At 55.7% G+C, this 57,671-nt stretch carries 54 protein-coding genes (2 of these 54 cut by a window edge); 22 read left to right on the plus strand and 32 right to left on the minus strand.

Annotated features, from left to right (window positions below):
* From CSC3H3_RS02655 to CSC3H3_RS02670, 4 genes are all read right to left on the minus strand, one after another.
* A protein-coding gene (locus CSC3H3_RS02655) for a glycerate kinase type-2 family protein (RefSeq protein ID WP_425444970.1) crosses the window boundary here: on the minus strand, positions 1-1,141 show its 5' portion. The gene continues 182 nt to the left of window position 1, outside the view; only the first 1,141 of its 1,323 coding nucleotides appear in the window; the start codon lies at positions 1,139-1,141; its stop codon lies beyond the left edge, outside the window.
* A gap of 76 nt (positions 1,142-1,217) precedes the next feature.
* Complete coding sequence (locus tag CSC3H3_RS02660; protein WP_101283525.1) at positions 1,218-2,294, minus strand: tartrate dehydrogenase; 1,077 nt, start codon at positions 2,292-2,294, stop codon at positions 1,218-1,220.
* Positions 2,295-2,344: 50 nt separating this feature from the next.
* The gene (locus tag CSC3H3_RS02665) at positions 2,345-4,405 is read right to left on the minus strand and encodes a tripartite tricarboxylate transporter permease (protein WP_101283527.1); all 2,061 of its coding nucleotides are present in this window, start codon (positions 4,403-4,405) and stop codon (positions 2,345-2,347) included.
* A 33-nt stretch (positions 4,406-4,438) separates the two neighbouring features.
* Positions 4,439-5,386, minus strand: coding sequence for a tripartite tricarboxylate transporter substrate binding protein (locus CSC3H3_RS02670; protein ID WP_101263658.1), 948 nt, complete (start codon positions 5,384-5,386; stop codon positions 4,439-4,441).
* A gap of 262 nt (positions 5,387-5,648) precedes the next feature.
* Here CSC3H3_RS02670 and CSC3H3_RS02675 point away from each other — a divergent pair, with 262 nt between their 5' ends.
* On the plus strand, positions 5,649-6,566 hold the full coding sequence (locus CSC3H3_RS02675) for a LysR family transcriptional regulator (RefSeq protein WP_101283529.1): 918 nt from the start codon (positions 5,649-5,651) through the stop codon (positions 6,564-6,566).
* 99 nt (positions 6,567-6,665) lie between these two features.
* Here the strand turns inward: CSC3H3_RS02675 and CSC3H3_RS02680 are convergent, their stop codons facing one another.
* From CSC3H3_RS02680 to CSC3H3_RS02695, 4 genes are all read right to left on the minus strand, one after another.
* Positions 6,666-9,410, minus strand: a complete 2,745-nt coding sequence (locus tag CSC3H3_RS02680) for a sensor histidine kinase (protein WP_101283531.1) — start codon at positions 9,408-9,410, stop codon at positions 6,666-6,668.
* Positions 9,411-9,413: 3 nt separating this feature from the next.
* Positions 9,414-9,638, minus strand: coding sequence for a hypothetical protein (locus tag CSC3H3_RS02685; RefSeq protein WP_101263661.1), 225 nt, complete (start codon positions 9,636-9,638; stop codon positions 9,414-9,416).
* 22 nt (positions 9,639-9,660) lie between these two features.
* A complete protein-coding gene (locus tag CSC3H3_RS02690) occupies positions 9,661-10,089 on the minus strand; it encodes a response regulator transcription factor (protein ID WP_245881248.1) in 429 nt (142 codons plus the stop codon).
* 157 nt (positions 10,090-10,246) lie between these two features.
* Positions 10,247-11,818, minus strand: a complete 1,572-nt coding sequence (locus CSC3H3_RS02695; protein WP_101283533.1) for a helix-turn-helix domain-containing protein — start codon at positions 11,816-11,818, stop codon at positions 10,247-10,249.
* Positions 11,819-12,022: 204 nt separating this feature from the next.
* Here CSC3H3_RS02695 and CSC3H3_RS02700 point away from each other — a divergent pair, with 204 nt between their 5' ends.
* From CSC3H3_RS02700 to CSC3H3_RS02720, 5 genes are all read left to right on the plus strand, one after another.
* A complete protein-coding gene (locus tag CSC3H3_RS02700; protein WP_172963387.1) occupies positions 12,023-13,387 on the plus strand; it encodes an ABC transporter substrate-binding protein in 1,365 nt (454 codons plus the stop codon).
* A 123-nt stretch (positions 13,388-13,510) separates the two neighbouring features.
* A complete protein-coding gene (locus CSC3H3_RS02705; protein WP_101263663.1) occupies positions 13,511-14,527 on the plus strand; it encodes a branched-chain amino acid ABC transporter permease in 1,017 nt (338 codons plus the stop codon).
* 1 nt (position 14,528) lies between these two features.
* On the plus strand, positions 14,529-15,695 hold the full coding sequence (locus CSC3H3_RS02710) for a branched-chain amino acid ABC transporter permease (protein WP_101283535.1): 1,167 nt from the start codon (positions 14,529-14,531) through the stop codon (positions 15,693-15,695).
* 3 nt (positions 15,696-15,698) lie between these two features.
* A complete protein-coding gene (locus tag CSC3H3_RS02715) occupies positions 15,699-16,460 on the plus strand; it encodes an ABC transporter ATP-binding protein (protein WP_101263665.1) in 762 nt (253 codons plus the stop codon).
* Complete coding sequence (locus tag CSC3H3_RS02720; protein WP_101263666.1) at positions 16,457-17,212, plus strand: ABC transporter ATP-binding protein; 756 nt, start codon at positions 16,457-16,459, stop codon at positions 17,210-17,212. The genes CSC3H3_RS02715 and CSC3H3_RS02720 overlap by 4 nt, the downstream gene beginning before the upstream one ends.
* A gap of 234 nt (positions 17,213-17,446) precedes the next feature.
* On the opposite strand, the gene CSC3H3_RS02725 is transcribed toward CSC3H3_RS02720, so the two are convergent.
* Positions 17,447-17,701 carry a hypothetical protein gene (locus tag CSC3H3_RS02725; protein ID WP_157831809.1) on the minus strand — a complete coding sequence of 85 codons (255 nt, stop codon included), beginning with the start codon at positions 17,699-17,701 and terminating at the stop codon, positions 17,447-17,449.
* Positions 17,702-17,961: 260 nt separating this feature from the next.
* On the opposite strand from CSC3H3_RS02725, the gene CSC3H3_RS02730 reads away from it, so the two are divergent.
* Positions 17,962-18,399 carry an Lrp/AsnC family transcriptional regulator gene (locus CSC3H3_RS02730; protein ID WP_245881249.1) on the plus strand — a complete coding sequence of 146 codons (438 nt, stop codon included), beginning with the start codon at positions 17,962-17,964 and terminating at the stop codon, positions 18,397-18,399.
* Between the two features lie 91 nt (positions 18,400-18,490).
* Here CSC3H3_RS02730 and CSC3H3_RS02735 read toward each other — a convergent pair whose 3' ends face one another.
* From CSC3H3_RS02735 to CSC3H3_RS02750, 4 genes are all read right to left on the minus strand, one after another.
* Positions 18,491-19,030: a cytochrome b/b6 domain-containing protein gene (locus CSC3H3_RS02735; RefSeq protein ID WP_101283541.1), complete on the minus strand. Its 540-nt coding sequence runs from the start codon at positions 19,028-19,030 to the stop codon at positions 18,491-18,493.
* A gap of 2 nt (positions 19,031-19,032) precedes the next feature.
* The gene (locus tag CSC3H3_RS02740) at positions 19,033-19,311 is read right to left on the minus strand and encodes a PepSY domain-containing protein (RefSeq protein ID WP_101283543.1); all 279 of its coding nucleotides are present in this window, start codon (positions 19,309-19,311) and stop codon (positions 19,033-19,035) included.
* Positions 19,312-19,509: 198 nt separating this feature from the next.
* Positions 19,510-20,757, minus strand: a complete 1,248-nt coding sequence (locus tag CSC3H3_RS02745; protein ID WP_101283544.1) for a saccharopine dehydrogenase family protein — start codon at positions 20,755-20,757, stop codon at positions 19,510-19,512.
* Between the two features lie 52 nt (positions 20,758-20,809).
* Positions 20,810-21,907 (minus strand): carboxynorspermidine decarboxylase, encoded by a 1,098-nt coding sequence (locus CSC3H3_RS02750; protein WP_101283546.1) that lies wholly within the window; start codon positions 21,905-21,907, stop codon positions 20,810-20,812.
* A 594-nt stretch (positions 21,908-22,501) separates the two neighbouring features.
* On the opposite strand from CSC3H3_RS02750, the gene CSC3H3_RS02755 reads away from it, so the two are divergent.
* The 3 genes from CSC3H3_RS02755 (at position 22,502) to CSC3H3_RS02765 (ending at position 24,172) form a co-directional block, all read left to right on the plus strand.
* A complete protein-coding gene (locus CSC3H3_RS02755) occupies positions 22,502-22,975 on the plus strand; it encodes a nuclear transport factor 2 family protein (protein ID WP_101263674.1) in 474 nt (157 codons plus the stop codon).
* Positions 22,976-22,981: 6 nt separating this feature from the next.
* Positions 22,982-23,539: a TetR/AcrR family transcriptional regulator gene (locus tag CSC3H3_RS02760; protein ID WP_101283548.1), complete on the plus strand. Its 558-nt coding sequence runs from the start codon at positions 22,982-22,984 to the stop codon at positions 23,537-23,539.
* Between the two features lie 147 nt (positions 23,540-23,686).
* Positions 23,687-24,172, plus strand: coding sequence for a VOC family protein (locus CSC3H3_RS02765; RefSeq protein WP_101263676.1), 486 nt, complete (start codon positions 23,687-23,689; stop codon positions 24,170-24,172).
* 111 nt (positions 24,173-24,283) lie between these two features.
* On the opposite strand, the gene CSC3H3_RS02770 is transcribed toward CSC3H3_RS02765, so the two are convergent.
* Positions 24,284-25,324: a LacI family DNA-binding transcriptional regulator gene (locus CSC3H3_RS02770; protein ID WP_101283550.1), complete on the minus strand. Its 1,041-nt coding sequence runs from the start codon at positions 25,322-25,324 to the stop codon at positions 24,284-24,286.
* Positions 25,325-25,567: 243 nt separating this feature from the next.
* Between CSC3H3_RS02770 and CSC3H3_RS02775 the strand changes: the two genes are divergently transcribed.
* The 6 genes from CSC3H3_RS02775 (at position 25,568) to CSC3H3_RS02805 (ending at position 32,544) form a co-directional block, all read left to right on the plus strand.
* A complete protein-coding gene (locus tag CSC3H3_RS02775) occupies positions 25,568-27,127 on the plus strand; it encodes a sugar ABC transporter ATP-binding protein (protein WP_101283552.1) in 1,560 nt (519 codons plus the stop codon).
* On the plus strand, positions 27,114-28,136 hold the full coding sequence (locus CSC3H3_RS02780) for an ABC transporter permease (RefSeq protein ID WP_101283554.1): 1,023 nt from the start codon (positions 27,114-27,116) through the stop codon (positions 28,134-28,136). The genes CSC3H3_RS02775 and CSC3H3_RS02780 overlap by 14 nt, the downstream gene beginning before the upstream one ends.
* 66 nt (positions 28,137-28,202) lie before the next feature.
* The gene (locus CSC3H3_RS02785) at positions 28,203-29,159 is read left to right on the plus strand and encodes a substrate-binding domain-containing protein (protein WP_101283556.1); all 957 of its coding nucleotides are present in this window, start codon (positions 28,203-28,205) and stop codon (positions 29,157-29,159) included.
* 118 nt (positions 29,160-29,277) lie between these two features.
* A complete protein-coding gene (locus CSC3H3_RS02790) occupies positions 29,278-30,333 on the plus strand; it encodes a sugar phosphate isomerase/epimerase family protein (protein ID WP_101286070.1) in 1,056 nt (351 codons plus the stop codon).
* 249 nt (positions 30,334-30,582) lie between these two features.
* Positions 30,583-31,746: a Gfo/Idh/MocA family protein gene (locus CSC3H3_RS02800; protein WP_101283560.1), complete on the plus strand. Its 1,164-nt coding sequence runs from the start codon at positions 30,583-30,585 to the stop codon at positions 31,744-31,746.
* A 234-nt stretch (positions 31,747-31,980) separates the two neighbouring features.
* A complete protein-coding gene (locus tag CSC3H3_RS02805) occupies positions 31,981-32,544 on the plus strand; it encodes a cysteine hydrolase family protein (RefSeq protein WP_101283562.1) in 564 nt (187 codons plus the stop codon).
* A gap of 98 nt (positions 32,545-32,642) precedes the next feature.
* On the opposite strand, the gene CSC3H3_RS02810 is transcribed toward CSC3H3_RS02805, so the two are convergent.
* The 14 genes from CSC3H3_RS02810 to ehuR all read right to left on the minus strand — a co-directional run bounded on the left by CSC3H3_RS02810 (position 32,643) and on the right by ehuR (position 45,772).
* Entirely contained in the window at positions 32,643-33,836 is a 1,194-nt protein-coding gene (locus CSC3H3_RS02810; protein WP_245881250.1) for a sulfotransferase family protein, read from the minus strand.
* Positions 33,833-34,582: a hypothetical protein gene (locus CSC3H3_RS02815; protein WP_101283564.1), complete on the minus strand. Its 750-nt coding sequence runs from the start codon at positions 34,580-34,582 to the stop codon at positions 33,833-33,835. Before CSC3H3_RS02815 ends, CSC3H3_RS02810 begins: the two co-directional genes overlap by 4 nt.
* 24 nt (positions 34,583-34,606) lie before the next feature.
* Positions 34,607-34,882: a hypothetical protein gene (locus CSC3H3_RS02820; protein WP_101263684.1), complete on the minus strand. Its 276-nt coding sequence runs from the start codon at positions 34,880-34,882 to the stop codon at positions 34,607-34,609.
* Positions 34,879-36,267 carry an arylsulfotransferase family protein gene (locus CSC3H3_RS02825; RefSeq protein WP_101283566.1) on the minus strand — a complete coding sequence of 463 codons (1,389 nt, stop codon included), beginning with the start codon at positions 36,265-36,267 and terminating at the stop codon, positions 34,879-34,881. The genes CSC3H3_RS02820 and CSC3H3_RS02825 overlap by 4 nt, the downstream gene beginning before the upstream one ends.
* A gap of 62 nt (positions 36,268-36,329) precedes the next feature.
* The gene (locus tag CSC3H3_RS02830; RefSeq protein WP_101283568.1) at positions 36,330-36,554 is read right to left on the minus strand and encodes a hypothetical protein; all 225 of its coding nucleotides are present in this window, start codon (positions 36,552-36,554) and stop codon (positions 36,330-36,332) included.
* A 78-nt stretch (positions 36,555-36,632) separates the two neighbouring features.
* Positions 36,633-37,127 carry an Lrp/AsnC family transcriptional regulator gene (locus CSC3H3_RS02835; RefSeq protein ID WP_101283570.1) on the minus strand — a complete coding sequence of 165 codons (495 nt, stop codon included), beginning with the start codon at positions 37,125-37,127 and terminating at the stop codon, positions 36,633-36,635.
* Positions 37,124-38,128, minus strand: coding sequence for a N(2)-acetyl-L-2,4-diaminobutanoate deacetylase DoeB (gene doeB, locus CSC3H3_RS02840; RefSeq protein WP_101283572.1), 1,005 nt, complete (start codon positions 38,126-38,128; stop codon positions 37,124-37,126). The genes CSC3H3_RS02835 and doeB overlap by 4 nt, the downstream gene beginning before the upstream one ends.
* A gap of 87 nt (positions 38,129-38,215) precedes the next feature.
* Positions 38,216-39,397, minus strand: coding sequence for an ectoine hydrolase DoeA (gene doeA / locus CSC3H3_RS02845; RefSeq protein WP_101263689.1), 1,182 nt, complete (start codon positions 39,395-39,397; stop codon positions 38,216-38,218).
* Positions 39,398-39,428: 31 nt separating this feature from the next.
* Complete coding sequence (locus tag CSC3H3_RS02850) at positions 39,429-40,421, minus strand: cyclodeaminase (protein WP_101283574.1); 993 nt, start codon at positions 40,419-40,421, stop codon at positions 39,429-39,431.
* A gap of 3 nt (positions 40,422-40,424) precedes the next feature.
* A complete protein-coding gene (eutB, locus tag CSC3H3_RS02855) occupies positions 40,425-41,453 on the minus strand; it encodes a hydroxyectoine utilization dehydratase EutB (protein ID WP_101283576.1) in 1,029 nt (342 codons plus the stop codon).
* 14 nt (positions 41,454-41,467) lie between these two features.
* On the minus strand, positions 41,468-42,250 hold the full coding sequence (locus tag CSC3H3_RS02860; RefSeq protein WP_101283578.1) for a maleate cis-trans isomerase family protein: 783 nt from the start codon (positions 42,248-42,250) through the stop codon (positions 41,468-41,470).
* An 88-nt stretch (positions 42,251-42,338) separates the two neighbouring features.
* The gene (locus CSC3H3_RS02865; RefSeq protein ID WP_101263693.1) at positions 42,339-43,622 is read right to left on the minus strand and encodes a TRAP transporter large permease; all 1,284 of its coding nucleotides are present in this window, start codon (positions 43,620-43,622) and stop codon (positions 42,339-42,341) included.
* 15 nt (positions 43,623-43,637) lie between these two features.
* Positions 43,638-44,171 (minus strand): TRAP transporter small permease, encoded by a 534-nt coding sequence (locus CSC3H3_RS02870; RefSeq protein ID WP_245881251.1) that lies wholly within the window; start codon positions 44,169-44,171, stop codon positions 43,638-43,640.
* A 203-nt stretch (positions 44,172-44,374) separates the two neighbouring features.
* The gene (gene ehuR, locus CSC3H3_RS02875; RefSeq protein ID WP_101263694.1) at positions 44,375-45,772 is read right to left on the minus strand and encodes a MocR-like ectoine utilization transcription factor EhuR; all 1,398 of its coding nucleotides are present in this window, start codon (positions 45,770-45,772) and stop codon (positions 44,375-44,377) included.
* Between the two features lie 219 nt (positions 45,773-45,991).
* On the opposite strand from ehuR, the gene CSC3H3_RS02880 reads away from it, so the two are divergent.
* Positions 45,992-47,035 carry a TRAP transporter substrate-binding protein gene (locus CSC3H3_RS02880; protein ID WP_101283580.1) on the plus strand — a complete coding sequence of 348 codons (1,044 nt, stop codon included), beginning with the start codon at positions 45,992-45,994 and terminating at the stop codon, positions 47,033-47,035.
* 87 nt (positions 47,036-47,122) lie between these two features.
* Here the strand turns inward: CSC3H3_RS02880 and CSC3H3_RS02885 are convergent, their stop codons facing one another.
* The gene (locus tag CSC3H3_RS02885; protein ID WP_101283582.1) at positions 47,123-47,878 is read right to left on the minus strand and encodes an SDR family oxidoreductase; all 756 of its coding nucleotides are present in this window, start codon (positions 47,876-47,878) and stop codon (positions 47,123-47,125) included.
* A 633-nt stretch (positions 47,879-48,511) separates the two neighbouring features.
* The gene (locus CSC3H3_RS02895) at positions 48,512-48,895 is read right to left on the minus strand and encodes a hypothetical protein (RefSeq protein WP_101263698.1); all 384 of its coding nucleotides are present in this window, start codon (positions 48,893-48,895) and stop codon (positions 48,512-48,514) included.
* A 529-nt stretch (positions 48,896-49,424) separates the two neighbouring features.
* On the opposite strand from CSC3H3_RS02895, the gene CSC3H3_RS02900 reads away from it, so the two are divergent.
* The 5 genes from CSC3H3_RS02900 (at position 49,425) to CSC3H3_RS02920 (ending at position 54,868) form a co-directional block, all read left to right on the plus strand.
* Complete coding sequence (locus CSC3H3_RS02900; RefSeq protein ID WP_101283585.1) at positions 49,425-50,540, plus strand: LacI family DNA-binding transcriptional regulator; 1,116 nt, start codon at positions 49,425-49,427, stop codon at positions 50,538-50,540.
* Between the two features lie 356 nt (positions 50,541-50,896).
* Positions 50,897-51,949 carry an ABC transporter substrate-binding protein gene (locus tag CSC3H3_RS02905; protein WP_101283587.1) on the plus strand — a complete coding sequence of 351 codons (1,053 nt, stop codon included), beginning with the start codon at positions 50,897-50,899 and terminating at the stop codon, positions 51,947-51,949.
* A 77-nt stretch (positions 51,950-52,026) separates the two neighbouring features.
* Complete coding sequence (locus tag CSC3H3_RS02910; RefSeq protein WP_101263701.1) at positions 52,027-52,842, plus strand: ATP-binding cassette domain-containing protein; 816 nt, start codon at positions 52,027-52,029, stop codon at positions 52,840-52,842.
* A gap of 4 nt (positions 52,843-52,846) precedes the next feature.
* The gene (locus CSC3H3_RS02915) at positions 52,847-54,112 is read left to right on the plus strand and encodes a sugar ABC transporter permease (RefSeq protein ID WP_101283589.1); all 1,266 of its coding nucleotides are present in this window, start codon (positions 52,847-52,849) and stop codon (positions 54,110-54,112) included.
* Positions 54,113-54,139: 27 nt separating this feature from the next.
* Positions 54,140-54,868, plus strand: coding sequence for an SDR family oxidoreductase (locus tag CSC3H3_RS02920; RefSeq protein WP_101283591.1), 729 nt, complete (start codon positions 54,140-54,142; stop codon positions 54,866-54,868).
* A gap of 113 nt (positions 54,869-54,981) precedes the next feature.
* Here CSC3H3_RS02920 and CSC3H3_RS02925 read toward each other — a convergent pair whose 3' ends face one another.
* Together CSC3H3_RS02925 and CSC3H3_RS02930 are read right to left on the minus strand one after the other, a co-directional pair.
* Complete coding sequence (locus CSC3H3_RS02925; protein WP_101263704.1) at positions 54,982-56,379, minus strand: aspartate aminotransferase family protein; 1,398 nt, start codon at positions 56,377-56,379, stop codon at positions 54,982-54,984.
* 39 nt (positions 56,380-56,418) lie between these two features.
* A protein-coding gene (locus CSC3H3_RS02930; RefSeq protein WP_101283593.1) for an NAD-dependent succinate-semialdehyde dehydrogenase crosses the window boundary here: on the minus strand, positions 56,419-57,671 show its 3' portion. It continues 229 nt past the right edge of the window; only the last 1,253 of its 1,482 coding nucleotides appear in the window; its start codon lies off the right edge, out of view; it ends in the stop codon at positions 56,419-56,421.

Here is a 57,671-nt window from a genome sequence, read left to right on the forward strand (position 1 = left end):
CTTCGAGCCCGTCAATACCATCGGTATCACCGGCAATGGCATAAATGCCTTTTTCGCCTTTCAGGGCATGGGCCAGTGCCAGCAAAAATTCGACATTGCGACCACCGCGCCCCTGGCCACGAATGGTTACGGTTGTTTCCCCGCCCGAAAGCAAAATACAGGGCCGGGCAAAAGGTTGGCCGTGATGGCGTATTTGCAGGGCGATGCCTGCCATCACACGGGCAACATCGCGGGCCTCGCCTTCAATGCGGTCCCCCAGAATATGGGCGGAAATACCATTTTGCTGGCATATATCGGCAGCAGCCTGCAGGGCCATTTGTGGTGTGGCGATCATTTCGCTGGTGACAGTGGCAAGGCGGGCATCACCGGGTTTGATGGTTTCGCCGGTTTTGTTTTGCAGCACCGATAAAATCGACGTTGCCGGGGCAATGCCGTATCGCTGCAAAATGGCCAATGCATCATCGCAGGTGGTGGGATCAGCACAGGTGGGGCCGGATGCGATATCGAGGAAATCATCGCCTGGCACATCGGAAATCGCAAACATGTGCACCTGTGCGGGAAAGCACATTGCCGCCAGTTTGCCGCCCTTTACCTGCGAAATATGGCGGCGCACGCAATTCATTTCCGAAATGCTGGCCCCGGATTTTAGAAGTTTCTGGTTCAGCTCCTGTTTTTCGCCAAGGGTGATGGGCGCAACAGGCTTTACCAGCAGGGCCGACCCACCGCCTGATATCAGGCAAATGACCCTGTCTTCAGCCGACAGGCCCGTAACGGCATCCATCAACTGGCCGGTTGCTTCCATGCCGGCGGCATCAGGCACCGGGTGGGCAGCAGACAGGACCCGAATGCGCGAGGTGGGAACCTCGTGACCATAACGTGTGATAACAATGCCGGAATAATCGCCCTGATTACCCCAATGGTCTTCAAGGGCGGCAGCCATGGCGGCGGCTGCCTTGCCCGCCCCGATTACAACCGTTTTGCCCCTGGCCGACAAGGGCGGCAGGGACGGGGGCAGGCAGAATGCCGGGTCCGCCGCCCTGATTGCCGCGCGAAACAAAACGTCCAGAAAGTGACGAATGTCATGGGAGGATGACATATCGTAACCGTTTGTTTTTTCAGCAAATGTAAAAGGCGGTGTCATCGATATTCTGCCTGCGGTCCTGTTGCGGTTTTGGGTGGTCCAGGGTGGTTTATATGTAGTTGATGTTGATGTGCCGTTAGCTGTTATCGCCCTTGATGGCTTCAAGGACCGCATCCGTCACCTCGCGCGTGGTGGCCTTGCCGCCCAGATCGGGGCTGTGCAGGTCGGGGTTGGCGGTGACCCGCTCAATCGCGCGCATCAGGCGGTCAGCCGCGTGCTGTTCGCCGAGATGTTCCAGCATCATCACCGCGCTCCAGAATGTTGCGACGGGGTTGGCAATGCCCTGGCCGGTAATATCAAATGCCGACCCGTGAATGGGTTCAAACATCGAGGGGAATTTGCGTTCCGGGTTCAGGTTGGCGGTGGGGGCAATACCCAGCGACCCTGCCAGTGCCGCCGCCAGATCGGACAGGATATCGGCATGCAGGTTGGTGGCAACGATGGTATCGATGCTTTGCGGTTTCAGGGTCATGCGCATGGTCATGGCATCGACCAGCATTTTATCCCATTCCACATCGGGATATTCGCGGGCGACCTCGGCAGCGATTTCATCCCACATCACCATGCCGTTGCGCTGGGCATTGGATTTGGTGACCACGGTCAGTTTCTTGCGCGGGCGGGACTGGGCCAGTTCAAAGGCAAACCGCATGATGCGGGTAACACCGGCCCGGGTGAAAATCGATACTTCGGTGGCGACTTCTTCGGGCAGGCCAACATGGGAACGCCCGCCCTGGCCTGCATATTCGCCTTCGGAATTTTCGCGCACGATAACCCAGTCCAGGTCGCCTTCCTTGACATTGCGAAGGGGGCCTTGAATGCCCGGTAAAATGCGGGTCGGGCGGACATTGGCGTATTGGTCAAACGGCTGGCAAATCGCCAGGCGCAGGCCCCACAGCGTGACATGGTCGGGCACATCGGGCGCACCAACGGCGCCAAAATAAATGGCATCGTGGTTTTCAATCTGGCTGCGGCCATCAGCTGGCATCATGATGCCGTGCTGTTTGTAATAATCCGACCCCCAGTCGAAATGATCGAAGGTAATTTCAAAACCGCCGTCGCGCTGTGCCAGGCAGGATAAAACCTCGGTTCCGGCCGCGATAACCTCTTTACCGATCCCGTCCCCGGGGATGGCAGCGATACGATAATTCTTCATGTCTGGTCTCTTGTGTTTGCTGTGTTTTGGTTTTGAAAGGCTGGCGCTGCCTAGAACAGAATTCCCTGTGGCATGCGGATCAGCAGGATTTCGGCCATCAGGAAGTACATTGCACTGACAATGACACAGCCTGACAGCAGGTGAATGACGATGCCGCGCGCAGGCAGGCCGTCGTAATTGGCAATCGCGATCAGGGCGAAAAAGGCGATGATGCCCGCCGCCAGAAACCCGATAAAGGGAATGGCGGCAATCCAAAGGCCCATCGCCACAATCAGGCCGATGCGACGCGGTGTTGATTCAGAGCCTGATTTCGATCCTGATTCCGACCCCGGCGCGCCATTGGTGGTTTTAACCGCGGGTTTGCGCAGGATATTGATCAGAACGAAAATGGCGGCAAAGGCGATTAAGGCCGAGGCAATGGTGGTTGGAAAGACCGAACCCATCGGCGTCATGGAAGGTGTTTGCGACAGCGCCCAGGCGCAAATCACGATCAGGATCACGGCAACAAGGGTGCCTGCCATGTCACGTGGTTGCGAGAGAAGGCCGGTTTTGGGAATGGTCGCGGATGCCTGTGCATCGCCCATAATGTCGCGGCCGGGGTTTTCTGCCGCCTGTTTTGCCAGTTCGCGGTTCTTTTTGCGATGGGCGTAAAACGGATAGAGCAGGGTGAAAACGGCCAGCGCGATGATGCCCAGGCTGATGGGGCGACCAAAAAACATGGTGGCAATTTCGCTGCGGGCATTGCCGATAAGATAGGATTGCACAAATCCCTGTTCGGCGATCTGACCCAGAACCAGGCCCAGAACGATGGGCGAGGGGGCAAAACCACAGCGGTTCAAAATCCAGCCGACAATGCCCAGCCCGAACATCATTTGCACATCGTGGATGTTGCTGTGAATGGCAAAGCTGCCAATGATGGTCAGGAAGGCGATGGTCGGGACCAGCATGGTTTTCGGGATCGATGCGATGGATTTATAGGCATAGCGCCCGATCAGCAAACCGGCTGGCAACATCAGAAGCGTTGCAATCAAAAGCCCGAAAATGAAGGTGTAAACAATTTCGCCCTGCTGGGTAAAAAGGGTCGGGCCGATTTTGATGCCCTGCACCAGCAACGCCCCGAGAATAATGGCATCGGGCGGGGTGCCGGGAATGCCCAGAACCAGTGTTGGAATAAACCCGCCGCCAACCGTGGCATTATTGGCCGTTTCGGTGGCGATAACGCCATCAGGTGCGCCTTTGCCAAACTGTTCGGGGGTTTTGGATGACCGGCGCGCTTCGGAATAGGAAACCAGCCCGGCAACCGACCCGCCCGCACCGGGCAGAACACCAATTACCGTTCCCAGGATCGAGCTTCGGATTACGTTGAATTTGCTGTTCCAGGCAATGCCCAGGGCCTCGAACAGGCGAATGCCGCGATTGCCGTCTTCGATTTTCAGATGCGGGTCGCGGGTTGCGACCAGATCAATCAGAACCGGGATGCAGTAAAGGCCGATCAGGGCGGAAACAATGTCAAAGCCGCCCAGCAGAATCTGGCTGTTCATGGTGAAGCGCAGATCACCACCAACAACGGCAACCCCGACCATGGCCAGCATCAGGCCAAGGCAGCCACCCATAAGGCCCTTTAAGGTATTGCCAACCGAGAGGGCGGAAATCAGGGTCAGGCCGAACATGGCCAGCCAGAAATATTCGGGCGGCCCAAAGGCCAGCGCGATTTTTGCCAGCGGTGGCGATAACAGCAGCAGAAACACACCCCCGACAAGACCGCCAAAGACAGAAGATAGCGTTGCCAGTGTTACTGCAAGGCTGCCATCGCCACGTTTGGCCATCGGGAACCCGTCAAAGGTTGTGGCAATTGCCGACGGGGTGCCCGGTGTATTGACCAGAATGGCGGCAAAGGCACCGCCATAAATGGCACCGGTATAGATCGCGCCCAGCGCAATCAGCCCGGTGGCAGGATCCATGGTAAAGGTAAACGGGACCAGTACGGCCACCGCCATGGTGGCGGATAATCCCGGCAATGCCCCAATGACAGTGCCCAGAATCACGCCGCCCAGCGCCATGAGAATATTGAGCGGCGTTAGCGCGCTTAACAGATAGCCAAGCAATTCCATGTTGGTGGTTCTCCCTGATCCCGTTTCTTTTTATCAGCGGTTGGCGATGCCGAGTTTTTCGCCGATTGCGCGGTATTCTTTTTTCTTTTGCGCAACAAAATCAGCCATTTTGCTGTAGGGCACGTCGGTCAGCACAAAACCGGCATCTTCCATCTTTTTGATGAATTCCGGGTTCTGGTTGATTTTGGTGACGATGTCCGAAAGCTTCTGGCGCACGTCTTCGGGGGTGGATTTGGGCACGGCAATGCCGCGATAAGCACCACCAACCAGGTCAAACCCCAGTTCCTTGAAGGTCGGAACATCGGGGAAGGCCTTGACGCGTTCTTCGGAGGCCACGGCAAGCATGCGCATGCCATCACCGTTATTCACACCTGATGTGACATAGTTGAAACCAGCCGTTACCTGGCTGCCAAGAATGGCGGTAACAGCCGGGCCGGTGCCACTGAAGGGGATATAGGTGGTGGTGATGCCAGCAAGGTCGTCAAACTGGGTCTGGCCGATCTGGTTGGCGGAATTGGACCCCGAACCACTGAACGTCACCATGCCGGGATTGGCCTTGGCATAGTCGATCAGTTGCTGAAGATTTTGAAATTCGCTGTCTTTGGGAACGAAAAGGGCATTGGGCGTATAGTGAAAATAGTTCACGGCCACCAGGTCGTCGGTTTCATAGCCGACATCCTTTTCCATTGGCTGCAACACGGTGTGGGGCAGGTTGATGCCCATCAGGGTGTAGCCGTCACCATCCATGGAATTAAGCTGTGACCAGGCCTGTGCGCCACCGGCACCGGCCATATATTGAATGACCATTTGCTGGCCGGTGATCTGTTCAAAATAGGGTTGCTGGAAACGGGCCGAAACATCGGATTCACCGCCCGCATTGAAGGGCAGGATCAGATTGACGGTTTTTTCCGGGTATTGGGCAAAGGCTGGGCCGGCAATCAGGGTTGCGGCAAAGGCTGCTGCCAGAGCTAGCTTACGCATTGGTATTCCTCCCTAATGATTAAGATCCACACGACGCGCCGTTATTGGCGCAATCGGTGCCGAAACCGGGGAAAGCATTGTTATTATTGGCGATACCCGGAATACGGAGTCTTCCTCAGTCCATATGCCTGCAGGGCCGGACCCCGGCTGTAGGATGCCGTTTGCAGGTTCCGGGACTGAATTTGGACCATTGAAGTGTAGATTTATTATTCGTTTAGTATAATTTCTGAATTTGCATTTCATTAAGTCGCTGAGGTTAATAATGTCGTCGGATAGTGATTTGGGGTTTTTTGTGTTGCTGGCGCGCAAGGGCAACCTTTCGGCAGCCGCACTGGAATTGAACCTGTCGCCCCCGGCGGTCAGCAAACGCCTGGCAAAACTGGAAGACAGGCTGGGTGTGCGCCTGATGAACCGCACCACCCGTCGGATCAGCCTGACCAGCGAGGGCGAGGCCTATTTTCAAAGTGCAATCAAAATCATGCGCGAGATCGAGGATCTGGAGCAGCGCGTGGCAACCGCGCGTGAAAACCCCAAGGGGTTGTTGCGGGTTAACGCGACCTTTGGTTTCGGGCGGGAATATCTGGCCCCGGTGATTTCGGAATTTTCGCACCTGTATCCCGAGGTTGAGGTGCAGCTGGTGTTAAGCGATGCGCCGATCAATCTGGTCGAGGAGGGGTTTGATATTGGCATCTGGTTTGGTGGTTTGCCCAATTCGCGCCTGCGCGCCCGCAAGTTGCAGGATAACCGGCGTTTTTTATGTGCTGCCCCGTCCTATCTGGCGCGGCATGGGACGCCGCGCACCCTGGCGGATTTAAACGAGCATAACTGCATCATCCTGCGCCAGGATAATGCCAGTTACGACCTGTGGCGCCTGCAACGCGGCCAGTATTCCGAAACGGTGCGCGTACATGGCACACTGAGCAGCAATGATGGTGAAATTGCCCTGAAATGGGTGCTGGACGGGCACGGCATCATGCTGCGGTCCGAATGGGATATTGTCCGCCATGTGGATGCCAATCGCCTGCGGCTGGTACTGCCGCAATATGCACAGGTAGATGCCGATATTTATGCCGTTTATCCCGAACGGCACAATGTTTCGGCCAAGGTGCGCATTTTCATTGATTACCTGTACCGGGAATTGCAGGCGGCACGCAGCGATGAAAAAGGCGATTTGTCCTAAAACCGTTTGCCGTTTGCCGTTGGTCAGGTGCAGGTTGCCGTGCCGTGCCGTGCCGTGCCGTGCCGTGCTGGGCTGGACTGGGTGAAAGTGAAAGCGCTTTCACTGCGCGGCACTGGCCCCGGATCGGGCAACAGGAATAAACACATGGAAGGTGGCACCCTGGCCCGGTTTGCTTTCAACCCAGATGCGGCCATGGCAATGTTCGATCACGTGTTTTGAAATGGCAAGGCCAAGGCCCGACCCCGACGGACGCGGTTTGTCGCCGGGATATTTGCCGCCGCGGGCGAATTTGTTGAAAATCAGGTCGGCTTCGTCATCGGCAATGCCTGCCCCGTTATCGGAAATGGTAACAAGGTAGCCATCCTTGTGCGTTGCGCCGCGCACAAAAACTTCGGGTTTGTCGGGATCGGCAAATTTGGCGGCATTTGATAACAGGTTGATAAAGACCTGTGTTAACCGGTCGCGATCGACAAACAGATTGACCGTATCACCACCGATATCGACCATCAGCCGGGCATCGCGGTTGTTAAACAGGCCTTCAAGGGCGTCGATGGTTTCGCGCAAAACCGCCTTCGGGTCGACATTGCCTGGTTGCCAGTCCGAATGACCGGCTTCCAGGCGGGCAAGGTCCAGGTGATCATCGATCAGGCGGGTCAGGCGTTCGCTTTCGCGGACAATGACATTCAAAAAGCGTTCGGTGCGTTCGGCTTCAAGTTCCGGGGTGTCGACCAGAATTTCCGAAAATGACCGGATCGAGGTTAAAGGGGTGCGAAATTCGTGGCTGACCATTGTCAGGAATTCGTCCTTTAAGCGGTCGAGTTCCTTGAGGCGGTCATTGGCGGCGCGCAGTTCGGCGGCGGCGCGTTCCAGTTCGCGCGATTTTTGTTCCAGCCGCTGGGAATGTTCAATCACATGTGATGTTTCTTCGAGAATTTCGAGGACTTCATCCAGACTGACCATTTCGCCCTTGGCAACGGATGATACCATCACACGCGCCGATGCCGCCCCGATGGAACCGGCCAGCAAACGTTCGCTAAAGGCGATCATGTCAGCATTGGCTTCGCCCTTGCCGCGCCAGGCCGTATGCCGCGATGTGCCATAATCGCGAAAGGCATGATAGGCGCGTTCCCGGCCCAAAAACCGTTCCACCAGTTCGTAAAGGTCATCAATGGTGGCGGATGACCGCCAGATAACAGTTTCGCCACCCTTGCGCGAAAAGGCATCGACAAACAGGGTGGCCTGGATGCGTTCCAGCCCGCCCTGGCTGGTAAACAGGCTAACCACAATAAAGCACCCGGCATTGAGCGCCATTGACCAGATCAGTGCGTGGGTCAGGGGGGCGAAATGGTCCAGGCCAAACAGGGCTTCGGGCCGTAGCCACGGGTGACCAAAGGCACCGTCGGTGATCAGTTTCGGGTCGATCCAGCCGGAATCGGCAAAGGATGGCAAAAGCAGCGTATAGGCCCAAATGGCAAAACCGGCCGTAAGCCCGGTAAGTGCGCCAGTTTTGGTGCCGCCCTTCCAGAACAGCCCGCCCACCATGATGGGAATGAATTGCGCGGTGGCGGCAAAGGATATCAGCCCGATTTCCGCCAGGGCATCGCCCGCCCCGGCGGAGCGGTAATAGATATAGCCCATAAACACCACCAGCACGATTGATGCACGGCGGATGAACAATAACAGGCCGGTCAAATCGTCGCGTTCGGTAAGGCGCAGCCAGCGCAGGCGCAAAAGGGCGGGAATGACCAGATCGTTACACACCATGGTCGAAAGCGCGATGGCGGCCACAATCACCATGCTGGTACTGGCCGAAAGCCCGCCGACATAGGCCACCAGTGCCAGTAGTGATTGCCCCTGTGACAGGGGAACGGACAGCACGAAAAAGTCGGGATCGGCCCAGTCAGGCAGAAGGCCCATGCCCGCCAGCGCGATGGGCAGGACAAACAGGTTCATGAGCAGCAGATAGGCGGGAAAGGCCCAGGATGCGGTGGCAAGGTGGCGTTCATCGACATTTTCCACCACGATCACCTGAAACTGGCGCGGCAGGGTTAAAATTGCCGCCATCGACAGCGCCATCAGGGTGAACCAGCGTGTGCCGCTTTCGGGTTGCAGTTTTAAAAGGCTGGCTGTGCGTGGCACTTCGCTGGCCTGGTGAAACAGGTCGCCCAGCCCGGAAAACATGAAAAAGCAGACAAAAATGCCCACGGCCAGCAGGGCAAACAGTTTGACCAGGCTTTCAAAGGCGATGGCCGCAACCATGCCTTCGTGATGTTCGTCGGCATCGATAAAGCGGGTGCCAAACAGAATGCCAAACAGGGCCAGACCCGTTGCCGCCCAAAAGCCGCTATCGGCAAAGATATGCGAAGTGGAGACAAACGGCCCGGAAACCGAACTGCCCCAAACGGTTAAGACGGTATAGCTGGTGGCGACCGCCTTTAATTGCAGGGCGATATAGGGGGTGGTGCCAATGACCGCAATTAATGTGACCAGTACGGAAAGCTGGGTGCTTTTGCCATAACGCGATGAAATGAAATCGGCGATTGATGTGATGCGGTGTGCCTTTGAAATGCGCAGCATTTTGCGCAGCAAAAACCACCAGCCGAGGAAAATAACCGTCGGCCCCAGATAGATGGTCAGATATTCAAGCCCGTTGCGCGCAGCCGACCCGACCGCGCCATAGAAGGTCCAACTGGTGCAGTAAACCGCGATGGAAAGCGTGTAAACCGTGGGGTTGCGCACCCAGGAGCGCCCGGCACGCGCGCGTTTATCGCCCCACCAGGCAATGGAATATAAAAGCCCGACATAAATAAGCGATACGGCGATAACGACCTGGGATGACAGCACCGGTTATAAGTCCCCCTGCTGTTGCGCGCTTTGCCGTAATTTGCGGGTGATCCAGGCGCACAGGGCAATGAAGATTGCCCAGCCAGCAAAGAAATAGACAAACAGAACCGGCAGGCCAAATACCGCCCCATCCAGCGAGAACACACCCACGAGGGGCGGCACCCACGCCAGAAAGGCCGTCAAGGCAAGAACAAGGGCACGTTCGGTCAGCTTTGCTGGGGGTGTCATGGCAACCTGCCTGTTGAAAGGATCAGGAGGACGAGGACGGAGTGGAAGACGGGGAGGCCGTGGTGGCGGTGGATAAATTGCGGGCCAGCAGGGCCTTTACGCGGGCGACAACATCGCGGGTGGAAAAGGGTTTGGTGACAAAATCATCCACGCCAAGTTCCAGGCCCTTGCGACGGTCAATTTCGCGGGTGCGCGCTGTCAGCATCATGATGGGCACATGTTTTGTCTGGTCATTGGCGCGTATGGTGCGGGCAACATCAAAACCATCGCGTCCCGGCATCATGACATCAAGCAGGATCATATCGGGTATGTCCTGGCCTATCATGTCAATCGCGCTTTGCCCGTTGGTGGCAATGCGCACGCTAAAGCCTTCCTTTTCCATCAGAAAGGCCAGGGATTCGACAATGGTTTCTTCGTCCTCCGCAATCAGGACCGTTGGTTTGTCGGTCACGACGTTCTCCCCGATTTTGGTTTTTTATAAAGTCGACCTTAAGGTATTTCGGCCTTTTGTTTTATTCGACTTTAGGGTGTGCCGGGATATCGCGCAATCCTGTTGATGTTTGCATTTTCCGCTGTGGTTTGATCCGTTCGGGTTTGGCAAGGGGGGTTCAGGTGGCGGTGTTTAAAGGTTCCGCCGGGGCGTGGGCACGTTGCAGGCAATCGGTTCGCGGGCACTGGCGGCAATTGATGCCAACGGGGATGGCGCTTTTGGCATCATCAAGCGACAGGCCATCGGCATAGACGACATCGTGGGCAAAGGCGGTGTCACAGCCGATCATTACCGAATGCACCGATTGCGGCACGCGATAGCCGCCATTGCCGGTGCGCACCGCGCGGGCCACAAACAGATATTGGGTGGTGTCGGGCAATTGTACAAGTTGCGGCACGACCCTTTCCGGGGTCAGGTAGGCTTCGTGAATGGCCCATCGCGGGCAGGCCCCGCCATAACGGGGCAATTGCAGGCCCGATGCCGAAAAACGTTTGGAAATATTGCCGGCAATATCGGTGCGCAAAAAGTGAAACGGGATGCCTTCCTGCCCGGGGCGGCGAAGGGTTGTCAGGCGGTGGCATATCTGTTCCCAGCTTGCGGCAAAACGCTGCTGGAGCATTTCGATATCATGGCGCAGTTCGCGGGCTTCGTTGCAGAAATTGTCATATGGAAACAGGATGGCCGCGGCGAGGTAGGAGACAAGCGCCTGTCGCGCGCGGTTGCGTGCGGCATCGGTTGTCAGGCGTGATGACTGAATGATGCCGTCAACCGCATCGGCCCCTTCGAGGTGGCAAACCGCGCGTGCGGCCAAAAAACGGGCCGATGTAATGGGCAGGGCACGTGAAAATTGCAGGCGGCGGTTTTTTCCATCCCAGATATGGCCGGTTGCGGGCAGGTCTTCGGGGCGCAGGCGTTCGACCGTGACTGAATGGCGGGACTGCAAATGATTGATCAGGTCGGTTAAAAACAGGCCGCCTGAACGGTCGATCCCGGCGCGAAGGGTTTCGGCACAGTCTTCGAGGATCGGGAAATGGTTGGCATTGTCATATAAAAGGTCATCGACTTCCTCGGACGGGTTGGCAGCAGGGCGACCGGCAGCGCCCCTTTCCAGAAAGCTGAAAATTTCGGTGGCGGATTCAGCCAGCCGTTCGGATTCCCGCACCAGTGTTGCGTTGAAACGGTCCCGCTGGGCGGCAGACAGATCGTCGTAATGTTCAAAAATTTCGGCAACGGTGCGGATTGATGTGATGCGCGTCAGGATCGAATGGCTGGCCTCGGTCAAATAGGGATCGTGGCTGAGGCGTTCGGACAGCATATCGACATCATCAAGGGTGCTGCGATAGGCGCGATACAATTGCAGCATGGCATTGACCACGCCGGGGCCTGCGGAAATAACGCTGGAAAATTCCCGGCGGTCCAGCGGGGTATCGCGAAAGACCGGGTCCGATGCCAGTTCGCCAAGATCCGATAGCAGGCGGCTTTCTTCGGAACCTGACAGGGTGGATGGGTGAATTTGCAGGGCTTCGGCCAGGCGCAGAAGCAAACCACCGCCAATGGCACGGCGGTTATGTTCAATCAGATTAAGATAGGACGCCGAGATGCCCGCTGCCCCGGCGAGTGCGGTTTGCGTCATTCCCATATCCTTGCGACGGCCACGAATGCGGTGGCCAATGGGTGCCTGGCGGGCCATGGGGCGTCCTTATTTTTGACAAAATTTACAAATTTTCAGAAGGGCTATCCATATTTTTACAAAAAAAATGTTCTTTATCAACCTGTTGTTGATTTCTTTTCTGACCGTCCCCATTGTCTTTTCAGGTCGCATAACAAAACACCCAACACAATCCCGGCCTTTGCATTTCACTGAAACGCATCCCAGCAATTGGGGAGGAACCCTATGTCCGAGAATAAAATCATTCGTAATGTTTCACGCCGTACCGTTCTGAAGGGGTCGGCTTTGACGACGGGGGCGGCAATTATCGGTGCGACCGCGCCGATGCATTTTATCCGTAATGCCTATGCTGCTGATTCATTCCGTGGTGATCCGGGGAATGGCAAAAGCATCGTTCTTGGCTTTAACGTGCCGCAGACCGGCCCGTATGCCGATGAAGGTGCCGATGAATTGCGTGCCTACAAACTTGCTGTCAAACACCTTAATGGTGAAGGCGACGGTGGTATGCTCAATACCATGAAGCCCAATAACCTGAAGGGGAACGGCATTCTGGGCAAGAAGGTCGAATTTGTGACCGGCGATACCCAGACCAAATCGGATGCGGCCCGTGCATCGGCCAAGCGCATGATCGAAAAAGACAATGTCGCGATGGTTACCGGTGGGTCATCGTCGGGTGTGGCGGTTGCCGTGCAGGGTCTTTGCCAGGAAATGGGCGTTATTTTCATGGCCGGTCTGACCCATTCCAACGACACGACGGGCAAGGATAAAAAACGTTATGGCTTCCGCCATTTCTTCAATGCCTATATGTCGGGCCAGGCCCTGGCGCCGGTGCTCAAGGATGAATATGGTACGGACCGCAGGGCATATCACCTGACGGCAGATTACACCTGGGGCTGGACCCAGGAAGAATCGATCAAGGCGGCAACCGAAAATATCGGCTGGCAGACCGTCAATACCGTGCGGACCCCGGTGGGTGCGGGTGACTTCTCGCAATATATTACCCCGGTTCTCAATTCCGGTGCCGATGTCCTTATTCTGAACCACTATGGCAAGGACATGGTCAATTCCCTGACCCAGGCGGTTCAGTTTGGCCTGAAGGACAAACAGGTCAACGGCAAGCAGTTTGAAATTGTCGTGCCGCTTTATTCCCGCCTGATGGCACAGGGTGCCGGCGATGCCGCCAAGGGCATTCTGGGGACGACGAACTGGCACTGGTCGCTGACGGATGCGGGCTCGCAGGCGTTTGTGAAATCCTTTGGCCAGGAATACGGCTTCCCGCCGTCACAGGCGGCACACACCTGCTATGTGCAGACCCTGCTTTATGCCAATGCCTGCGAAATGGCCGGGACCTTTGCTCCGTGGGAAGTGATCAAGCAGCTTGAAGGTTACGAGTTTGACGGGATGGGCAATGGCCCGACCCTGTATCGTGGCGAAGACCACCAGTGCTTCAAGGATGTGCTGGTTGTGCGCGGTAAAGAAAAACCGCAAAGCAACTTTGACCTTCTTGAAGTCGTCAAACAGGTGCCGCGTTCCCAGGTGGAATATCCGGCCGATATGTTTGGCGGGGAACTTGGCCCGTACAAGGTCTGATCCGTCTGGCTTGCATATTCTGGTGCCGGGGCATGTTCCTGGCACCAGAACCCTTTCTTCGGGCCGGTTCCTGCGGTCCCGGTCCCCAAATAGACTTTAAATAGACTTTGTGGCGGATAGCTCATGGATGCGATTTTTCTGCAAATCCTGAACGGATTGGACAAGGGCGGGGCCTATGCCCTGATTGCCCTTGGTCTGACGCTGGTGTTCGGTACGCTTGGCGTGGTCAACTTTGCCCACGGCGCGATTTTCATGATCGGCGCGTTTTGCGCCGTCACGATGGAAAAAATTCTCACCCTGTCGGTCAAGGTCAAGGACCCGTCGGTTACTTTCTTTGATGCCTACAAGGAAACGCCGTATCTGGAGCTGTGGTTTGGCGATACCGGGTCGGCGATTATTGACTGGGTGGTGCCGATTTCCATTGTCATTTCCATTCCGGTGATGCTGGGTCTTGGCATTCTGATGGAACGCAGCCTGATCCGCTATTTTTACAAGCGGTCCCACGCCGAACAGATCCTGGTGACCTTTGGCCTGGCCATTGTGTTGCAGGAACTGGTGAAAACCTTTTTCGGGGCCAATCCCATTCCTGTCAGCGCGCCCGACATTGTTGCCGGTTCTGCCGCGATCGGAAGCTGGATCGGCCTGAGTGACGCGGTGGTGTATCCGTGGTGGCGTTTGATTTATCTGCTGTTTTCCGTCGTGATCATTTCGTCCGTCTTCTCGTTTTTGAATTTCACCACCTGGGGCATGGTTGTGCGTGCCGGTATGGCGGACCGTGCCACGGTGGAACTTCTGGGCATCAATATTGAACGCCGCTTTACCATTGTTTTTGGTCTGGCAGCGGTGGTCGCGGGTCTTGCAGGTGTGATGTATACGCCGGTCCTGCCCCCGGATTATCACCAGGGCATGGATTTTCTGGTTCTGTCCTTCGTCGTCGTTGTGGTGGGCGGTATGGGCTCGCTGCGCGGGGCGGTCGCGGCTGGCTTCCTGCTGGGGATTTTGCAGTCTTTCTCCTCGATGACCGAGGTAAAGGCGATCATTCCCGGCATTGACCAGATCATTATCTATCTGGTGGCCGTCATCATCCTGCTGACCCGTCCGCGTGGCCTGATGGGCCGCCGGGGCGTGATGGAGAACTGACATGTCAAACACGCAAATTGCCACGCCGCGCCAGGACCTGATTTATATGGTCGTGCTTTCGGCCGTTGTTCTGACTATGCCGCTCTGGTTGCAGCCCTTTGGCGCGGCTTACCCCGACCTGATGCAGAAATTCATGATTTTTGGCATCTTTGCTGTCGGCTACAACATTCTGTTTGGTCTTACCGGCTATCTTTCCTTTGGCCATGCCGCCTTTCTTGGGGTGGGGTCTTATACGGCTGTCTGGTCGTTCAAGCTTTTGTCGATGAATGTGGTGCCGGCGATTATCTTTGCCATTGTTCTGTCGGGGCTGTTTGCCTGGTTGATCGGGTATGTATCGCTGCGTCGTTCGGGCATTTATTTTTCGATCCTGACCCTGGCCTTTGCCCAGATGTCCTATAACCTGGCCTATTCGGTGCTAACCCCGATTACCAACGGGGAAACCGGCCTGCAGCTTGCCCAGGCGGACCCGCGTGTACTGGACCGTATGGCGGGGATCGAGGCAACATCGGGCCTGCCATCGACCAACCTGTTTGGTTTGGACGGCACGGGCTATACCGGGTTTTATATTTGTGCGGTGATCCTGATCATTTCGTTTTTCATCGCACTGCGCATTTTCCATTCGCCCTTCGGTTTGAAGCTGCGCGCCATTAAATCCAACCAGACGCGCATGTCCTATACCGGCTATCACACGCGCCCCTATCTGCTGACGGCCTTTATCATTTCGGGGATGTATGCCGGGCTTGCCGGTTCGCTTCTGGCAATGACCGACCCGCTGGCCGGGGCTGAACGCATGCAATGGACGGCATCGGGCGAAGTTGTTCTGATGACGATTTTTGGCGGGGCAGGCACGCTGATTGGTCCGCTTCTGGGTGCGGGGCTGATCAAGTATCTTGAAAACATTTTTTCGGCCTTCAACGATACGGTTTTGCACAATGTGCTGTCGTTCCTGCCAGACTGGCTTAACAACATTCTGACCGCGATTATCAGCCCGTTTGTCGGCGAAGGCTGGCAGTTGCTGCTTGGGATTGTGTTTATGCTGATCGTGATCTTCCTGCCGGGCGGGTTGATGGAAGGTTTGGGCAAAATCCGCCGCGCGATCCGCGACCGGGGGCAGAAACCGGCCGATGGGGCATCTTCCGACAAACAGCATTCCACCGAGGAGGCGTGATCGATGGGTAATGTCATTTTGGATGTCACCGACGTCAACAAGCACTTTGGCGGATTGCAGGCGTTAACCGACATCAACCTTCGGGTGGAAGAAGGCACTGTTCATGCCATTATCGGCCCGAACGGGGCGGGTAAATCGACCTTTCTGAACGTGATTGTCGGCAGGTTAACCCCCAGCCGCGGGCGGGTGTTGCTGGGTGATCAGGTTTTGACGGGCAAGCAGCCCCACGAGATCAACCAGCTTGGCGTTGCGCGTGTGTTTCAGACGCCGGAGATTTTCCCGGATTTAAGCCTGCTGCAAAATGTCATGATCCCGGCCTTTGCCAAACGTGACGGGCAATATGAATGCGGCATTTTCAAAAGCCTGTTTGGCGAACGCAAAATTCGCGAGGAAGCCGAACATATCCTTGAAGATGTCGGGTTGATTGCGGACCGCGATAAAATTGCCGGTTCGATGTCGCGCGGGGATAAACGCCGCCTGGAACTTGCCATGTGCCTGATCCAGAACCCGAAACTGTTTTTGCTTGATGAGCCGACAGCAGGCATGTCGCGCCATGACACCAACCGCACGATCGAGCTTTTGCAGCGCATCAAGCAGCGCGGCATGACCAAGATCATTATCGAACATGACATGCATGTGGTGTTCAGCCTGGCTGACCGGATCAGCGTGCTGGCACAGGGGGCGATTATTGCCGAAGGCACGCCCGAAGAAGTGCGCAACAATCCCAAGGTCAAGGAAGCCTATCTCGGAGGAGAATCCCTATGAATGCACAGGTGCCAAAAACCAAGCCGGTTCCTGCTCGCGGGTCGTCTCCGGCGTTTTTCTCGGTCTGGGATGTTCATGCCTATTATGGCGAAAGCTATATTGTGCAGGGTGTCAGCTTTGATATCCGCGAAGGCGAAATTGTTGCCCTGCTGGGGCGTAACGGGGCGGGAAAAACATCCACGCTGCGTACACTTGCCCGCATGGCCAACCCCGAACTGAAACATGGGGAAATCTGGCTTGATCACCAGCCTTTGCACGATATGAAAGCCTGGCAGGCGGCGCGTATCGGTTTGCAACTGGTGCCCGAAGACCGCAGCATCATTCCCGGCCTGACGGTGGAACAGAACCTTGAACTGGCGCAAATCGCCCCGCCGCATGGCTGGAGCATCCAGCGCATTTACGAACTGTTTCCACGCCTGGGTGAACGGCGCTTGCAGGAAGCCATTACCCTGTCGGGCGGTGAACAGCAGATGCTGGCCATTGGCCGTGCCCTTGCCCGCGATATCAAGATTTTGCTGCTTGATGAGCCTTATGAAGGGTTGGCACCGGTGATTGTGCAGGAAATTGAAAAAACACTGCAAAGTGTGAAGGAACTGGGTATCACCACCATTATTGTCGAGCAGAACGCCATTGCTGCCCTGAAACTGGCGGACCGCGCGATTATCATGGATAGCGGGCAGGTGGTGTTTGATGGCACCTCGCAGGAGGTGCTTGATGACCCGGAACTGCGTGACCAGTATCTGGCGATTTGATCAGGGGCTGTTTGCTAAGCCAGACACAAAACTAATCCGGTAGGGGAGCCCGCAAGCGGGGAAAGGGGACCAGTATTGGGGGATACTGGCCCCTTTTTTGTGTCTGCGGCGCGGGGAATAGATGGTGGGTGCGAGAGGGGGCCAGGGCAAGGGCGTGGCTAGCATGCGTACCGGCAATGGCGCGCAGTTGATCTTGAGCGTGTCTTAGCGTGCCTTGGCGTGCCTTAGTGTCCCTTAACGCGGCAGCGGCCAGCCGGTTTTACATGCCGTATCAATATTTTCGCGCCGCAGGCCAATATCATCAAGCAGGGCGGTGGGGGCATGTTTTAGAAAGGCCGTGTCGCGGGCAATTTTTCGGTGTTCGCGCCAGCGATGCCCGAAAAAGGGGAACCACGCCAGAATGCCTGAAAACAGGTCTGGCAGGTGGCCAGTCCCGTTGCGGGCATGACGGGTTACATGGTCAATATGGGTTGGCATATATCCTGGCATGGCGGTGGCTCCCAGTTTGCTAATGAAGGAACGGAGCATTTCCGAACCTGTTGCAGACTAGAATTTCGGCGGATTGAACGGGTCGCAAAGTCGGGCAATTCTTGCGGTTTTTTCGCAAAGATTGCCGAAAAACGATTTCTTTTTGCAATGCGGTTCGGCCATTGTCGCACCGCAAGGTTCAGGCCGTTGAAAAGGTGCAATAACGGGCCATGCCAGATGGGCTTTAGGGGATTGATGCAGCAGGTTTGGGAGTAAGGGTTGTGGCGGCACTTGATCAGTTTGATCGCAAAATATTGGCGCTGTTGCAGGAAAATGCGCGCCTGACGGGAAGCGAGCTTGCCGAGAAAGTCGGGCTTTCGGCGGCGGCCTGTTTGCGCCGGGTGCAGCGGTTGCGCGAAACCGGCGTGATCGAACGCGACATCGCCATTGTTGACCCGCGCGTGTTTGGCAAACGCATGACGGTGATTGTGTTGTTGACGTTAAACAGCGACCGCCATGACCGTTATCAGTTGTTGCGGGCCGAACTGGAAAAAACGCCTGAAATTACCCAGTGCGACCATGTAACCGGCGCCCATGATATTGTGTTGCGGGTGCAGGTTGCCGACATGGAGGAATATGCCGCCTTTGTCGACCGTGTGTTGGTGCGCCCCTATATCAAACGCTATGAAAGCCTTGCGGTGCTGGGGCATATCAAGTGAGGCATCCCGGTTTTGCCGGTGACAAAGAAAAACCGGCGGGAAATACCGCCGGTAAAGTTTGGGGATTTGGGGGAGAAGATGAAAAAGGCGATCAGCGAATGTCGCTGCTGGTGCCAAAACGTTTTTTGCCGGTAATCATGGCCCGAACCAGATTTTCGCGATGATGGTAACTGGCCATCACCACCCCGGCCAGATGGGCAATCACAAGGGCCAGCAGAGTATTTGCCAGAATTTCGTGGCTGTCCTGCACCCAGGCAACGCCCCAGAAGGCATCGGTTGTTTGCATGTAACCCGTGGTTGCCAGAAGCGCCATGCAGCCCAGTAGCGCCAAAATCATGGCACCCCCGGCGGGGTTGTGGCCCAGATAGCGTTCAGCCTTGCCTGAGGGAATATCGCGCAGATATTGCAGGGTTTTGTCAGGGCCGTGCACAAACTGGGTAAAGCGGGCATAGTGGGGGCCGACAAAGCCCCAAAGCAGACGAAAGCCAATCAGGCCAGCGGCACAGTAACCGGCAATTTCATGCAGGTTCTTGATCTGGTTTGCGCTAAGCCATGCCACCGCAAAAGAGGTAACCAGGCTCCAGTGAAAGATGCGAACCAGCGGGTCCCAAACTTTTACGGTGGCTGCCATGATCAGTCCCCGTCTTTTTTGTTGATGGCTTCAAGGGTTGCCGGGTCAAAGAAGGTTTCAACGCGCTCGCCTTTGTCATCAACGGCGTAAACTTCATAGCAGCCATCTTCGGTTTTGATGCGCTTCACATTCCAGCCCTTGGCTTCAAGCATGGTTTGAAGGGCTTCGGGTTTTTGCCACTGGTCAGCAGGGGCATTGCAGCCAACTTCGTCGGCAGACGCGATGGAAGGCAGAAAACCGTAAGAGGAAAGAGCAACAACAGCGGCGAGAATTTTCAACATTGAGAGCATCCTTGAAAACAGGGGTGTGTGAACAAGGGCAATTTGGCGCTGTTGCCTGACAGTTGGCTGAATTGCAGGATTTGTGCCTTCAGCCTGGTGTCAGGAAGGCTGTGATCGTGGGTGGGAATTGGGGGCAGGCATAAAAAAACGGCGGAACATGCCCGCCGTTTTTGAGAATTCAAATGGTGTGTGCCGTTATCAGCTTGCGAAATCGAGGTCGCGGTCGCCGTTGGCATCCTTGATGCGGGTCGGAAGACCCATATGGTTCAAAAGATGCAGGAACGGTTTGGCCGGCAGTTCTTCGATATTGGCCATTTTCTTCACATCCCATTCGCCCGATGCGATCAGCATGGCTGCCGCCACCGGCGGAACACCGGCGGTATAGGAAATGCCCTGGCTTCCGACTTCTTCGTAGGCTTCCTTGTGATCCGCCACGTTGTAAATCAGAACTTCGGTTTCCTTGCCGTCCTTGGTGCCTTTTACTAGGTCGCCAATGCAGGTTTTACCGGTGTAATTGGGGGCCAGCGAGCTTGGGTCCGGCAGGCAGGCCTTAACGACCTTCAGCGGCACAACTTCCTGGCCTTCGGCGGTCAGGACCGGCTTTTCGGACAGCAGGCCGATATTTTTAAGCACGGTAAAGACATTGATGTAATGGTCGCCAAAGCCCATCCAGAAACGGACATTGGGAACATTAAGATTCTGCGAGAGGGAATGAACCTCGTCATGGCCGGTCATGAAGGTCTGGCTTTCGCCAACCACCGGCATATCCCAGATTTTCTTGACCTCGAACATCTTGTTCGACTGCCACTGGCTGTTCTGCCAGGAATAAACCGTACCGGTAAATTCGCGGAAATTGATTTCCGGGTCAAAGTTGGTCGCGAAATATTTGCCGTGGCTACCGGCATTGATATCGATGATATCGATGGAATCGATTTTGTCGAAATAGTCTTCAACAGCCAGTTTGGCATAGGCATTGACCACACCGGGGTCAAAACCAGCGCCCAGAATGGCCGTTACGCCTGCTTTTTCGCATTCTTCGCGGCGTTTCCATTCATAGTTGGCATACCAAGGCGGCGTTTCGCAGATCTTGTCCTGTTCTTCGTGAATGGCAGTGTCAAGATAGGCCGCGCCAGTGGCGATACAGGCCGACATAACCGGCATGTTGATAAAGGCAGAACCGACATTGATGACGATCTGGCTGCCGGTTTCGCGGATCAGCGCTGCGGTTGCATCAACATTGGTTGCATCAAGCGCATGGCCTTTAAGGACGCCATCCGCATTTTTAAGGTTCTGTTTGGCGTGGACTGAGTCAATGATCGCCTGGCATTTCGCAACGGTACGCGAAGCAATATGGATATCACCAAGTACGTCGTTGTTCTGTGCGCATTTGTGGGCCACGACCTGGGCCACGCCACCGGCACCGATGATGAGAACGTTTTTCTTCATTTCAGGCCAAAAACTCCCTTTGTAAAACAGGTTAAATGTGTGGGTTCAGCCCTTAGGACAGGCTGGAAACGTAGTCATTGAAGTCAAATTCCCGAACAAGGCGTTCGGTTCCGTCAAGTTCACGAATGGCGATCGAGGGCATGCCAACCCCGTTAAACCAGTTCTTCTTGACCATCGTGTAACCGGCAGCATCCTGAATGGAGATGCGGTCGCCGATTTCGATTTTGTTTTCAAAGCGAAATTCGCCAAATACATCGCCTGCAAGGCAGGATTTGCCGCAGATCATGTATTCATGGTCGCCCGTATTGGGGCTTACCTTTGCATTTTCACGGTAAATCAGCAAATCGAGCATGTGGGCTTCGATCGAGCTGTCGACGATGGCAAGGTTTTTGCCGTTAAACAGCGTATCGAGCACGCTGAGTTCAAGGGTCGTGCTTTTCGTGATCGAGGCTTCACCCGGCTCGAGATAAACCTGCACGCCGAATTTTTCGGAAAATTCCTTCAGGCGGGCGCAGAATTTATCGAGCGGATAGTTCTCGCCGGTAAAATGAATGCCGCCGCCCAGGCTGACCCAGTCCACGCGCGAAAGCAGGCTGCCAAATTTGGTTTCAATATCGCCCAGCATGCTGTCAAACAGGTCAAAATCGGAATTTTCACAGTTATTGTGAATCATGAAGCCCGAAATTTTGTCCATCACCGCCTCGACCTTGGCGACATCCCATTCGCCAAGGCGCGAAAACGGGCGGGCCGGGTCGGCCAGATCAAAGCTGGACGAGCTGATCATGGGGTTCAGGCGCAGGCCACGAACGATCCCCGATGCCTGATCGGCAAAACGGTTAAGCTGGCTGATGGAATTGAAAATGATTTTATCGGCATTTTCGATGACCTCGGCAATTTCCCCGTCGCTATAGGCAACGCTATAGGCGTGGGTTTCCTTGCCAAATTTTTCACGGCCCAGTTTGACTTCGTAAAGCGAGGAAGACGTGGTGCCATCCATGTAATCGGCCATGAAATCAAAGACCGACCAGGTGGCAAAACATTTAAGGGCGAGCAACGCCTTCGCGCCGGAATGTTCGCGCACATAGGCGATCTTTTCCATGTTGCGCAGAAGTTTGGCCTTATCGATGAGGTAATAGGGCGTGTGCAGCATCGTCTTCTAGTTCCTTGACCCAGGGCCCTGTTTGCAGGGACCGAAATACAATGCGGAAAACGTTCGTTTTGCGCGAAACGTTTCCAGTCAGCTTTGGCGTCCAAGCCCGGTGCGCGCCAACGAATTTACTGTCATCACGGGCGGGCATTTTCTGCCGCGATCACGTGTGCCGCGACCCAATAGCAGCGGGGGGCGTGGTGGTCAACACTATCACCGCATTGCTGCCTTATATGGTGATGGGGACAAAAGGTGCCGTTAACAAGGCACTGTGGGTTTTTTGCCGCTAATTCATTGAATTTATGCCGGAATTTATATCGTGCAACTGCCAGGTTTCGGTTTGATGAAACTTGATGGCGTTGCGGGGCTGTTACTGGCGGCAAACACCATGATGGATCGTGGATGACGCGGCTCTGTGCGACCGACGGGGCCTTTGCCCGGAAAACGGTGGGATGCCTGCATTACGGGACGGGCCAGGGGTGCTGAAACTGGCAGTGCATCCTTTGTGCTTGACGGGGTGAAAAGTTTATTGTACCGATCGGTTTACAGTTTACCGATTGGTACAATAAAAATGCCAATCCAGCAAAGGAGCCGAAAATGTCTGATCTGCGCCAACCCCTGCCGCCCTTTACCCGTGAAACCGCCATTGAAAAGGTACGACTGGCCGAAGACGGCTGGAACAGCCGCAACCCGGAACGGGTGTCGCTGGCCTATACGGAAAATAGCGAATGGCGAAACCGGGCCGAGTTTGTAACCGGGCGGGAAGAAATCGTTTCGTTCCTGACCCGCAAATGGAACAAGGAGCTGGAATATCGCCTGATCAAGGAATTGTGGGCCTATGAGGGAAACCGCATTGCCGTGCGTTATGCCTATGAATATCGTGATGATTCGGGTAACTGGTATCGCGCCTATGGCAATGAAAACTGGGAATTTGCCGATAACGGGCAGATGCAGCGCCGGTTTGCCTGCATAAATGACATGCCGATCCGCGAAGAAGACCGTAAATTCTTCTGGGATCGTTCAGGCCCGCGCCCGGCCGACCATCCGGGGCTGACTGAATTGGGATTATGAGGACCAATGCCTAAAATTGTCGCCGAACGTGCTGATGTTATTCCGGTTCTTGCCGAGATTTTTCGGGAAAACGGATTTGAAGGGGCCAGTCTTTCGCTGATTGCCCGGGAAACCGGGCTGGGCAAGGGAAGCCTTTATCATTTCTTTCCCAAGGGCAAGGAACAGATGGCAAGTGAAGTGCTGGGCGAGATTGATGGCTGGTTTGAAAGCCGGGTGTATCGCCCCCTGCGCGAGGGCGATGACCCGGCAAAAGCCATTCGCACCATGTGCGACGAGGTTGATGCCTATTTCCGGTCCGGGCAGCGGGTTTGCCTGATCGGGGCATTTGCCCTTGATAATGTGCGGGACCGTTTCAGCCTTGCCATTCGCGATTATTTTGCCCGCTGGCAGCAATCATTGGCTGATGCGCTGATGCGCATGAACCATGATGCCAGGCAGGCAAATGACCTGGCCGAAGATGCCGTGCTGAGCATTCAGGGGGCATTGGTGCTGGCGCGGGCCATGGATGACAGCGGGGTTTTTTCCCGGGCAATGGCACGGGTGGCAGCCCGGTTGAATGTCTGAGGGGAGCGGGCAAAGCTGTTAAGGGCAAAGGTTTTTCTGCCGCCTTGTGAAGGTATGGCCACTTGATTGGCACATTTGCGTGCCTAAATTTTAAAGTGGTGATGGGGTTCACCCAGAACATACCAAGCGACAAAAGAGGAGGCGCACATGCCCGCACCTGTCAGCGTCGATCACTTGGCCTTTCCCGCGCGCGATCTTGCGGCGACAGACGATTTTTATTCCCGGGTTTTAAAGGCAACACTTGTTCATGCCGAAAGCGGCTATAGCCCGTCCTGGAAAAGCGATTATCTGTTAATTACTTTTGCGTTGCCCGATGGCACGCGCCTTTCATTTTATGACTGGCCTGCTGATAACGGCCCCTATCCCGATGACCGGGAAATGCCCCACGATGTTTTTCATATCGGGCTGCGCTGCAATAGCGGACAGGATGTGATTGCCTGGCAAAACCACCTGTTTCAGCACCGGGTGGTTTACCACAATGAAGATGATGGCAGGTCACGCCGCCTTTTCATCCGTGATCCCAATGGCATCCGGTTCGAGATTTTTGCCGCCGAAAAGGCGAAATCCAGCCATGACCACCAGGATGAAGCCCGCGCCATTTACGAGGAATGGCAGAAAATAGCTGCCCGGTAAGTGCGAGCCGGTGGGCTTTGGTGTTGTGACGTTTTGACGGTCTATCACTGGCCGGAAGCCCGCAAGCTCGCAAGCCCGCAAACCCGTAAGGTGTGTTTCGTGCTTTGCCCGTTATTTGCCGGATTTGTCAGGGCAGGGGCCGGTGCTTTGGCGGGTGATCAGTTCGGTTGGTACGATCACCGGGGCATTGGCACCTTCGGGTGTGGGCAGGGTTTTATCAAGCCGTTCCAGAACCAGGGCAATCGCCTGTTCGCCCAGGCGGCGGCGGGGTTGGCGAATGGTGGTGAGGGGCGGGTCGTAATTGGCGGCAAAGTGAATGTCGTCAAACCCCACCACGGAAATATCGCGCGGTACATTCAGCCCCAGTTCCTTGGCCGCGACAATGGCCCCGATAGCCATGCCGTCACTGGCACAGAAAAACGCCGTGGGCGGTGTTGCCGATTGCAGCAATTGCCGGGCTGCACGGATACCGGCCTCGATCCCGAAATCGGGTGAATATTCGACATGGGCGAACTGGCGAATGCCCGCTTCGGTCATGGCTTCGTGAAAGCCGGCGACGCGGTCGATGGTCAGGATGTTTTTGGCTGGCCCGGCAATATGGGCAATGCGGGTGTGGCCCAGCCCGGTTAAATGCCGGGTGGCATCGCAGGCAGCCTGCTGGTTATCGATAATAACCGTGGGCAGGTTGCTGCCGGGGATGCGTTCGCACACGGCAACAACAGGCGGTGCGCCAGTTTGCGGGGCCTGGGACAGGGGCGATGGCAAATGCCCGTTTAGCAAAATCATCGCATCGGCCTGGTTGCTGCGCAAATAGGCGGCATAGGTGGCTTCGCGTTCGGGGTCATTTTGTGTATCGCCAATCAGCACATTATAGCCCGCCCGCGACGCACCCTGTTCAATACCCGACAGGATTTCAGCGAAAAACGGATTGCCGATATCAGGCACCAGCAAAAGGATCATGCCCGACCGGCTGAGCCGCAGGTTCCGCGCCATGACATTGGCGGTGTAACCTGTTGCCGCGATGGCATGTTGCACCTTTTCGCGCGTGCGCTGCGAGACAAGCTGTGGCTTGTGCAGGGCACGGCTGACCGTGGCGATGGATACGCCGGCCTCGCTGGCAACATCTTCGATCGTGGCAATCTTTTCGTTCATGCCTTTTCCTACTCCGCCCGGTGGGGCGGGTCCATCGTTTTCAAGTGCTGCATTTGCCAGAAACCGGCTTTGTCCAGCCGGGCTTTATGCCCTGCTTGGCCGCAGCATGCAGCAATATGTGTAACTTTCTTTCAAAAACACGATAAAAAGTGAAATGTAAAGGTTTACATTTTAAATGAAAACGTTTACACGGGTTAAATAACGATGTGATCGCAAAAATGCGACATTTGGGAGGTTCTGTTCATGACGGATCCGGCTGTCAGCCTGACCGGGGTGGGGCAGACGCGAAAATTGCGTTTGTCCGGGCAGGATATTTGCAAGTCCTTTGGTCCTGCACAGGTGCTGCACGATGTTTCGATCGGTCTTTATTCCGGCGAAGTGCATGCTCTTCTGGGTGAAAATGGTGCTGGCAAATCCACGCTGGTTAAAATTCTGTCGGGGTATCATCAACCCACAAGCGGGCAGCTTGTGCTTGATGGGCACAAAACCGGCTTTGCCAATAGTGATGCGGGTGAAAAGGCCGGTGTGATCCTGATCCATCAGGAATTGAACCTGGCCGAACAGCTGACGGTCGAGGAGAACATTTTCCTGGGCCGTGAAATGACCCGTGGCTGGTTTTTGGACAAGGTCGCCATGCGATCCCAGGCGCGCAGCCTGCTGGACCGGCTTCAATGCGATATTTCGCCCGAGACGCGCATTCGCGACCTGTCGGTGTCGGACCGGCAGATGGTGGAAATTGCCAAGGCCCTGTCGAAAAATGCCGATATCCTGATTTTGGATGAACCAACCGCCGTTTTGACCGGGCGCGAGGTTGATATCCTGTTTGGTCTGATCCGGCGTTTGCGCGCGCAGGGCGTTGCCATTCTTTATATTTCCCACAAGCTGGACGAGATCAAGGCGATTGCCGATATGGTGACGGTGTTGCGCGATGGCCGCCATGTCGCCACCCATGCCGTTGCCGATATCAGCAAGGATGACATGGCCCGCCTGATGGTGGGGCGTGACATTGCCCAGATGTTCCCCGACCGTGTGGCAGATGAACAGGCGCCGGTGGTGTTATCGGTGCGCAATCTTTCGGTGCCAGGCATGGTTCATGATGCCAGCTTTGATTTGCGCAAGGGCGAGGTTTTGGGCTTTGCCGGAATTGTCGGTGCCGGGCGCACCGCGCTGATGGAAGCCATTATCGGCCTGCGCCCGCAAAGTGGTGGCACGATTGCCCGCAATGGCAGCGATGTTGCGATTGCATCGCTGTCGGATGCCAAGAAATACGGCATTGCCTACCTGACCAAGGACCGCAAGGGCCGGGGGCTTTTGCTGAATATGGATATGCGCCCGAACCTGACCTTGCTGGCGCTGGAAAAGTTCGGAAGCCCGCTGATCAGCCGCAAGGCCGAAGAAGACGCGCTGGAAAAAGCGATTGCCGCCTTTGATATCCGTGCAGCGGACAGCAAAACCCGCGTTGGTGATTTTTCGGGGGGCAACCAGCAAAAACTGCTGCTGGCCAAGGTCATGGAAACCGACCCGGATATCGTGATCATCGATGAACCCACACGCGGCATCGATATCGGCACCAAAAGCCAGATTTACCATTTTATCGGCGATCTGACCGCGCAGGGAAAATCGGTGATTTTGCTGTCATCGGAAATGCCCGAAATGCTGGGCCTGTCAGACCGGATCGCGGTGATGGCGGCCGGGCGCATTACCGGCATTCTGTCGGGTGATGATCGCAATGAACATGAAATCATGCGCTATGCCACCGGCATATCAGATAAAAACGGAGCGTCCCCCTATGAGCCGTCCTGACAACAAGGCACTGCCGGCAACGACCGGTTCGCGCGTTCCCTTTCATATCGATTTCAAGGCCATTGGCCCGTTTGTGGCGCTGATTGTGCTGTTCGTTTTGGGAACCGCCATTAACGAGGCCTTCCTGAGCAGCGGCAACCTTTCCAATATTTTCACCCGGTCATCCTTTATCGGCATCATTGCCGTTGGGGCGACATTCGTGATTACGGCGGGGGGCATTGACCTGTCGGTTGGTTCGATGGCGGCCTTTATTGCCGGGGCCATGATCATGGTGATGAACGGGCTGGTGCAATCCATCGGGCCGGGTGTTGAAACGGTGCTTATTGGTATTGGTGTCAGCATTGTGCTGGGTATTGGTGCCGGTGCGATTAACGGCCTGGTCAGCACACGCGGCAAGATCGAGGCGTTCATCGTTACCCTGGGGACAATGGGGCTTTATCGGTCGCTTGTGACCTATATGGCGGATGGCGGCACGCTGTCGCTTGATTTCGGGGTGCGCGGTACCTATCGCCCGGTTTATTACGGCGATGTTCTGGGCATTCCCATGCCGGTTCTGGTGTTTTTGGGTGTCGCCATTATCGGCTATGTCCTTTTGAACATGACGCCGTTTGGCCGCAAATGCTTTGCCATTGGATCAAACGAACAGGTTGCCCTGTATTCGGCGATCAATGTCGACCGGGTAAAGACGCTGACCTACATCATCCAGGGTCTGTGCGTTTCCATTGCCACCATCATTTATGTGCCGCGCCTGGGTTCTGCCTCGTCCTCGACCGGGGTGTTGTGGGAACTTGAGGCGATTGCTGCCGTGATCATTGGCGGGACGATGCTGAAGGGCGGTTATGGCCGCATCTGGGGCACCGTGGTCGGGGCACTGATGCTGACCACCATTGGCAATATTCTTAATCTGACAGATGCCATCAGCAATTATCTGAACGGGGCTGTTCAGGGGCTGATCATTATCGTTGCCGTGTTTTTGCAGCGCGGGGACTGGCGACGCAAGAAAAACTGAAACGGCGAAAAACGCCGCTGCGTGGATAACAAAACAGCCACATTTTTGCATTCAGGAGGAAACAGTATGACGAATAAAAAGCGCCTGTTGGGGGTAACGCTTGCCCTTGGTCTGGGACTGGTTGCCACATCGGCACTGGCAGCAGATAAAATCAAGATCGGTGTGTCTATCCCGGCGGCGACGCATGGCTGGGCCGGTGGCCTGAACTGGCACGCCCAGGAAGCCGAAAAGGATTTGGAAAAGGCGTATCCGAACCTGGATTTCATTATTGCCACGGCCAAAAACCCGACCGAACAGGCCAATGACCTGGAAGATCTGGTATCGGTGCAAAATATTGATGGCCTGGTGATTTTGCCGTTTGAATCCGACCCGCTGACCATTCCGGTCCAGCAGGTAAAGGAAGCTGGCAAATTCATTACGGTTGTTGACCGTGGCCTTTCGCAGCCGGGCATCGAGGATATTTACGTTGCCGGTAACAACAGCGCCCTTGGCGAACAGGCGGGTGAATATCTGAAAAAACGCCTGGATGGCAAAGGCAAGATTGTGGTTTTGCGTGGCCTGCCCACCACGGTTGATGATGAACGTGTCGAAGCGTTCAATGCATCGATCAAGGATAGCGATATCGAAGTTCTGGACATGAAATATGCCAACTGGAACCGCGATGATGGCTATGAAGTCATGCAGGACTTTTTGTCGCGTTTCCCGGAGATTGATGCTGTCTGGGCGCAGGATGACGATATTGCGCTTGGCGTGATCGAAGCCATCAAACAGGCCGACCGTACGGACGAAATGTTTGTTGTTGGCGGTGGCGGGATGAAGGACATCATCAAACGGGTTAAGGATGGCGACAAGCTGACCCCGATTGATGTGCTGTATCCGCCGGCAATGATTGCAACGGCAATGGGATTGACCGCGCTGAAATTTGAAACCAAGGCCGCGGTTGAAGGGCGTTACATTTTGGGGGCAACCACCGTTACCCCGGAAAATGCCGATAAATTCTATTTCCCGGATTCACCTTACTGATTTTGTCATCCCGGCACCCTAGAGGGTGCCGGGAAACCCCCGTTTGCGCGATTTTGCCGGTGATTTTGCCGGTGTAACGCAAAGGCGGGAAAGCCCACCAAAAAATAAAGGGACCAGCATGAAAACGCTTAAGGGACCCGCGCTGTTTCTTGCGCAGTTTGCCGGGGATGAAGCCCCGTTTAACAATCTGGACAATATCGCCCGCTGGGCTGCCAGCCAGGGATATAAGGGGGTTCAGATTCCAAGCTGGGACAGCCGCCTGATTGATCTGGAGCGCGCGGCCACCAGCCGGGATTATTGCGATGAAATTCACGGCACACTGGCGCAGCATGGTTTGTCCCTGACGGAACTTGCCACCCATTTGCATGGCCAGCTTGTGGCGGTTCACCCGGCCTATGATGCCATGTTTGATGGTTTTGCCGACCCGTCGGTGCGCAATAACCCCACGGCCCGGCAGGAATGGGCGTGCCGCCAGATCGAACTGGCCATTCAGGCATCGGCCAATCTGGGACTTGGCAATATGGGGTCTTTTACTGGATCGCTGGCATGGCCCTATATTTACCCCTGGCCGCAACGCCCGGCGGGTTTGATTGAAGCGGCCTTTGACGAACTTGCCAAACGCTGGCGCCCGCTTTTGGATCGTGCCGATCAGGCCGGGGTTAATATTTGTTATGAAATTCATCCCGGCGAGGATGTGTTTGACGGCGTTACCTTTGAAATGTTCCTGGATCGCCTGGATGGGCATTCGCGTTGCAACATCCTGTACGATCCCAGCCATTTTCAGCTTCAGATGCTGGATTACCTTGATTTCATCGATATCTATGCCGACCGCATCAAGATGTTTCACGTCAAGGATGCCGAATTTAACCCCAGTGGCAAACAGGGTGTTTATTCGGGCTTTCAGGGCTGGGTCGGCCGTGCCGGGCGGTTCCGTTCGCTGGGCGATGGGCAAATTGATTTCGGGGCGATTTTCTCGAAATTGACAGCCCTTGATTTTGACGGCTGGGCCGTGCTGGAATGGGAATGCGCCTTAAAACACCCCGAAGATGGCGCGCGCGAAGGGGCGGAATTTATTCGCAACCACATCATTCGCGTTACCGAACATGCCTTTGACGATTTCGCGGGCAGCGGTGTTGATGATGCCACCAACCGCCGCCTTCTGGGCCTGTCGTAACCGGGAAACGGGCAGGCGCGGTATTTTGATGCGGGACTGCCTTTGCAATGTCGCCCTGCACCTTTCGGGCATTGACGGTATGGTATGCGGTGCCGTGGTGTGCGGTGCCGTGGTGTGCGGTTTTGGTTGCACCGGCAGGGCCATGCGATTGCGTGTTTGTGAGCCGAACGATGCCGGGACAATTGGCGATTGCAGCGGTTTGCTATAAAACCTTAATGATAATAAATATCTGAAAACAAGGAGATTTCGATGGTTGGACCCGCAAACGACTTTACCGCCCCGCCCCGCCGTTTGCGGTTGGGCATGGTTGGCGGTGGGCAGGGTGCCTTTATTGGTGCCGTGCATCGTTTGGCTGCGCGTATGGATAACCGTTATGATCTGGTGGCGGGTGCCTTGTCATCGCGGCCCGATGTGGCGCGGGCATCAGCGGCGGAATGTTTTATTGCCCCGGATCGTGCCTATGACGATTTTCGCGAAATGGCGATGCGCGAAGCCGCACGCGAAGACGGCATTGAAGTGTGCGCGATTGTCACCCCCAATAACCTGCATTTCCCCGCCGCAATGGCTATGCTGGATGCCGGTATTCATGTGATTTGCGACAAGCCCCTGTGCATGAGCGTTGCCGAGGGCGAACAGCTTGCCGCCAAGATCGAGGAAACCGGGCTGTTATTTGCCCTGACCCATAATTACACCGCCTATCCGATGGTGCGCGAAGCACGCGATATGGTGCGCAGTGGCAAGCTGGGCAATATCCGGCTGGTGCAGGTGGAATATCCGCAAGGCTGGCTGGCAACCCCGGTGGATAACAAACAGGCAAGCTGGCGGGCCGACCCGGCCAAGGCAGGCCCCGGCGGCGCATTGGGCGATATTGGCACCCACGCCCATAACCTGGCGGATTTTGTGACCGGGCTTGAGATTTCGGAACTGTGTGCGGACCTTTCAAGCATGGTTGAAGGCCGACAGCTTGACGATAATGTGCAGATCCTGTTGCGTTACAAGAACGGCGCACGGGGCATGCTGTGGGCAAGCCAGGTTGCGGTTGGGCATGAAAATGGCCTGAAATTGCGGGTTTACGGGGATAAGGGTTCGATCGAATGGGCACAGGAACACCCCAATCACATGCATTTCCGCCCCTTGAACGGCCAGCCCCGCCTGATGACGCGCGGTGGCCCCGGTAATAGTGCGGCAGGCGGGCGTGTGCGTGTGCCATCTGGCCATGTAGAAGGGTATCTGGAAGGGTTCGCCACCCTTTATACCGACTTTGCCGATCAGCTTTCGGCCCGGATTGACGGGCACCTGCCCAATGCCGAAGCCGGATTGGTGCCGGGCATTGCCGAAGGGCTGAATGGTATGCGCTTTATCGAGGCGGTGGTGTCATCCTCGCAGCGCGGGGCAAGCTGGACCAGCATGTGATGGGCTGATCACAACCAGAATTGCGAAGCATTTTGAACGGGCGGTGCCAATGGTGCCGCCCGTTTTATATTGGGGGTATTTGTTAGGAAGGGCGAAATGTAATGATTATGAGCTGATTGTTGAAATCGTAATGAATGTAATAAAAATTACATTACACCCCTATCTGCCTTTCCTGTTCCGATTTATAATCCCGCGCCGCTGATGGATGCGGTATTTCGGTGGAAGGAATGTTTCATGGCGACGGCACTTCTGATTATTGATGCGCAAAATGCGGTCCTGGCGGATGAGTTGCCCGCTGAGCGGCGCGCGATTGTGGATGCAGCCTTTGATGAAACGGTCGAACGGTTACGCCAGCTTCAGGTAAAGGCGCGGGCGGCGCATATTCCTGTGATCATGGTGCAGCATGATGGTGGCGACGGTGACCTTTTGGCGCGCGGTGGTGATGGCTGGCAAATCCGTGCCGAGATCGCACCACAGGATGGTGACATCGTTGTGGAAAAACGCAGTGCGGATTCCTTTTACGACACCAGGCTGGCTGAAGTGCTGGAAAGGCACGGTATCCGCCATTTGGTTGCCGGTGGCTGCATGTCGCAATATTGCGTTGATACGACACTGCGCCGGGCTGTTTCGCTGGGATATGATGTGACACTGGTGGGTGATGGTCATACCACGTCCGACACTGCCAGCCTGCGCTTTGACGATATTGTGCGTCATCACAATGAAACGCTGAATAATTTCCGGGCGGGAAAAAGTTTTATCCGGGTGAAGAAGGCCGCCGATATTTCGTTTGCCAGCTAAACTTGTTGGCAGACTTTAATTAAGCCGGACCGCCAAATAAAAAGCCCGCAGCGGGATAGACGGCTGCGGGCCTTTTCTTGACGACCTGACAGCCGGTATCAGACCGGATTGGCGCGAGTGGTGATTTCGGCGGGTTGCTGGTCATCGGCCAGGTTTTCATAGCCAAAGCGCGCAGCGGCAATGCCGGTCAGTTCGCGGATGGTGGTGATTTCGGCATCGCTGAATTTGGGTTTGTAATAGCTTGGCGCATGGATGGTCGGTGCGACTTCATCGATGATGGCACCGGCATTTTCCATAGCGACATGGGCAAAAAGCTGTTCAAGCTGCGTGCGCGGATTGGCAACAAAATCCTCGTAGCGGACAACAAGGGTGGCGTCACGCAATTTCGGATTGATCGACAGGCGATCCGCCAGGAAATGGTGCAGATTGGCCCAATATTGTGCCCAGCCTTCAACCTCGCGGCCTTCCTGCCAGAGGGCGGAAATCTGTTTTGTGGCGTGGGTGTCGCCCACATTGATCGGGCGACGGTCCATGCCAAATTCATAATGGCCGACACGCTGCATATGTGCCAGCGCCCGTGGGTTGCCAGCTTCGCCCTTGCAAAACAGGGTATGCTGTTTGGCAAGGGATGCGATATGCCATAACGGATCGCGCACCGGCAGGACAAAGCGGGCATCGGGGAACATGGAAAGCAGATATTCCATGCGGGTGATCAGGTAGTTTGCCTTTGAGACATAACGCGATCCACCCCGGATCGAGATCATTTTACGGATATGGTCGCGATAGAAGTTTTCAAAGGCTTCGTTGCTGACTTCACCGCCCAGAACGTTGCTGTGATCGACCTCGTGCAGATGTTTGAAAAACGCCATCCAGATCACTTCCTCGAAGGCCTCGGGGCTTTCAGGCGTGATGTTGATGCCATCGGCATGGGTGCGTTCAACGGCGACCTGCTGGCGCGGTTTGGGTGCCAGATCGACAAACTTGTTCCACAGGTAGGGGGTGAAAACCGGCGGATAATCGCGATAGCGGTGCGTTGCGGCTGCCGGGTGTTTTGCCAGCGTTTCAAGCAGGATGGTGCTGCCCGAACGGGCAAGGCCTGCCACAAAGACCGGCTTTTCAATGGCGACATCGGAAATGGCATCGGCGGCCATTTTGGTGTCGAAATTGCCAAAGCTGATCCAGCGTTCGGGGTTGTCGGCAATTTGCCCGCTGATCCAGTGATCCCAGCCCGAAACATGAAAAGCGGCACCCTTGGACGGCTGTTGGTCGCTGGTTTGTGTCATCTTGTTCATTCGATGCGGAATCCTTTTTTAATCGCCAGGGAAACCAGGATCAGCATGACAAAGAAGGTCAGTTCCCATCCGCGGGCCCAGGACGGCCCGACAGAAATGATTTCCTGTGGCGGAAGGTCAAAACGGATCTGCTGGATGGCGGTGTCATCGGGCAGATAACCTGCCGGATTACCGATAAGGGTGTTCCACCACTGTTTATGGCCGATCACGGGGACCGGGGCCTGAAGCGGAATGACCACGTCGCTTTGACCGTTATCGGTGCTGGTCGAAACCCGGACAATCGGGCAGGCACCGCCATTTTCCGATACCGGGCGAGCGCCGATCTGTTCGACATTGGCATTTTCGGGCATGGCCGAAATGGTTGTCTGGGTGCCGGGCATGGGGCAGCTATAGCCATATTGCCCATCCAGCCAGACCAGCATTGCCAGTGCGGGCAGGGAGGCGACAACCGCCGGGATTAGGATAACACCTACAAGTTTCAGGGAATGTCCCAACTGGGCTTTTGCCAGGCGCATGCCCTCGCCAAAGTCTTCGCCGTCATCATCGGCCATGGCCTTGCGTGAATCGGCAACATCGGCTTTTACCTTTTTGATGCGCTTTTGCGGGGAGAGCACCGCATAAAGTGCCATCGAGATAATGGCGCAGATTACCGACCAGGCGATGATGCGGCCCAGCGGGCCGAGTTGGTCGGCCATAAGGGCGTCAAGCCAGTCAAAGGCGGGGGCGGGCCAGTCAAAAATTCCCATGGGACTTACCGAATTCCTGTTGGCTTATGAGCTGTGCTGATCAGATTTGGCGGTGCTGGCATGTGCCGTCTGGCTGCCAGCAGCATTTTTGCGGCGCTTGTTGCGCATCATTTTGCGGATCGGCCACATCAGCACAAAGCCAATGGCAACACCGACAGCCGCGATAACAGCCCAAAGTGCGCTGAGCAGGCTAAGACCGGCACCCGGTCCGACATAGGCCTGTGCAGGCATGGCGGTCAGAAGCGGGGTCAGTGCGATTACGGCACCGGCAATGCTTAATGTTTTAAGGGTCGGCTTCATTGGTCTTCTCCTTTCGTGGGGGAAGAAAACAGCGCGGCGCGTTCATCAGAAATGCGCTCGGCCTGTGAAACGATGGGGATTAGTTTTTCGTCGGTTTTTTCGGGGTTATCGCGGCGGATGGGGTTATAGAATTCCCATACAACGTCGCCATCCTTGTTGATCTCGAACAACCGCCCACCGGTGGATTCCGTAATCAGGGTGTTGCCATTGGGCAGGCGTTCCTGATCGGACCGGATGTCGCTATAGAAAAAGTTGTCTTTGTTGCCGTCATATTCCCAGGTGATGCCACCGGTTTTGGGATCAAACTGCAGAACGCGTGACATACCGGCTTCGGGGTCATCAAGCTGGCCCTGATTGTCAAAAAGCAGGATATCGCCATTTGGCAGAAGGTCCGGGTCATGCTGGCCCAGCCAGGAACCACGGGTCGCCCAGACGATTTTTTCCTGTTCCAGATCCAGCACTGCAATGATGCCAAGATCCCGGAAAGACAGCAGAACATCGCCTTCTTTGCCATAGGGGAAATTCTGCGCTGTTTCGGCGGTGATGACCTCGATCGTGTTGGTGTGCAGCACGTCATCCTTGGAATAATACGGCACAAAGTCGATCAGGTGGTCATAGGGTGAATTGATGATGGCATCGAGGACCGATACCTTTTTCAATTCCTTGCCTTCTGGCGACAGAACAACGGCAAAGTCATCCAGGCGCGGCGGTTTTAACTGGTTGCGGTACTGATAGGTGTTGTTGCGAAATTCCTGGGTCAGGGCATAAACCTTGCCGTCCTTATCGACGGAAAAGTCATGATGGGCGGTGCCCAGATAGCCCCAGACAACATTTGAATCCTTGTCGATCCGTGCCAGACCATAGCCATAGGGCGTGTCGCCCGCAGCGGTATATTGCACGATCAGATCGCCGTTGGGCTGCATCTTGGCGGTGTGCCAGTGCATATATTCGTCTTTTTGCGGGTTTTTGATCGGCGAGGTATCGTTATAGATTTTGCTAAACGGGGTGTTCCATTCGTGAACGATATTGCCTTTCATATCGATCAGCACGGCATGGGGGCCATCGCCCGATGAATAGAGCGTCAAACCGTTTTCAGCACGGTTTTCGTCATAGACCGTAACGCCCTTTTTGTCGTTACGTGCCGGTGCCCAGAAATCCAGGCGGCCAATATCGTTATACTGGGTTTCCTTTTCCCACAGGGCGACACCGGCAGACCACGCATTGCGCAGATATTGCGACGGCGGGACTTCGGCCAGCATAACGCCAGCGCCCACGGAAAAGCTGATAGCAGCGATGCCAACGACAAAAATGGCAAAAAAGCCACGATCACCACCATCATCCTCGGACGAGGGTGGGGTCTGGTTTTCTTTTTCTGGTGACGGCACGCCTAAAACCTCCGATTTCTTAGATGCTTGCAGGGTAATGACGGCGCTGGGCAATATTACGGCTAATCACCGGGTAAATAGGGCTTTTTGGCCGCTTTTTGCCCCCATTTCGCCAAATAGTTTAATTTTTGCGGTGTTTTACGCGGCTGTTCTTTTTTAATTTGCAGTGCATGGACACAACGCCATTTCGAGATGTTTAATCGATGTCTAAGTTTTTGAAATACGGTAAAAAATGCAGTGGCATATGCTAATATTGCATTGCAGGGCAGGGCGGCTTTATCGGCCAAAATAAAAGCCCTGCCGCCAGCGAATGGCGATGCAGGGCTTTTTGCCTTTGGGGCGGGGTAAAAACACCCGATTTTGGGTTATTTTTGCCGTTTGGGCTGATGAATGAGCGATTCTAGTGGGGGATCGGGGGTAAATTTTACCTTTTTGGTCACGATATAGGTGAAATAGCGGTCGATTCCGATGCCTGCGATCAATAAACGGTCAATCAGGCGCTGATAGGAATCGACATCGCGGCACAGAATTTTCAGCATGTAATCAACGCCGCCGCCCAGTGCGAAACATTCGATGATTTCGGGAATATCCTGAACGGCACGTTCAAAGGTGGCGAAATCCTCGTGCTGGTGATGGCGCAGGGTGACTTCGGTCAGCACCATGGTCGGGCGGGCAAGTTCTTCCAAATTGATACGGGCATGGTAGCCGGAAATAACGCCCAGATCTTCCAGGCGTTTTAACCGTTCCCAGCAGGGGCTGGGCGAAAGGTTTACCGCCTCGGCCAGTTTGACCTTGGTGATGCGCCCTTCGCGTTGCAGCGTGAGCAAGATCTTCAGATCCTGTTCATCAAGCCGGATCATGCAGGCACCACATCAGCAATGACAGCAAGGCAGTCGCCGGTTTTGATCAGCCCGGGATAATGGCGGCAGGACAGGATGCCATCGCGCGGTGCCGTATAAACCGTGGCGGGAATGCCGGTGCGTTCGGTGTCGTAAATCCGGGCAATGATATCACCCTTTTTAACGGTTTCGCCCAAATCCACACAGGGTTCAAACAGCCCGGTATTTTCGCTGGCAACAAAACAGCTGCCATCGGGCATATCCAGCATGATGCTTTGATCGGGCAGGTCAATTTCGCCGGGGATGATGCCCGCATGGATCAGGAAATTGCGCACACCACGGTCAGCAATGGCGACCCGTTCGGCCGTTGTCGCACCGCCGCCGCCCAGTTCGGTGGTAACAAAGGTTTTGCCAGCTTCTTCAACGACGGTGTCAAACATGCCGACACTGTCCAGTTCCAGCATCATCATTGAATAGGGGGCGCCAAAGGCGTGCATGGCGGCAACGCAGGCGGCTTCCTGTTTTTTATCGGCCAAAACATGGACCGCGGCAAAAGGCACGAAATCCAGCGTTTTGCCGCCTGAATGCATATCAAGGACAAAGTCCGCCTCGGGCACGAGATAGCGGAAAACATAATCGGCGATTTTTTCCGTTACCGTACCATTGGGGCGGCCGGGGAAAGTGCGGTTAAGGTTGCCCTTGTCGATTGGCGAGGTGCGCGACGCATTTTTGAAGGCCGGGTAATTCATGGCAGGCAGGATGATGATGCGCCCGGTGATTTCGGTTGCGGCAAGGCTGCTGGCCAGTTTGAACAGCGAAACCGGGCCTTCATATTCGTCCCCGTGGTTGCCACCGGTAAGCAGAGCCGTTGGCCCCGCGCCGTTTTTGATAACGGTGATGGGGATCATGACGGCACCCCAGGCGGAATCATCGCGCGAATAGGGCAGCTTTAAAAAGCCGTGAAAAACCCCGTCCGTATCAAGCGGGATGGTTGGGGTGATGGGCGAAGGATTTGTTGTCATTGGCCGTATCCTTGATTGAAAAGGCAGGGTTGCCGCGACCGTCGGCAACCCCCGTTTATCGAATGGTGAAAGGGCTGGATGACCGGCCTAGTTTTTCACAAAGAGCTGACGCGGGAAGTTGGTCAGGGTTTTGGAGCCCTGTTCCGTGATCATCAGGCTTTCGGTAATTTCAATGCCCCAGTCTTCAAACCACAGGCCCGGCATGAAATGGAATGTCATGCCCGGTTCCAGAACGGTGCGGTCGCCGGGGCGCAGGCTCATGGTGCGTTCGCCCCAGTCCGGCGGATAGGACAGGCCGATGGGGTAACCACAGCGGCTGTCTTTTTCGATGCCGAATTTTTGCAACACGCCAAAAAACGCCTTGGCGATGTCTTCGCAGACATTGCCGGGTTTTGCGGCCTCAAGCCCGGCCTGGAGGCCTTCGATCAGGGCACTTTCGGCATCCAGGAAACGCTGGTCGGGTTCGCCAAGGTAAACCGTGCGCGAAAGCGGCGCGTGATAGCGTTTGTAACAGCCGGCAATTTCAAAAAATGTGCCGGCATTGTTGGGAATGGGTTTGTCATCCCAGGTCAGGTGCGGGGCACTGGCATCGACGCCCGATGGCAAAAGCGGCACGATGGCGGGGTAATCACCGCCAATGCCCTCAACACCGACGATGCCGGTACGGTAAATTTCCGCCACCAGTTCGTTCTTCTGCATGCCCGGTTCGACGACTTCGATGATGCGTTCATGCATATATTCGACAATGCGCGCTGCCTGGCGCATATAGAATATTTCCTGTTCGGATTTTACCGCGCGCTGCCAGTTCACAAGGGCGGTGGCATCCTTGAAGGTGGCGTTGGGCAGGTGTGTTTGCAGTTGCAGATAGCAGCGGGCCGAAAAATAGTAATTGTCCAGCTCTACGCCGATATTGCGCGTGCCCCAGCCCCGGGATTCAATGATCTCGGAAAGGTAATCCATCGGGTGATGGGTGGGGTTTTGCACAAAATAGTCCGGATAGGGAATGATCCGGTCATGGGGCATGTAAACGGTGCGTTTTGCACCGTTTGAATCCTGCGACCTTCCATACCAGATGGGGTCATCCTCGATCGGAATCACGACACATTGATGGACATAAAACGACCAGCCGTCATAGCCGGTAAGCCAGGCCATGTTTGACGGATCGGTCACGATCAGAAGATCGATGCCTTTTTCCACCATGGCTTTCTTGGTTTTATCCAGCCGCACGGCATATTCTTCGCGCGTAAAATTCAATTCAACCTGGCTCATTGCAGGCCTCCAAAGCAGGGCAACGCCCTAATCAGGAAACGATCTCGGTGCCGGCATCTGATGCGTCGCATCTTTGCCGGGCGAGGGTGGCGATGGCGGTGTCCTGGACACCTGTTCCGGTCAGGTCGCAATACGTGATTTGCCGGGCGTCGCTGCGCCCCTTCGCAGATCCGGCAATGACCTGACCCAGTTCTGTCTGGCGGCTTTGGGCATCAGCCAGACCGGCATCAATGGCATGGTGAAGTTCGCCAAGGATGCGGCACTGTGCCGTATTGTCGCAGACATAAAGATCCGCCCTGGCAAACAGGGCCGGATCAATTTCGTTTTTATGTTCGGCATCCGACCCCATGGCCGTGACATGGGTGCCCGGTGCTACCCAGTCTGCCTGCACGATCGGTTCGCGGGCCGGGGTGGTGGTGACGATGATATCGGCATTTTCGCAGGCTGATTTGCCATCATCGGTGGCGGCAACGGCGATGCCGAGATCGCGGCTAAGGTCGCGGGCGGTTTTTTCCGCCTTGGCAATGTCGCGGCCCCAGATGGTGGCGGTTTTGACCGGCCGGATTCTGGTTAGTGCGGTGAGCTGCAGGCGGGCCTGAACGCCGGTACCAAAAATGGCGGCGTGGCTGGCATCGGCACGGGCCAGATGCCGGGCCGCAACACCCCCGGCAGCAGCCGTGCGGATATCGGTCAGATAGCCGTTATCTAGCAATACGGCTTCCAGCAGGCCGGTTTTGGCGGAAAACAGGTTCATCAACCCGTTAACCGACGGCAGGCCCAGTTTGGGATTATCAAAAAAGCCGGGGCTGATTTTGATGGCAAAGCTGTCCAGGCCCGGAACATAGGCGGTTTTGACATCGACTTCGCCGTTATGGTCGTCGATATCAAGGCGCAGGATGGGGGGCATTCGCACATCGCGGGTTGCCAGCGCCAGGAACGCGTTTTCAACGCAATCAATGGCGTCAAGGTCCAGCGCGATGACCTTGCGCAGGTCGTTTTCGGTCAGTATCCGGATTGTGGGCATGGTTTAATGTCCCTTTGCACGGGATGCTGGTTGGGAAAGTTCGGCTTCGCGGGCGAGGTCAACATCTTCGCCGCCAATGATGCGGCGATGCAGGCCCATATCGATATTGCAGCCGGTGCTAAGCACCACGGTACGGCCGGGATTATCGATCAATCCGGCGCGAAGAGCGGCAATGCCAACGGCGGCGGCCCCTTCGATCACCTGCTGGTCATCGACATAGGCGGCACGGATGCCATCGGCAATCTGGGCTTCGTTGACCAGCACAAAATCATCAGTCAGATCGGCGCACATATCGAAGGTGTAAATGTTGTTTTCACCAATGCCGCCCCCCAGACTGTCGGCCAGGCTGGGCCATTCGCGAACGGCGGTGGGTTTGCCTGCCTGCAGGCTTTCGATCATGGCGCAGCCGCGTTCCATCGAAATGCCGACAACCCGGATGGCGGGGTTGATCGATTTGGCCGCCAGTGCCACACCGGCCAGCAACCCCCCGCCCGAAAGCGGCACCAGAAGCGTTTCGGCATCGGGCAACTGTTCCAGGATTTCAACACCCAGCGTTCCCTGACCGGCAATAACATCGGCATGGTCAAAGGGTGGCAGCATGATCATGCCTTCATCATTCACAAGGCGATCAACTTCTTTTTGGGCTTCGTCCTGCGATTGCCCGGAAATCAGGATTTCGGCACCCTGCGCACGGATGCCTTCGACCTTGTTTTGCGGGACCAGTTCGGACATGCAAATGACGGCGCGAACCCCGGCATTGCGCGCCGCATTGGCAAGGGCACGGCCATAATTGCCTGTTGAAACACCGACAACGCCTTTGGCTTTTTCGTCGTCATTCAGGCTTAAAACTGCATTGGCCGCCCCGCGCAGCTTGAAGCTGCCGGTATATTGCTGATGTTCGCATTTCAGCCAGACGGGGCTTCCGACATGGTCAGAAAGGCTTTGGCTGGGGCGAAGGGGCGTGTGAATGACATGCCCGGCGATGCGCTTGCGGGCAGCAAGGATATCGCCAAGGGTGATCGGCTCTTTCATTGCGACCTCGTTTATCAGGCGGTTGGTGGCGTGTGGTCAAACAGGCTGCCAAAGCCTGTGACCGGTTTTTGGTAATTCATCAGGCCAAGCGCGTGCCAGATCAGGGCCTGGTTGCTGGTAATTACCGGCTTGCCCAAAAGCTGTTCGGTGCGCTGGGCGATTTCGGCTGCACGAATGGCGGTGCAGGAAATGAAAATGGCATCGGCATCGTCGCTATTGGCCTTGATGGCGGCAGCCATCAGGATATCGGGCGGAATGGCCGTCATATCCGGGTCGTTTTCAAGGCCGAAGCCCAAAACGTTTGTCAGTTCAAACCCGGCATCGGCAATGCCATGTGCAACGGTTGCCGTCACATCAAGGATATAGGGGGCGACAATGGCAATTTTTTGCGCCCCAACAGCCTGCAGGGCATTATGCGATGCCAAAAGCGGGTTGGTCACCCGGCAGCCCGGCATGCCTTCGTTGATCAAAGCCTCGATCCGGGCGGAACCATTAACCGCGGTGCCCGATGTGCAGCCAAAAATGGCAACATCAACGCCAAAGCCGGGCAGAATGGTGCGCGCGGCACGGGGCAGGTCATCGGCCATGGCGCGCAGGCTGTCAACCGTGATGGGGTTGGCATTGGCAATGCGGGTGGTAAACAGCCCGATATCGGCAGGCAGGATGCGCCGCAGGTCATCTTCGCTGTTGAAATCGGTGGCAAGTGTAATCAGGCCGACCCGGCCGGAAGGGGCGACCGGGTCGGGTTTGTAGCTTATATTGGCCAGCTCTGGTTTGATGCCGGTAAGTGCTGACATCGGATATGCTCCGTCAAAACAGTAACGTCGTTTCCAAAGCCGGAATTCCAGGGTTTCCGCCCCGGTTATGACGGGGCGGAAAACGTTCCTAGCGGAAGGCGGTTTCGGGAAGGAAGGTTGCAATCTGCGGGAAGAAAATCAGCAGAACGGCAACCAGCAACAGCATGCAGATGAAAGGCGGCGTGCCTTTGATGACTTCGGCATAGGGTCGCCTGAATATGGCGATGGCTGTGAAAATATCGCAGCCAAAGGGCGGTGTTGCCGAGCCGATTGCCACCTGCAAAGTCACCAGAGTCCCGACCAGAATGGGGTCGATCCCGGCATTATTGACCAGCGGCATGAAGATGGGGGTTAACACCAGAATGACGACAATCGGGTCGACAAACATGCAGCCAATGAAAAACGCAATCGAGATGGCAAACAGGATGGTGTAGGGACCCGCACTATCAAGCGCCAGTGCGCCAATCACGGCCTGCGGGATCTGGGCAAAGGAAATGACAAACGAGAATGTCGTACCTGCCCCGACAAGAATAAACACAACCGCCGTAATCAGCCCGGTGGAACGGGCAATTTCGAGAAGTTCCGACCATTTGACGGACCGGAAAATGACAACTTCAAGAATGATGGCATAAATCACCGAGACAGCGGCAACTTCGGTCGGGCTGACCCAGCCAAGATAGATGCCCCCCACGATCAGTACCGGGAACATGATGGCCGGACCGGCATTGACAACGGCCTTGGCGCGTTCCGCCCAGGTGCGGCGCGGGATGGTGGGGATATCGTTATGTTTGGCGTACCAGACCGAATAGGCCGAAAACAGCAGCAAAATCAGAACGCCCGGGCCAATACCGGCGATAAACAGTTCACCAATCGACACCTTGCCAACCACACCAAACACGATCATGCCGATGGAAGGCGGGATCAGAAAGGCGATGTCGCTGGCATTAATGATCAGCGCCATGGTGAAGCTGTCTTTGTAGCCCGCTTCCAGCATTTTGGGGCGCAGCGGCCCCCCCATGGCAACCACGGTGGCCTGGGTAGAACCCGAAACCGCACCAAACAGAGTGCAGCCCAGCGCCGTTGTGACGGCAAGGCCGCCACGCACATGGCCGACAAAGGTCATGGCAAGGTCGATCAGGCGGCTTGCCGTGTGGCCCTTGGTGACGATATCCGCCGCAAAAATGAACATCGGCACCGCGATCAGGGCGACCGGGCTGATGCCGCTGACCATTTGCTGAATGATGATCTGGTGCGGGATGGGCATGAAAAACGCAAAGGCAATGACACTGGCCGATGCAAGCGGAACCATCATGGGGAAGCCCAGCAACAGCAGGCCCAGCATGACGATGATGATTGTTGTACCTAGATCCATTGTTTTCCTGCCCCCTTAAAGATGCGTATCAAGGTTGTCTTCGTACGTATCCTCGACCCGGTAAGACAGGTGGACACCTGGCTTGAGAATGTTGGTCAGGGCGGCAAGAACAAACTGGATGCCGGTCACGGTCAGACCGAAGGGAACAATAAGGACCGTCAGATACATGGGAATGCGCAGCGAAGGCGTGAGGCGGTTGGTTTTGACCAGCCCGGCAACGTAATCAATTGAATAATATGCCAGAATGAACAGCAACAGGGCCGTTCCCAGGGTGACAATGATCATCAGGACTTTGCTGGCGACCGGTCCCAGCATGTCGGAAAAGGCTGACATGCGAATATGTCGCCCCATGCGCGCCGCTTCCGAAATGCCGACAAAGGTAACCAGGATGATGAGGAATGTGTTGAGTTCCTCGGAGAAAAACAGACTGGAGCTGAAGCAGAGGCGGGCAACGACATTGGCAACCGTGTTGATTGCCATGATGATGATGCTCCAGCCGAGCAACTGGCGTTCGACAACCGATAGCCAGTCGTCGATTTTTCTTAACACGTATAGCGCCGTTCGTGATTCAACGGGCGCTTCTCCGTTCGATCCAGACATACGACCTCCTTGACTTCGCGTGCGAGACATTCGTTTTGGAACGCATCACTATACGAACGGTTCCCTCCCACAGATATCAGTCTGCTTCGCGACAGAGGTCAGAATAGAAACGTGTTTGAACGGTTCAATGGAATTTATGTGTCATGACAAAATCAATACATGACATCGAAGGCGTGAACGCCGGGCATCTGTTCCATTGTATGGCGGATCTGCATTAATCCGCGATGCAGGCTTGGCGTGTCGATGGCGCCACCAACACAGACACGTATGGCGTTGGGCCGTTTGACCTTTACGGTCATGAACGGGTCGGAAATGGTGACGGCAACACCGTTTTTCCGCAATTCGGAGGCAAACCATTCCTCCTGCCAGTGTTCGGGGATGCGCACCCAGGCGGAAAGTGATGTGGGGTGATGGCGCACCACGGCATCGCCCAGAATTTCGGCAACCAGGCTTTGGCGTTCGCGCATCAGGGCGCGTTGCACGGTAACGGCCTGGGCCACCACGCCATCTTCGATCCAGCGGGCACCAATTTCGGCGATCAGGGGGGTGCCCATCCAGCCGGTTACGCGCAAAACGCTGCTGGCGCGAATCGAAAGGTGTTTGGGAACAACAAGATACCCGGTGCGCAAACCGGGCATGACAATTTTGGTCAGGCTGGAAACATGAAAGCCCAGTTGCGGGATGAAGCTGGTAATGGGCGGCAGGCTTTGTTCCAGAAGGGGGCGGTAAACATCATCCTCGATCACGTAAACGCCGTGCTGGCTGGCGATTTCGGCAATGCGTTTGCGCCGTTCCAGCCCCATCAGGCAATTGGTGGGGTTGGTGTAAATGGGGGTGATGACCAGGGCGCGAATGGCGCGTTGCTGACATTCGCGTTCAAATGCTTCGGGAATGATGCCTTCATCATCGGTTGGCAATGCGCCCAGCTTGAAACGCAGCACACTGGCTGTGCCGATCACGCCATGGTCGGTCAGGCTTTCGGTCAAAACCACGTCATCGGGCTGCACGATAGAGGCAAGGGCAATGAAAATGCCCTGTGCCGCGCCATTGGTGATGATGGTGTGGGATGGTTCCGCTGCCAGCCCCATACCTGCCAGCCATTTGACGCCAACTTCGCGGTGATAGTCAAAACCGGCAACCGGGCGGCAGCTTTCCATCCAGGGATGGTGCGGGTCATCGGCCAGGCGGCGATGAAGCTGGCGCGACAGGTCATTGTGAAAATCGGTATAGGCGGAACGGACAATCGACAGGTCGATCAGGTCAGGCTGGCGATTGTCAAGGATGAAGGACGATGCCCGGTCGGTCAGCCGTGCCTGGACAAAGGTGCCCCGCCGCCGTTCGGATCGCAGATAGCCCTGGCGTTCGACCTCCTTATAGGCCGCGCTGACGGTTTGAACGCTGACTTTCAAATGATAGGCAAGGTCGCGATGGGTTGGCATTCGGACGTCGTGGCGCAGGCGGCCAGACTCGATGTCGGTAATGATCGCTTCGACCAGCGCCTTGTATTTCGGGCCGGTATCACCACTCAGATCAGTCGTCGGTAGCCACATTTTACTCGTTCCACCCATTTGTTTTGTCGGCACCCTAACATGGCAAGGGGCGTTTTGGGTAGGGTCGTTATATTTTTGTCATGAAACAAAACACTCATTGACCTGATGCAGGAACATTTCAAAACTTCGAGCGTTCAAGCACACGACGTATCTATGCAAACCGCCGCCTGCTCTGTTTGGACGCAGGGTTGGAGTGGCACAATAAGGGAGACTTCTGTAATGAGTTTGACAAAGCTCTTCAAGGCGACCCTGTCTGCCGCAGCCGTATTTGCGGTTGCAGGTACGGCAATGACTGCGCAGGCCGAAGAATGGAAATTCGCCATCGAAGAAAGCACCGGCGACGTCCAGGATTTGTACGCCCAGAAATTCAAGGAACTGGTTGAGGAAAAGTCCGGTGGTGATGTGGATGTCACCATTTACACCTATGGCCAGCTTGGCACCGAAAACGATATTACCGAGCTGACGGCTTCGGGGGCGATCCAGTTCTCGAATGCTTCGCCGGGCCACCTTGGAACCTTTGTTCCCGAGATCCAGGTATTTGGTGTTCCTTATTTGCTGTCGCAAAATAACGACGTGAACAAGGATATCCTGTCAAAAAGCCCGACGATTTATAAGGGCCTGTCCAAGGATTTCGAAAGCAAGGGTTTGAAGCTTTATACCATGTATCCCGAAGGGGAAATGGTATGGACCACCAAGAAAAAGGTTGAAGCACCGAAGGATTTTGACGGCGTCAAATTCCGCGTGATGACCTCGCCGATCCTGATTGACAGCTATAAATCGTTTGGTGCGGACCCGGTTGCCCTGCCGTGGGGCGAAGTTTATTCGGGCCTGCAGACCAGCGTGATCGACGCACAGGTAAACCCGATTTTCTTCATCGAAAGTGCCAAATTCTATGAAGTGACCGATTACCTGATTTATGCCGGTCAGCAGCAATACACGACCACCGTGGTGACCAATGACGCCTTCTATAAAGGCCTTTCGGATGACCGCAAAGCGCTTCTGAAGGATGTGAAGGCCGAACTTGATGATTACATCTTCAAGGCGCAGGCTGACCTGAATGCCAAGGCCCTTGATAAGATCAAGGAAGCAAAGCCGGACATCAAAGTTATCAAGCTTGATGCCGATCAGCGCGCCAAGTTCGAGGAAGCCTCCAAGGGTGTTGGCGACAAGCTGGTTGATGAAGTTGGTGGTGACACGCAGCAGGTTCTGACGGATCTGCGCGATGAAATCAGCAAGAAAGAAAAAGAACTCGGCGAGATGTAATCTCTGATCGCTGTTGCTTTTTCGCGATATCAAACCCCCGCAGTTTTGCTGCGGGGGTTTTCTTGTGTTTGTTGCCGGGATGGGGGGTTACGCCGGGTTCATTGCGGCAAAGAACGCATCATATTCGCCATTGCGTTCAGCATGGCGGCGGGCATTGTCGCGCTGTACCAGGATTTCGCCATTGGGCAGGTTGCCATAGGCCAGAAGACCAATGACTTCGGCACAATATTCGGCCAGCGGCATGGCGCGCGGGTCTGATGCCTGCTGGCTGCCGGTCAGTTCGGTTTGCACGTAGGGCGGGGCCAGTTCCAGAACCTCGATCGGGATATTGCGCAGCTGATGGCGCAGGGACTGAAGCCAGGAATGCAAAAATGCCTTGCTGGCGCAATAGGTTGGAAATGCAGCACGCGGGATGAAAGCCAGATTGGAACTGGTGGTGATGATGGTTGCGTTATCCTGCTGTTTGATCAGGGGCAGGAAGGCCGCAACGGTGCGCAGCACACCGGTAATGTTGGTTTGGATAATATCTTCGGCGGTGCTTGTGGACCAGTTATCGTCGGTCATGTCTTCGCCCGCTGAAATGCCAGCATTGGTGATCAGCACATTTAACGCCGGAAAGTGCGCTTGCACCGTTTCGGCAAGGGCATTCAGGGATGATGTGCTGGTGATGTCCAGGGGCAGGGCGGTGATGTTGGGGCGTTCCTGCATGATGCTTTCAAGCAGGGCTTCGCGCCGGCCAGTGACAATTACCTTGTTGCCAAGATCATCAAGCGCATAGGCAAGGGCGCGGCCAATGCCGCTGGTGCCACCGGTAATCAGGATGGTGTTGCCCGTCATTTTCATTGTTCATGTTCCTTGGTCAGAATGCTGCGTGGTGCTTTGCCCATTGCAGGGGCAAGTGCAGATTGATGGGCGACGGGGATGACAACAGGCGGTTTTGTACCCTGTTGATCACCCGTGCCAATCGCGAAAACCGGCGGTGATGCCCGTTTGATGCCGCGCAGCGAAAAGGGAAATCACACCGAAATTGCCAGCCATAAACAGCCCTGCCGGGATGGCTGGGGTTATGTTGCCGGGCAATTTTGCGGTGTGGGGTTTTGGCAGGAACAGGCGGGTTGCCATCGCGATTATAAAACAGCGATCGGATGAAAACCGGGCGCACGCATTGCATAAACAGGCCCGGAATCGGGGCTGTTTTAAAGCCTGCAAAACAACAATTGCCAAATATGAACATGATTGAAGTCACACCACGCGCCTTTCCTGTTTCGAGATTTCCCTGCTGGGACCTTCTCGACAAAGGGCGCGTTGGATGACGGTAACGCCTACGACAGGCTGGGAATGGTAGGCCAGACTGTGCAGGTAAATTATCGCGGGTGAATTTTTATGTCAATGTGGTGTGCGCGATTTCGCACCAAAGACAACAGGGGCGCACTGGCCCCTGTCGCGTCATTTTTTGGGGATGGGCGGTAAACAGGCTTAAACCGCAAGCATCGGCAGCGGGCGTTTGAGGGTGATAAAGGCAAACAGTCCCATCGAAACCAGTTGAATGACAATGCCAAACAGCATGGGGATGGATGGGCCGCCGATATTGGTAATTGTTGTGCCTGCGGCAAGTGTAAGCGTGCCGATTACTGCCAGAAGAACCTGCAATTTATCAAGGCCGTCAAACGAGCGGCGGCTGATGCGGTAATAGGTGCCGTATAATGCAAGGCCGATCCAGCCGCTGAGATTAAGGTAATTGGTGCCCGGCAGCAGGGCATCGCTGCCAAATCCGGTGATGAATGTCTGCAGGCTGAAAAGCATTTCCAAAAAAGCAAGGCATGCCGCAACCGTCCAGCAGAGGCGGGGTAAGTTGGTCATTTCAGTTCCAATTTTACTAGTCTGATGGCAGTGCTCACGCCCCTGATGGGTATAGTTATTTTTATAGAAGTATAATTAATAAATCTTACGAATTAATACAATTAAAAGTTAATGTACTTTTGTTTTCAGATCCTTTTCCGTGATGTTGCAATGCGATCAGGAATGTAGATTTCTTTCTTTTGTGGTCCTGAGCAGCGGTGTAACGGTTCACTTGGTCGTGTCTGACGGCTCTGTCGCTATCTGGTTAATGGCAGGTTTGTGACGGGTGATTTTCAGTGATCATTTTGGGCTTCGGGGTTTAAGACCGGTGTGCAAAATTTCTGGTCTGGTTGATGCGCAGCCAGGCTGAGGTTTGGCCTTGCTGCCATCTAATTGACTGATTCTAATTGGGAAAATATGGGGTTTGGCGGCGGTTTATTTGCGTTGATGCGTGGATGAACGCAGGGAAATATTTCATCTTGTCAAATTCAATCGCGCTGTGTTAAACGATTAACAGTTAAACGTTTAACAGTCACGGAAGGCGACAGCGATGCCGCGGAAAAAACCATCCATCAAGGAAGTGGCGGCACTGGCCGGGGTTTCGACCGCGACGGTATCGAATGTGTTTTCCGGGCGCAAAGCGGTTAACGACGAATTGAAAGACAGGGTGCATAAGGCTGCCGAAAAACTGGGGTATCAGTTGGACCGGGCGGCTTCGCAATTACGGTCCGGGCGCACGCGGATTGTTGCGGTATTGATCCCCGATCTGACCGACACCTTCTTTGCCACCATTGTATCGCGGCTGGAAACCCTGGCATCGGCCGATGGTTATGACGTGATCATTGCCAGCCCCCATAATGACCAGTCGGCGGAATCATCGCGGCTCGAAGCGCTATTATCCTGGCGGCCTGAAGGGCTTATTGCCGTGCCCTGTTCCAGCCGAATCCCGCAGGAACTGATCGAGGCCCAAAAAAGCCTGCCCATGGTGCTGGTTGACCGCGTGGCAACCGATAATGCCATTGCCGACACCGTCACGATTGATAACCGCGAAGCTGGCGAAATTGCCGCTTTGCACCTTTTGGAGCGGGGCCACACATCGATTGGCATTGCGGTTTCGGAAATTGACCACCCGCCAATTGCCGAAAGAACGGAGGGGGCCGTGGCCGCCATTCGGGCGCGAACAGGCAAAAATCCGACCATCCTGCATCTGGGGGCCGATATTGCGCGGGGTACACGTACCCTTGTGGAATGGATGGAGCGCAACCCCCTGCCCGAAGCCCTGATTGCCCTGACCAACGTCACGACGCTTAGCGTGTTGTCGGCATTGGCAGAACACCGGATCGATATTCCCAGACGGGCATCGATTGTTGCTTTTGACGATTATGCCTGGATGTCGGCCCGCAATACCGGCCTGACCGCGATCCGCCAGCCTGCCGATAAAATTGCCGAAACCGCCTGGCGCCGCCTGCGCAAGCGGATGGAAGGCGGAAATAGCGAACCTGTTACCCCGACCGTTCTGAATGCCAGCCTGATTGTGCGGGCATCGGTGCGTGATGTGACCGGGGCAGCACAGGCCGAACGGGATGATGTGCGCGATCCTGACGGCGCGTCGCGTTTGGCGCAGCCCGCGATGGCAAATAACGGCACAACAAAGAAAATCCACTGAGTCGAAACCATCGACCGGGGAAAAGCAGAACAGGCGCAAAAGCCTGCAGCGATGATCAACGGGAGGAAAAGGAAAATATATAACGATTAAAAACAAACGCGCGGGATGCCGTGAACAGCCCCGCGCGTCCGCAAGATCATCCTGAAACATCCACTGACCGAAGCGGCCGGGATATCGCTTACCCGCCTGTCCCTGAAATGACACACACGCCGTTGCAGCGGCTTGCGTGTCAGGGGCACGGGCGGACCTGATCCTTACGTAACGGAGAATAGCAGCGGTTGTTCAGGAAACCAACCGGTCTTCAACAACACCCGCAAGAGGTGTTGGGGGATCGCATATCAGCTGGAGGAAACAAAATGAACCAGAATAAGAACATCCTGGCCGGGGCAGTTGTCGCTGCTACTGTCCTTATGCAGGCCCCCCTTGCCATGGCGGCATCGGGCACCGTTGCCTTTCTGATGCCTGATCAGGCATCTACCCGTTACGAAGAACATGATTTCCCGGGTTTCAAGGCCGAAATGGCCAAAATCTGCCCGGATTGCCAGGTGATTTATCAGAATGCCGATGCCGATGTTGCGCGCCAGCAGCAGCAATTCAATTCCGTGCTGACGCAGGGCGCGAAGGTTATTGTCATCGACCCGGTTGATTCCAGTGCCGCGGCATCGCTGGTCGCGCTGGCGCAAAGCCAGGATGTGAAGGTCATTGCCTATGACCGGCCCATTCCGGCGAAAACTGCCGATTATTACGTTTCCTTTGACAATGAAGGCATTGGCAAGGCGATTGCTGAATCCCTGGTCAAACACCTGGAAAAGATGGGTGTATCGACCGACAAAGGCGGCCTTTTGCAGATTAACGGTTCGCCCACCGATGCGGCCGCTGGCTTGATCAAGGATGGTATCCATGCCGGGATTGCATCGGGCAAATATGAAACCCTTGCCGAATTTGATACCCCGGACTGGGCACCGCCCAAGGCACAGGAATGGGCCAGCGGCCAGATCACCCGTTTTGGCGACAAGATTATCGGCATTGTTGCCGCCAATGACGGCACCGGTGGCGGTGCGATTGCAGCACTGAAAGCCGCAGGCGTTGACCCGTTGCCGCCCGTTACCGGCAATGATGCGACGATTGCCGCCCTGCAGCTGATTATTGCGGGCGACCAGTACAATACCATTTCCAAACCGTCTGAAATTGTGGCCCAGGCGGCGGCGCGTGTTGCCGTGCAATTCCTTGACGGGGAAACGCCCGAAGCCAAAACCACGCTTTATGACACCCCGTCGGAACTGTTTGTGCCCGCCGTTGTCACGCGTGAAAACCTGAAAGCCGAAATTATCGACAAGGGCATTCAGACCGCAGACGAGCTGTGCACCGGCCGTTATGCCGAAGGGTGCAAGGAACTGAACATCAAGTAACCCGCTTCGCGAGCGACCGCCCGGTGAATGCCGCCGGGCGGTTATCCCGAATAACCCAAACGCATGAGCGGGATACAATGACAGATATTTCCCCCCAATCGGCCAAGGACAGAAAACCGATCCTGAGCCTGAAGGGCATTTCAAAGAATTTTGGTGCGGTTTCCGCGCTAAGCAATATCGAACTTGATGTGCATCCCGGCGAAGTTGTGGCCCTTGTGGGCGATAATGGCGCGGGCAAATCAACGTTGATCAAGGTGCTTTCGGGTGTGCATGCCCCCAGTTCGGGAACCATCCATTTTGAAGGCAAACCCGTGACGATGCAGGGGCCAAGTGATGCGCTGCATCTGGGCATTGCCACCGTATTCCAGGATTTGGCCCTGTGTGAAAACCTGGATGTGGTTGCCAATATCTTTTTAGGGCAGGAACGCAACCCCTGGCACCTTGATGAAGTTGCGATGGAGGTGCGATCCTGGGAGCTTTTACATGAACTGGCAGCCCGCATTCCCAGTGTGCGCGAACCAATTGCCTCGCTTTCGGGGGGGCAACGCCAGACAGTGGCAATTGCGCGGTCCCTGTTGTTAAACCCCAAAATCATCATGCTTGATGAACCCACAGCCGCCCTCGGCGTGGCGCAAACCGCCGAGGTCCTTAACCTGGTGGAACGGGTGCGTGACAAGGGCCTGGGCGTGATCATGATTTCCCACAATATGGAAGATGTGCGCGCCGTTGCAGATCGCATCGTGGTGTTGCGGCTGGGGCGCAATAACGGGGTGTTTTCACCGCAATCCTCGAACGAGGAACTGGTCGGTGCCATTACCGGGGCGGTGGACAATGCCGTAACGCGACGGGCCAGCCGGCAGGCTGCTGCTGTTGGCGCCGGGATGCAGGGGTAAAATCATGAACAAAGAAAACAGTATGACAGGGCAAACCCCTGAAACAGGGTTGCTGGACCGCCGTGATACGCGCGTCAAACATGCCAATAATATTGCTGAAATGATCGGCGCACTGGTTGATCGCATCAAGGCTGGTGATCTTGGCTTTATGCCGGTGATTGTTGGCCTGATCGTGATCTGGACGGTTTTTACCGCGATTAATCCCCTGTTTGTAACACCCAACAATCTGGTCAATCTGCTGTTTGACTGCTCGACCGTCGGGGTGATTTCGCTGGGGATTGTTTGCGTTCTCAAACTTGGTGAAATCGACCTTTCGGTTGGCTCCATGAGCGGGGTGGGTTCTGCCCTGATCGGTGTTTTGTGGGTTAATCAGGGTGTTGCCCTGCCACTGGCCATTCTGGCGGCCCTTGTTGCGGGAATGGTGATTGGCGCGGTTTATGCGCTTTTGCGGACCCGCCTTGGCATGCCCAGTTTCGTTTCGACCCTTTCCGGGCTTTTGGCGCTGCTGGGCTTGCAGCTTTATCTGCTCGGCGCGACCGGGTCGATCAACCTGCCTTATGGTTCGGCGATGGTGAATTTCGGCCAGTTGATGATGATGCCAGATTGGCTGTCACATCTGGTTGCGGTGTTGCCGGGGATTTGCATGGTCGTGATGGGCATGCGGACACGGGCACAACGCCAGGCGGCCAATCTTTCAACCGGTTCGGTTGGCGGGTTGATGATCAAGGCGCTGGTGGTGACGGTTCTGTTTGAAGCCGCGATTTTCTACCTCAATCTCGGGCGGGGCGTGCCGTGGATGTTTGGCCTGTTTGCCATGCTGGTTGTGGTGATGAATTATGTTTTCACCCGCACCCGGTGGGGCCGGTCCGTCAAGGCGGTGGGGGGCAATGCCGAAGCCGCACGGCGCGCGGGCATCAATGTCAATTTCATCTATGTTACATCCTTTGCGCTGTGTTCGCTGTTTGCTGCACTGGGCGGGGTTTTGTCATCGGCGCGTCTGGCATCGGCCAGCCAGCAGGCCGGAACGGGTGATGTAAACCTTAATGCCATTGCCGCAGCCGTCATTGGCGGCACCAGCCTGTTTGGCGGGCGTGGTTCGGCCTGGTCGGCATTACTGGGCATTATTGTTATCCAGTCGATCTCGAACGGGTTGACCCTTTTGAACATGTCATCCTCGCTGCGTTACATGATCACCGGTTGCGTGCTTGCCATTGCTGTCATCGTTGACAGCCTTGCCCGCCAAAGCCGCGTTTCACACGGCCGCGCCTGATCAGGCAGAAAAACCAGGAAATTGAAAATGACCAATGTACTGAATGCAAAAACCGCGGCGATCACAGGTGCCGCGTCAGGGATCGGTCTGGAATGTGCGCGAAATCTGCTTGAGGCCGGTTGTCGTGTTGTTCTGATCGACCGGGCCGAAGACAGACTGAACCAGATTTGCGCCGAACTTGGCCCCAATGCCATGCCGATGGTGGTGGATTTGATGGATAACCAGGCTGTGGATGGCATCCTCGACGGGATCATCGCAAAGGTCGGGCATCTTGATATTTTTCATGCCAATGCCGGGGCCTATGTGGGGGGCAAAGTGGCCGAAGGCGACCCTGATGAATGGGACCGGGTATTGAACCTGAATATCAATGCGGCCTTTCGGTCCATCCGCGCGGTTTTGCCCCACATGGTGGAACGCAAAAGCGGCGATATCATCGTAACCAGTTCGATTGCCGGGCTGGTGCCGGTGGTGTGGGAGCCGATCTATACCGCGTCCAAATTTGCCGTGCAGGCCTTTGTCCATACCCTGCGCCGGCAGGTAGCCGATCAGGGTATTCGGGTGGGGGCCGTGGCACCTGGCCCGGTCGTTACCGCCCTGCTTGATAGCTGGCCAAAGGCCAAAATGGAAGAAGCCCTTGCCAATGGCAGCCTGATGCAGCCGTGCGAAGTGGCTGATGCCGTTATCTTCATGCTAAGTCGCCCGCGCGGCGTGACGATCCGCGATCTGGTGATTTTACCGCAAAGTGTGGATTTGTAAGGCTGCGATCAGCGGCCCTGATAAAGCGATAAAACAGAAAAAACGGGCCGGGCAAATTTCAAAATGCCCGGCCCGTTCTTTGATGGTTTTACGTTTTGCCGTGGGCAAACGGGTTATTTGGCCGCCAGTTCGTCGGTTACGGCATCGACGGCCTGTTTGGCGATATCGACAACCTTTTCAACTTCGGCCTTGGTGATGCAAAGCGGCGGGGCAAAGCCGAGGATATCGCCATGCGGCATGGCGCGTGCGATCATGCCACGTTCAAGGCAGGCGGCCGAAACCTTGGCGCCGACTTTCAGGTTCGCATCAAAGCGTTCCTTTTTGTCCTTGTCGGCAACAAATTCCAGGGCGGCCATCAGGCCAACGCCGCGTGCTTCGCCCACCAGCGGGTGGTTATCAAAGGTTTCGCGCAGCAGTTTCTGGAAATAGCCCCCGGTATCGGCGGAATTACCCGTCAGGTTTTCGCCATCGACGATATCAAGGTTGGCATTGGCCGCGGCTGCACACACCGGATGGGCCGAATAGGTCCAGCCATGGCCGATGGGGCCCATTTTGTCCGAACCCTGTTCGAGAACCTTCCAGACCCGTTCGCCAATGATGACGCCCGAAAGCGGCAGGTAGCCCGAGGAAACACCCTTGGCAATCGTGATCAGGTCCGGCTTGATGCCGTAATGCTGGGACCCGAAATAGCTGCCGGTACGGCCAAAGGCGGTGACGACTTCGTCGGCAACCAGCAGAATGTCGTATTTGTTCAGAACAGCCTGGATGGCTTCCCAATAGCCTTTCGGCGGGGTGATGATGCCGCCTGTGCCCATAACCGGCTCGCCAATGAAGGCAGCAATGGTTTCGGGGCCTTCACGCAGGATCATTTTTTCCAGATCATCGGCACAGCGTTTGGCGAACTGTTCTTCGGTTTCACCGGCTTCGGCATTCCAGTAGAAATGCGGGCAGGTGGTGTGCAGGACCGGTGAACGCGGCAAATCAAACGCGTTGTGGAAGGTGGCAAGGCCGGTGAGGCTGCCGGTCATGATGCCCGAGCCATGATAGCCGCGCCAGCGCGAGATGATCTTTTTCTTTTCCGGGCGACCGAGGATGTTGTTGTAATACCAGATCAGCTTGATGTTGGTTTCGTTCGCATCCGACCCGGACATACCGTAATAAACGCGCTGCATGCCTTCGGGCGCGCTTTTGATGATGCGCTCGGACAGGCGAATGATCGGTTCGTTCCCGTGGCCGACATAGGTGTGGTAATAGGCCAGTTCCTTGGCCTGGGCATAAATGGCATCGGCGATTTCGGTGCGGCCATAACCCACATTTACACAATAAAGACCGGCAAAGGCATCAAGGGTTTCTTTGCCTTCGGTGTCATGAATGTAAATGCCCTTGCCGCCATTGATGATGCGGCTGGGGGTTTCACCATCGGCATGCTGGCGCATATGCGTTGACGGATGCATGAAATGCGCCCGGTCCATTGCCTGCAATTCGGCGGTGTTGTTTTTGATCACATTCATTGTCTTCTCCCGTTGAGGTTTGGGGATGTGCTGGCAGCGTTAAAATGCTGCGCAGACATATTTAAGCTCGGTGAATTCTTCCATGCCGTGGCGCGAACCTTCGCGGCCCAGACCCGATTGTTTGACCCCGCCAAAGGGGATCGGCGCGCCGGTGATTTTCACGCAATTCAGCGCGACCATGCCGTATTCCAGTGCATTGGCAACGCGGTTGGCGCGCGACTGGTCGTTGGTGTAAAGATAGGCGGCAAGGCCATATTCGCTGTCATTGGCGCGTTTGATGACTTCTTCTTCGCTATCAAACGGGATCACCGGGGCAACCGGGCCAAAGGTTTCTTCGTGATATATCTGCATGTCTTCGGTGACATCGGCCAGCAGGGTCGGGGCATAAAAAAGTCCGCCCAGGGTTTTGCCACCGGCAAGGACGCGGGCACCTTTGGCGCGGGCGTCTTCGACATGTTCGTCGCATTTGGCAACGGCACGTTCATGCATCAGTGGGCCGATTTCGCAATCTTCATCCAGGCCATTGCCAACCCGCAATTTTTCGATGGCATTGGCAAAACGCTCCAGGAATGCATCGTAAATATCGCGATGAACAAAAATGCGGTTGGCTGCCAGGCAATCCTGGCCGCTGGTGGCAAATTTGGCCCCGATGGCATGGCTAACCGCCAGATCAAGATCCATGTCGGGAAACAGGATGAACGGCGCATGCCCGCCCAGTTCCATCGACATTTTTTTAACCGTTTGCGCACCCTGTGCCAGCAGCAGGCGGCCAATTTGCGTGGAACCGGTAAAGGACAGGGCACGTACCGTGGGGTTGCCGCAAAGTTCGCCGACAACAGGGTTGGGATCGCCGGTAATGACGTTAAAGACACCTGCCGGGATACCGGCCCGTTCGGCCAGTTCGGCCAGGGCCGTTGCCGAAAACGGGGTTTCTGTGGCGGGACGCACGATCATGGTGCAACCAGCGGCAAGGGCGGCTGCTGCCTTACGCGTGATCATGGCGCAGGGGAAGTTCCACGGGGTGACGGCGGCGGTTACGCCAACGGGTTCGCGGCGCACCGACATGGCCCGGTTGGGCAGATGCGATGAAATGCTTTCGACATTCACCCGTTTGGTTTCTTCGGCGTAAAATTCGACAAAGCTTGCGGCATAGTCGATTTCACCGCGCGATTCATTGATCGGCTTGCCCTGTTCCAGGGTCATCAGCAGGGCAAGGTCTTCCCTGTTTTCGATCAGCAATTCAAACCAGCGGCGCAGGCGCGAAGCCCGGTCCTGGGGCAGAAGGGCTGCCC

It is taken from the genome of Thalassospira marina (genome assembly GCF_002844375.1).
Classification (GTDB): domain Bacteria; phylum Pseudomonadota; class Alphaproteobacteria; order Rhodospirillales; family Thalassospiraceae; genus Thalassospira; species Thalassospira marina.

Coding starts and splice junctions, on each gene's coding strand:
- CSC3H3_RS02660 (WP_101283525.1), bottom strand. CDS start 2,294: ATGAAGAATTATCGTATCGCTGCCATCCCCGGGGACGGGATCGGTAAA.
- CSC3H3_RS02665 (WP_101283527.1), bottom strand. CDS start 4,405: ATGGAATTGCTTGGCTATCTGTTAAGCGCGCTAACGCCGCTCAATATT.
- CSC3H3_RS02670 (WP_101263658.1), bottom strand. CDS start 5,386: ATGCGTAAGCTAGCTCTGGCAGCAGCCTTTGCCGCAACCCTGATTGCC.
- CSC3H3_RS02675 (WP_101283529.1), top strand. CDS start 5,649: ATGTCGTCGGATAGTGATTTGGGGTTTTTTGTGTTGCTGGCGCGCAAG.
- CSC3H3_RS02685 (WP_101263661.1), bottom strand. CDS start 9,638: ATGACACCCCCAGCAAAGCTGACCGAACGTGCCCTTGTTCTTGCCTTG.
- CSC3H3_RS02695 (WP_101283533.1), bottom strand. CDS start 11,818: ATGGCCCGCCAGGCACCCATTGGCCACCGCATTCGTGGCCGTCGCAAG.
- CSC3H3_RS02700 (WP_172963387.1), top strand. CDS start 12,023: ATGTCCGAGAATAAAATCATTCGTAATGTTTCACGCCGTACCGTTCTG.
- CSC3H3_RS02705 (WP_101263663.1), top strand. CDS start 13,511: ATGGATGCGATTTTTCTGCAAATCCTGAACGGATTGGACAAGGGCGGG.
- CSC3H3_RS02710 (WP_101283535.1), top strand. CDS start 14,529: ATGTCAAACACGCAAATTGCCACGCCGCGCCAGGACCTGATTTATATG.
- CSC3H3_RS02715 (WP_101263665.1), top strand. CDS start 15,699: ATGGGTAATGTCATTTTGGATGTCACCGACGTCAACAAGCACTTTGGC.
- CSC3H3_RS02720 (WP_101263666.1), top strand. CDS start 16,457: ATGAATGCACAGGTGCCAAAAACCAAGCCGGTTCCTGCTCGCGGGTCG.
- CSC3H3_RS02725 (WP_157831809.1), bottom strand. CDS start 17,701: ATGCCAGGATATATGCCAACCCATATTGACCATGTAACCCGTCATGCC.
- CSC3H3_RS02735 (WP_101283541.1), bottom strand. CDS start 19,030: ATGGCAGCCACCGTAAAAGTTTGGGACCCGCTGGTTCGCATCTTTCAC.
- CSC3H3_RS02740 (WP_101283543.1), bottom strand. CDS start 19,311: ATGTTGAAAATTCTCGCCGCTGTTGTTGCTCTTTCCTCTTACGGTTTT.
- CSC3H3_RS02745 (WP_101283544.1), bottom strand. CDS start 20,757: ATGAAGAAAAACGTTCTCATCATCGGTGCCGGTGGCGTGGCCCAGGTC.
- CSC3H3_RS02750 (WP_101283546.1), bottom strand. CDS start 21,907: ATGCTGCACACGCCCTATTACCTCATCGATAAGGCCAAACTTCTGCGC.
- CSC3H3_RS02755 (WP_101263674.1), top strand. CDS start 22,502: ATGTCTGATCTGCGCCAACCCCTGCCGCCCTTTACCCGTGAAACCGCC.
- CSC3H3_RS02760 (WP_101283548.1), top strand. CDS start 22,982: ATGCCTAAAATTGTCGCCGAACGTGCTGATGTTATTCCGGTTCTTGCC.
- CSC3H3_RS02765 (WP_101263676.1), top strand. CDS start 23,687: ATGCCCGCACCTGTCAGCGTCGATCACTTGGCCTTTCCCGCGCGCGAT.
- CSC3H3_RS02770 (WP_101283550.1), bottom strand. CDS start 25,324: ATGAACGAAAAGATTGCCACGATCGAAGATGTTGCCAGCGAGGCCGGC.
- CSC3H3_RS02775 (WP_101283552.1), top strand. CDS start 25,568: ATGACGGATCCGGCTGTCAGCCTGACCGGGGTGGGGCAGACGCGAAAA.
- CSC3H3_RS02780 (WP_101283554.1), top strand. CDS start 27,114: ATGAGCCGTCCTGACAACAAGGCACTGCCGGCAACGACCGGTTCGCGC.
- CSC3H3_RS02785 (WP_101283556.1), top strand. CDS start 28,203: ATGACGAATAAAAAGCGCCTGTTGGGGGTAACGCTTGCCCTTGGTCTG.
- CSC3H3_RS02790 (WP_101286070.1), top strand. CDS start 29,278: ATGAAAACGCTTAAGGGACCCGCGCTGTTTCTTGCGCAGTTTGCCGGG.
- CSC3H3_RS02800 (WP_101283560.1), top strand. CDS start 30,583: ATGGTTGGACCCGCAAACGACTTTACCGCCCCGCCCCGCCGTTTGCGG.
- CSC3H3_RS02805 (WP_101283562.1), top strand. CDS start 31,981: ATGGCGACGGCACTTCTGATTATTGATGCGCAAAATGCGGTCCTGGCG.
- CSC3H3_RS02810 (WP_245881250.1), bottom strand. CDS start 33,836: ATGAACAAGATGACACAAACCAGCGACCAACAGCCGTCCAAGGGTGCC.
- CSC3H3_RS02815 (WP_101283564.1), bottom strand. CDS start 34,582: ATGGGAATTTTTGACTGGCCCGCCCCCGCCTTTGACTGGCTTGACGCC.
- CSC3H3_RS02820 (WP_101263684.1), bottom strand. CDS start 34,882: ATGAAGCCGACCCTTAAAACATTAAGCATTGCCGGTGCCGTAATCGCA.
- CSC3H3_RS02835 (WP_101283570.1), bottom strand. CDS start 37,127: ATGATCCGGCTTGATGAACAGGATCTGAAGATCTTGCTCACGCTGCAA.
- doeB (WP_101283572.1), bottom strand. CDS start 38,128: ATGACAACAAATCCTTCGCCCATCACCCCAACCATCCCGCTTGATACG.
- doeA (WP_101263689.1), bottom strand. CDS start 39,397: ATGAGCCAGGTTGAATTGAATTTTACGCGCGAAGAATATGCCGTGCGG.
- CSC3H3_RS02850 (WP_101283574.1), bottom strand. CDS start 40,421: ATGCCCACAATCCGGATACTGACCGAAAACGACCTGCGCAAGGTCATC.
- eutB (WP_101283576.1), bottom strand. CDS start 41,453: ATGAAAGAGCCGATCACCCTTGGCGATATCCTTGCTGCCCGCAAGCGC.
- CSC3H3_RS02860 (WP_101283578.1), bottom strand. CDS start 42,250: ATGTCAGCACTTACCGGCATCAAACCAGAGCTGGCCAATATAAGCTAC.
- CSC3H3_RS02865 (WP_101263693.1), bottom strand. CDS start 43,622: ATGGATCTAGGTACAACAATCATCATCGTCATGCTGGGCCTGCTGTTG.
- ehuR (WP_101263694.1), bottom strand. CDS start 45,772: ATGTGGCTACCGACGACTGATCTGAGTGGTGATACCGGCCCGAAATAC.
- CSC3H3_RS02880 (WP_101283580.1), top strand. CDS start 45,992: ATGAGTTTGACAAAGCTCTTCAAGGCGACCCTGTCTGCCGCAGCCGTA.
- CSC3H3_RS02885 (WP_101283582.1), bottom strand. CDS start 47,878: ATGAAAATGACGGGCAACACCATCCTGATTACCGGTGGCACCAGCGGC.
- CSC3H3_RS02895 (WP_101263698.1), bottom strand. CDS start 48,895: ATGACCAACTTACCCCGCCTCTGCTGGACGGTTGCGGCATGCCTTGCT.
- CSC3H3_RS02900 (WP_101283585.1), top strand. CDS start 49,425: ATGCCGCGGAAAAAACCATCCATCAAGGAAGTGGCGGCACTGGCCGGG.
- CSC3H3_RS02905 (WP_101283587.1), top strand. CDS start 50,897: ATGAACCAGAATAAGAACATCCTGGCCGGGGCAGTTGTCGCTGCTACT.
- CSC3H3_RS02910 (WP_101263701.1), top strand. CDS start 52,027: ATGACAGATATTTCCCCCCAATCGGCCAAGGACAGAAAACCGATCCTG.
- CSC3H3_RS02915 (WP_101283589.1), top strand. CDS start 52,847: ATGAACAAAGAAAACAGTATGACAGGGCAAACCCCTGAAACAGGGTTG.
- CSC3H3_RS02920 (WP_101283591.1), top strand. CDS start 54,140: ATGACCAATGTACTGAATGCAAAAACCGCGGCGATCACAGGTGCCGCG.
- CSC3H3_RS02925 (WP_101263704.1), bottom strand. CDS start 56,379: ATGAATGTGATCAAAAACAACACCGCCGAATTGCAGGCAATGGACCGG.